This window comes from Achromobacter sp. K91 (assembly GCF_003576205.1).
Lineage (GTDB): Bacteria > Pseudomonadota > Gammaproteobacteria > Burkholderiales > Burkholderiaceae_B > Achromobacter > Achromobacter aegrifaciens.
Genome location: NZ_QWFB01000048.1, coordinates 113,077 through 170,747, shown reverse-complemented (window position 1 = coordinate 170,747; position 57,671 = coordinate 113,077). Strand labels below are relative to the sequence as shown.

Below are 57,671 nucleotides of genomic sequence, written 5' to 3'. Positions count from 1 at the left end.
AACGGCCCGGAGTTTGCCGGCAGGGCCTTGGACGCTTGGGCCTATCAGGTCGGCGTGGAGCTGTCGTTCATCAGACCAGGCAAGCCCGTGGAGAATGCATACGTCGAGAGCTTCAACGGAGAATTCCGCGATGAATGCCTGAATGAGCATTGGTTCATGTCGCTGCGCCAAGCCAAATCCTTGATCGAAGACTGGCGCGTCGAGTACAACACCGAACCCCCGCATAGCGCGCTGGGATACTTAACGCCGGAGCAGTTTGCTCAGGCGCATCGCCAACAACGGCTTTTTACCCTGGACTCTACGTCGGTGCCGTACTAAGTCTGGGGGCAGGTCATAATCTCTTGATAGGCGACGCGATCTCCTTTTCCTAACGGCTATCCCTCATGCTGCGGCGCTCAGTCGCCGCCGTTGGCCGTTGGCTGCACGCCTCCACCAAGACGCTCACGCAGCAGCCTACAGCTTCTGGTGTTGACTACCGTAGCTTTTCGAGATTTCTTCTTGGGCGATTTCCTTTGAAACTTGATTCAACAGAAACTCGACAGGCATAATAGCGATAAAAACGATTACAACTTGCCAAATAGTGAGAATCATCAAAAACGCGAACGATGCACCTCGCACGGCGCCAACATTTTCTGTCAAATATGGCACTTGCTTCAAAATCGGGGCAAGAACACCGACCATAAGCACCATCATCAAAATGAAAGTTGAACTTACCGCGGGGGTAAGTAGAAGGCCCATATTCGCACTCGAACCTTTGCTCTCGGTGGGCTTGCCAAACGAGAGTTTCAATCTCTCCGGATAGATGATTGCAAGCCAAGCGCCCACCACGGCAAAGATGATCGCCGCTGTATTTCTCAATGCTTCATAAAGCGGCCATTGTTGAGCGAAAGGTATCATGCGGCCAAACAGAAAGGCAACGATCACCAATCCTACGGCTATGCAAAACGCCGCGATGACAATGCCGTTGCGCCACAGAATTCGCTGCCTATCATTGGTCATGATCCAGTGCTCTGAAAAGCTCTCGCCTCCGGGCCGCCAGTTCCCTCCCGATTTCCCGCAAATCGTACACCCCCCCCTCTGCATCCGGCAGGTCAAATGTTGGGGAGTCGCTGGCGATGGCTCGCCCCACCCAATGCGTCGTGTTCATATCTCCTGCCATCAGAAATCCTAGGTCGTCCCATGCGGAAACCGCATCTGCCCCCAACTCAGCCTCAATCATCGCTTCGAGTTCGTCGGCAGAAGGAGTGAAGTCCAGCTCTAACTTCACTCGACGATTGTTAACGAGTTGGTGATCGGGTCGAGCCCCCCGAAAAAAAGCGAACAGACCTTGGGCGACTTGGCGATCTTGTGCATTTACTGCCTCCAGATGGCCAGTCCTAATAACACGAGCAATCTGCTCACGATGCCGTCTAATGAAACTTAATGGCCCTTGTTTTACGAAGGGGCTTAGCCTGAACATGGGCTTTGCCTTAATAACATCCCCACGTCCATCCATTGCGCGATATCCGATTACTGTACCTTGATCATCAGATACGACATATGCACTTTCTGTTTCCAAGAAACGTTCTACATATCCCCGCATCGCGTCTTTGCCACTTGCACGTGTCTCAATGCGAATCGTTGCAATAACTTCCAATTCAGGCACCACCCAAAAATAGGTTGCAAACCCAGGAATGGTGTTCTCATCAATATTATTCAAGTGGACCTCGGGCTGATCGCCTACCACCGAGTTCATGCTAATGGAAGGAATCTTTCCTTCCGAATCCGGAACCCTATTCCACGTTGCAAAAAGCCACTCTGCTCCAAGAGGTTCAATTCCGAGCAAATAGACTGGCAACTCTTCTTCGCCTCGTCTATCGACCAATCGTGTTAGGGAGAATCGCTTCCCTCTCCCCCATCGATGTAGTGCCTCAAATGTCCCCTGCAAGTCACCCAGAACTCGGTTACGTCTTCCCCACGGATAAAACCCCGCCTGCTCAACACGATGAAAAACTACTGATACTTTTTTTCTTGCCATGGCGCGCCCACAAGACGGATAGATGTAATGCCATCCTACAATACTTGACCAATTAGCGGACGCTGCGACCAATTATAACTGTATATTTATACAGTGTTTTTAGAAAAATGTAAACATGGCTTTCTTATGATATAGCCGCTGCCAAGCTCTACTCTTTCCAGCATTTGACGTCTCACTAAAAGGCACGCGGCGTCGATCTCCACCACAGAATCGAATTAGATTGACCAGCCATGTTCGCCGTATTCAACGCCCACCAGTGCCGGGACCGCGTACCCAGCAATAGCGTCGTCATTGACGCGGATAAGCTCTCGGGGCTTATTCCCATAAGACTCAATCTGTGGAGCCTCTGGCCACGAACTGCCGCTAGTGATGGACCGTTGGCGACCCTGCGCGAAAAATGGTGTCAGACTACAATTCTCTCGGCAGATTGCAACCAGACACCATTTCTCCAACACGCAAAGGGGACAAACCATGCCCAAATTCGTGACCATCGGATATGGCGATCAAGAGGGCTATGATCGTACGCCCGCGACCATCCGAAACGCAGCGCATGCACACGATGCAAAATTGCAGAAAGACGGCGTATTGATGGGCATTGCAGGCAAGCCAGTACAAGTGCGCAACCCGGAAGCCACTCGGGTCGAAACAACAAACGGCCCATTCATGAAGTCGCCCTTGCCAGTGGCCGGCTTTGCCATCATCGAAGCCGCCGACATGGCCGAAGCTATAGCGATGGTGTCGCAAACACCCTGCGCCGTCGCGCACGGGGTCGTTGAAGTGTGGCCGCTGGAACAGCCGTAGCGACACCTCTCATCTGTACCGCAGGTTCACGTCTCGCAAGAACAAGGGAATAACAGCCCAGCGCCTATCCCCTACCCCACGTTCACAAATGCCGATGGCTGCAAACCATAGCCTGCCCGGTCAGATCCCCGATCAACCTAGCCAGTCCCCGTGCGCTGCCGTCATCCAGCCACTCCGTCCGAACCATCCGAAACCCCATCGCCAAGCTGTACTGCCAATCCAGTTCGAGTATCCGGTAATCGCGCCCATTCTCCGCACAATGCCACTGCGCCGCCGGATCCTCATAAGCCGCCCCAATAAAATCAACATGCGAGTCAAACGGCGGCATGGATTCCAGCAATTCATCTGACCCCGGCAAGCTAGGCTCGGAGAGATTCTCCCCCACCGCCACATGCGGCTCAGGCCCATCATAGGCCAGCAGCATCAACGGAAAATTCTTGGGGTCTGCATCATAGGAAGCCCGCGTATCGTCAGTCAGATAGGCACGAGCCGCCGGCCCCAGGCAATACTGCGGGCTGTTCCAGTCGCTGCTCTCGTTATCGGCATACCGGTCCCCCGGCCTAATGCCGTGCTCCGCCAGCAACGCTATGGCCTCTTCCATCGTGTCGTTATGGCGTATCGGTATCTCCGCCGGCAGATACCCCGCTCCCACGTACAGGGCGATCACGTCTCCCGTGGTGCGCAGGCCTTCCTGATATTGGTACGAACCTTCATTCAGGCTTGCCAGGTCGAAGCTAAGGTTCAACAGCGCGCGATACGGAATGCCATCGCCGCGCGGTTCCATCACATATCCACCTTCCAGCAGTTTGATTTCCAGCGCGCGCCAATCAGGCGGCGGCAAATGCATGTCGCGGGGGCACAGAAACTGGTGGTGTTCGGACATGGGCGGGACTCACTCTGCTGAGGTTGCTGGGGCCGGCGAATTGTAAGCTGGCGCCCCGCGCATTTCCCCAGGCAGAGGAATCACGCAACGCAAACACTTAATCCACTTTCGCCCCCGACCGCTGCACCAGCGGCACCCATTTGGCGATATCCGCCTGGATAAATGCCGCCAAGCCGCTGGGTGGCCCGTCGTGGAAGATCTCATACCCCAAGCCCTGCAACCGCTGGCGCTGTTCGGCGCTGTCCATGACTTTGCGCGCCGCGGCGTTGAGTTTTGCCACGACGTCCGGCGGCGTGCCTGCGGGGGCCATCAGGCCGAGATCGACGGTGATCACGTAGCCCTGCACGCCCTCTTCCATCATGGTCGGCACGTCTGGCAGCAAGGGGGATCGGGCCTCGCCCGTGACCGCCAGGGCGCGCAGCTTGCCTTCCTTGACCAGGCCGGACACGCTGGGCGTGTTGTAGAACGCGAAGGCGACCTCATGCGCCATGACGGCGGCCACGCCTTGCGGGGCGCCACGGTAGGGGATGTGCGCGGCCTGGGTGCCGGTGATCGACAGCAGCAGTTCGGCCGAGAGGTGGTGCGTGGTGCCGTTGCCGCCGGACGAGTACATCAGCTTGCCGGGTTGGGCTTTCAAGGCCGAGACCAGTTCGGGCACGGAGCGGTACGGGCTGTCGGACGGCACGATCAGCACATTGGAGCCGCCGGCCAGATAGGCGACCGGCACGAAGTCCTTGTTCGGATCGTAGGACAGCTTCGAGAACAGTCCCAGGTTGATGGCCCAGGTATTGTTGGAGCCCAGCACCAGCGTGTAACCGTCGGGCGAGGCCTTGGCCACGTAGCTCATGGCGATCTGGCCGCCGCCGCCGGGCTTGTTTTCGACGACGACTGTTTGCCCCAATTGCTGGCTAAGGCCAGGCTGGATCGAGCGCGCCAGGATATCCGCCGTGCTACCCGCCGCCAGCGGCACGACCAGCGTGATGGGACGATCCGGAAACGGCGCCGCCTCGGCTGGCGTCGCGACTAGCGACGCACAGGCCAGTACAGCCCCCAGTAGAACCCCTTGTAGTGTTTTCATGATGCCTCCGCGCTGGCGCGAGCTATGGAAACCATGCGGGCTTGCATGATGCCAAGCAGCGTATCGGAGCAGGCAACCCCAAAAAATAGGCGGGGTGCTATAGCGTCATGCCATCACGGCATGGCCGCGTCGCGGCGCAGGCGTTGGGAGACCGAGCGGACCACGGCGACGAAGGCCTGGGCCGCGGGAGACAAGGGGTAGTTGGCCAGGCGCGCGATGGAGATCGGCCATTCCAGCGCCGGGTTACGCAAGGCAATGCCCTTGATGCCGGCGGGCATCTGCCCGCGCGCGATCTGCGGCAGCATGGCTACGCCCATGCCGGCCTGTATCAGGCCAATGGCCGTGGACAGGAGGACGACGCGCTGTTCGACGCGCGGATAGATGTTCGCGGCGATCAAGCGGCGGCTGATGTTGAGCCAGGCGGGCGCTTCGGGGTTCAGCTGGATGCAGGGCAATTCGGCCAGCACTTTGGCGTCGACCTCGTCCAGCCTGGCCAGGGGGTGATCCATGCGCGCGAAGAGCGCGACGCCGCTGTCCGAAAGCTGTTCCACCATGATGCGGGAGTCGTCGTCCTGCATGACCGCACCCAGGCCGACATCGGCCTCGTGCGAGAGCAGGCGCGTGCGGATCTGCTGCACCATGCAATCGACCACGATCAGATCCAGTTGGGGGTGGCGCTGGCGGAACTCCATCAGGATGTGCGGCAACAAGGTGGCCGCGCTGACGTGGCCCACGGCGACCATGACTTTGCCGCGCTTCAGGTCGGAGTGTTCGCGGCATTCCTGGATGGAACTGTCGATGGCCAGGATGGCGCGCCGCGCCGCGTCGACCATGGCCTGGCCGTCGCGGGTCAAGGAGACCTCGCGGCCGCGCACCACCAGCGGCTGGCCGACTTCGGCCTCCAAGCGGCGGATCAAGTGGCTGACCGAAGGTTGCGACAGGCCCAGGCGTTCGCCGGCGGCCGTGAAGCTCGCCGTTTCACCGATAGCGACCAGCGCGCGCAGTTGGCGCAGGGAGACGGATTCGATCGGCTCGGTCATGTAGCGACGTCATGATGGAATAGTTTGCATACTATAGCTATATGGATGTGCGGTCCCTAAGATGGGATTTCCCTAACCCGCCTGGAACCGCAATGCCCCACTCTTCCTACGCCGCCGACCGCATGGGATCGGCCATCGTCGAACCTACCGGCCGCTTCGAAGCGGGCAGCTTCGCGTCGTTCACGCTGACGTACACCGCGGGCTATTTCGGGATCGACGACACCGGGTCGATCAAGATCGTGCACCGCTTCGCCAGCGACATGGGCAAGCCGCAGTTCGATCAGCCGGACGGCTGGAACTACACCACGGTCGAGGCTTCCAATGGCGCGGTGTTGCAGGTCGAGTACGACGGCAAGCGCAACATCCGGCCCTGGGACAAGACGCTATTCATCCGGGTGGTGCGCGGCTACCTGGAGGAAGGCGATCGCATCGTGGTGCGCTTCGGCGATACGCGGCAGGGCTCGCCCGGCATGCGGGTGCAGACGTTCAGCGAGCCTACGTTCGAATTCAAGGTGCTGGTGGACGCCTTCGCCACCTACAACTACACCGAACTCCAGCACTCGCCCACCATCGCCGTGGTGGCCGGGCCGCCGGTCGCCTACAAGGCCATCCTGCCCAGCCAGGCGGTGGCGGGCGAGCCCTTCAGCCTGGGTTTCAAGGGCGAAGACAAATGGGGCAACCCCAGCGATCAGGTAGCGGGCGAGTTCACTCTGCGCAGCAGCCTGCCGCTGCGCGGGCTGCCCGCCACGTTCACTATGCGCGAGGGCGAGTTTGCGGCGCGGCTTGAGGGATTGGTGGCCGAAGCGTCTGGCGAGCTGCGCATCGAGGTGCTGCGCGACGGCCTGCCCGTGGCGCAAAGCACGCCCTGCCGCATCGTCCCGGCCGGCGGCGGAACGCGCGGGCACTATTGGGCCGACCTGCACGGGCAGTCCGAGGAAACCATAGGCACCAATTCCGCCGAGGACCTGATCCTGTTCGCGCGCGACCGCGCCTTTCTGGACGTCATGAGCCACCAGGGCAATGACTTCCAGATCACCACGCCGTTCTGGGAACAGTTGAATAAGCTGACCGCGCAATACAACCAGGATGGGTCGTTCATCATCTTTCCCGGCTATGAATGGTCGGGCAACACCGGCCTGGGCGGCGACCGCAACGTGCTGTACCTGAAGAAAGGCCGCCCCATCCATCGTTCCTCGCACGCCCTGATCGACGACCTGTCGGACCTGGCGCTGGACGCCAACGATGCCGATGCGCTGTTCGACGCGTTGAAGGACGAGGACGTGGTGGTGTTCGCGCACATAGGCGGACGCTACGCCGACATTACGCGGTCGCATGACGCGCGGCTGGAGCGCTCCATCGAGATCCACTCCGACTGGGGCACCTTCGAATGGCTGCTGGAGGATGCTTTCCGGCTGGGCTACCGCGTGGGCATCCTGGCCAATAGCGACGGACACAAGGGCCGGCATGGCGCCAGCCATCCTGGCGCATCGTTGTTTGGCGCGTATGGCGGCCTGAGCTGTCTGATTGCCGACCAGCTGACCCGCCAGTCGATCGCCGAGTGTCTGCGCCAGCGCCGCCACTACGCCACCACCGGATGCCGCGCCTACCTGGACGTGCAAGCGCATTTCGATAGTCCGGCGCAGCGCTATTCCGATGATCCCAAGTTGGGCGCCCCGGTCACGCGCGAGCCCGTCACGCAGGCCGATATGGGCGCCATCCTGTCGTACGACGGCGACTCGCTGGAGCTGTCCTTCGAGGTCCTGACCCATGGCGCCATCGAGCGCGTGGAAGTCCGCAACCGCATGGACGTGGTGCAGACGCTGTACCCCTACGACGAGGCCGCGCTGGGCAGCCGGATCCGCATCGTCTGGGAAGGGTCCGAGTACCGCGGGCGCGGCCGCCAGACGGTCTGGGACGGTAGCGCGACCCTCGAAGGCAATACCTTCGTCGATCCGCTGCCCATCAATTTCTGGAACCTGGACAAGACCCTGGCGCAACCTCGCCCCGACATGCTGAGCTGGCGCTCGCTGACCACCGGGGGCTATAGCGGCATCGACGTGCGGCTGGGCGATCCGCGCGCCGGCGTGCTGAAAATCGACACGCCGGTCGTGCGTACCGAGATCCCCGTCGACCAGATCGGACTGGAGCCGGTAGTCGTGGAAAACGGCGGCATCCGGCGCCGGCTTCAGGTCTATCGCCTGCCCGACGAGAATCCGGTGCAACGGATGCAGGCCCAGGTGCGCGTGCCGCTGCACACAGACTCCGACAATGCGGTGTACCTGCGCATCACGACCGAGGACGGCTTCTTCATCTACTCCAGCCCGATCTATGTGGAACGGACCGGGTCCGGGCCGAAATAAGGTGGCCGGCCGCTAGGCGCCAGCGGCATCGATCAATTCCGCCGAGGACTCCCCCAAGCACTCGGCGAACAGCTGCGTGGTGGATGTCGTCGTGTCTTCGCGCCAATACAGAATGGCCTCGCCCAAGGGGCCCAGCGGCGGCAGCGGCAGCATCCGCATGGTTCCGCGCTGCACGTAGCGGCGCGCGAGCGACAGCGGCAGGATCGAGACGTATCCGCCGTCGCGCAGCAAGGACAGGTTCAGCGCCAAGGAACTGGACTCGATGGTCGGGCGCAACAGGGTCACGCCATGTTCGGCCAGGATCTCGACCATGGTCGCAAAAGCGGGCGAACCCTGCATCGGCGTAATCCAGCGCACGTCCTGCAGGTCGGCCCAGGCCACGGGAGTGTCGGGGCCGCCCAATGGGTGGCGCGTACCCACCACGAACACGAACGGCTCGTGATGCAAGGACTCGTGGCGCATCACCGGAAGATAGCCGGTCACGCGGTTGCGGCCCAGGGCCAGGTCGAGATTGCCTTCGTCCATCATCTTGAGCAGGCGATCGAGCGTGGCTTCCACGAACGAGAACGAGGCATTCGGCGCGCGCCGCGTGAACAGTTCGACGGCATGCGCGATCAGGGGTTGGGGGATCGTCACCACGGCGCCGAATCTGACGTGGCCCGCCGTGCCGGAGGCCAGCGCCTTGACGTCGCGCCGCGCCAGTTCGATCTGGCGCAGGATCTCGCGCCCGCGTTCGACCAGCACGCGTCCTATGCGCGTCAATTCAATGGCGTTGCCCACGCGGCGCACGACCGGCGTGGCCAGCGCCTCCTCGATCTCCGCAATCTGCTTGGAGATGGCGGGCTGCGTGACGTGGAAGGCCGCGGCCACCCGCGTCACCTGACGCAGCTCGCCCAGCGCCACCAGGATGCGCAGATGCCCAAGCTTCAGGCCGCTGCGGAAGAAGCGTTCTATCGAATTGTCGGACGGCGTGCTGGCGGACATGTCGTGAATGGAAAGACGGGGATATCGATCGCCATCGGGTAATGGCGCAAGCCGCCAATCATAACCAAACGGTAATGCCAAATGCACAAAGTGTGATTTGCCGCCGAATGCGAGCAGCCCGTACCCTTCGAACGGACAGCACTGTAGCGCAGGCCTTTCGTGAAGCATCGACGATCAACTGGGAACAATGATTGATCCCACGCCGATGCCGCATCGCATAACCGAACTCGCAGGCTGCCGAATAACTCGATGTGCCCCATGGCACACACCCACGGAGACAACACCCATGAGCTCGTCCCTTTCCGGCGGCGCGCCGGCCTATGCCGGCGCGCAGGCCGCGCAGAATCCTGCGCAGCTAGACGCGCTGTACCGCAAGCGGGCCTGGCGCATCATGCCGTTCCTGTTCCTGTCGTTCATCGTCGCCTACATCGACCGCGTGAACGTGAGCTTCGCCAAGCTGCAAATGCTGGCCGACCTGTCGATGTCGGAAACGGTCTACGGCTTGGGGGCCGGCATTTTCTTTCTGGGCTACTTCATTTTTGAAGTACCCAGCAATCTGATCCTGCATCGCGTGGGCGCGCGCATCTGGATCGCGCGCATCATGGTCACGTGGTCGATCATTTCCTGTCTGACGATGTACGCGCAGGGACCGCTGTCGTTCTATCTGCTGCGCTTCCTGCTGGGGGTGGCCGAAGCCGGCTTCTTCCCGGGCATCGTGCTGTACCTGTCGACCTGGTTCCCGTCGAGCCGCCGCTCGCAGATCATCGCCCTGTTCATGGTGGCCATCCCTGTGTCGGGCGCCATCGGCGGTCCGCTGTCCGGCTGGATCATGGAGCGGTTCGGCGGCATGCATGGCCTGGCCGGTTGGCAGTGGCTGTTCCTGGTCGAAGGCCTGGGGTCGCTGCTGGTCGGGATTGCCGCCTTCTTCATGCTGCAGGACCGGATCGAGACGGTGAAGTGGCTGAACGCGGACGAGAAGCGCCTGCTGGCGCAGGATCTGGCGGCCGACGACAGCACCCGCGCCCGCCATAGCGTGCGGCAGGTGTTCGGCGACGGTAAAGTGTGGCTGCTCGGCCTGCTCTATTTCTGCATCGCCATGGGCAACTACGGCCTGGTGTTCTGGCTGCCGACGATGATACGGGCCGCGGGCGTGGCCAACCTGGGCAATATCGGGCTGCTCTCGGCGGTGCCGTCGCTGGTCAGCGCGGTGGCGATGATACTCATCGCGCGCCATGCGGACCGCACCAACGAGCGCCGCATCCACGTTGCCGTGTGCTGTGTGCTGGGCGCCGTCGGCATGCTGGTATCGGTGCTGCTTGCCGAACACCTGTGGTGGTCGATGGCCGCCCTCATCGTCGCCGCCATCGGCATCAATTCGATCGCGCCGGTCTTCTGGGGCATCCCCACGGCGATGATGAGCGGCGCGGGCGCCGCAGCGGCCATCGCGCTGATCAATTCGGTCGGCAACCTGGCCGGCTTCGTCAGCCCTTATGTCATCGGCTTTCTCAAGGACACCACCGGGCAGCTGCTGCCCGGCATGATCCTGCTGGCCTGCGCGCTGGTCGGCGGGGCCTTCATCGCCATGTCGCTGCGCACGAAGCGGGGTCAGGCATGAGCGTGCCCGTCTGCCTGGTGACCGGCGCGGCCAGCGGCATCGGGGCCGCCACGGCCCTGCGTTTCGCGCGTGAAGGCTGGGCCGTGGCCATCAATAATTTCGACCACGGCACCCGCGCGGCGGCCGAGGCGGTGGCCGCGCAGTGCGGCGAGGCCGGCGCCCAGACGCTTGTCGTGGATGCCGATGTGGGCGACGACGCTGCCTGCCGCGGCATGGTCGATGCCGTCGCGGCGAAGTGGGGACGGCTGGACGCGGTCGTGAACAGCGCGGGCACGACCCGCGTGATTCCGCATGGCGACCTCGACGCGATCGACGCCAGCGAATTCGAACGCGTCTATCGCGTGAACCTCATCGGCATGTTCCAGATGACGCGCGCCGCGGCTCCCCTGTTGCGCGAGCGTCCGGCGGGCGCGGCGTCGGGCTGCGTGATCAATATTTCTTCGCTGGCCTCCTTGAATGGCACGGGATCGTCCATCGCCTATGCGGCCTCGAAGGGCGCGGTCAATTCGCTGACGCTATCACTTGCGCGCAATCTCGCCCCGCAGGTCCGCGTGAATGCCATCGCCCCGGGCATGGTCGACGACGGCCTGCTGCGGCGCGTGCTGGGCGACGAGGCCTACGCCCGCGTGATCGACGGCATGCGCGAAAACGCGCCGCTCAAGCGGGTGTCGCAGCCGTCGGAGGTCGCGGACCTGGCCTGGTTCATTGCCGCCCGCGCGCCGGCGATGACCGGCCAGGTGCTGGCCCTGGAAAACGGCTTGATGCTCAACACCTGAGCCTCCTCCGATACTGATACTAGGAACTCCATCCATGAAAGATCTGCACAAACACCGCTCCCGCACGGTCACCGAGGGCGTGACGCGCGCCCCGCACCGTGCCTTCCTGCGCGCCACGGGCCTGGACGACGAGGCCATCGACAAGCCGTTCGTCGCCATCGTCGACACCTTCGGCGAGAACACGCCCTGTTCCATGTCGCTGAACCAGATCTCGGACAACGTCCGTCTCGGGATCGCGGCGGGCGGCGGCGTGCCGATACGCGGCTCGGCGATCTCGGTCTCCGACGGAACGTCGATGAATCACTCGGGCATGCGGTTCTCGCTGGTTTCGCGCGAGACCATCGCCGACAGCGTCGAGTTGTTCGTGCGCGCCCACTGCTACGACGCGCTGGTCGGCGTGGCCGGTTGCGACAAGACCCTGCCCGGCATCCTGATGGGCATGGTGCGAGTGAACGTCCCCGGCGTGTTCCTGTTCGGCGGAGCGATGTTGCCGGGCGTAGCCCCGGACGGCTCGCAAGCCACGATCCTGACGGCCATCGAGGCCGTGGGCGCGGCGCAACGCGGCGATATGTCGGCCGAAACGCTGCGCGGCATAGAAAAGCGCTGCACGCCGACCGCCGGTTCCTGCCCGGGGCAATTCACGGCCAACACCATGGCGATGGTCGCTGAGGTGCTGGGGCTGGCCCCGCTGGGCTCGGCGATGGTGCCGGCCGTCTACAGCGAACGCATCGCGATCGCCCGCCGCGCCGGCGAAAACGTCATGCGCGCGCTGCGCAATGGCGGGCCGCTGCCGCGCGACCTGGTGACGCGCAAGAGCCTGGAGAACGCCTGCGCGGCCGTCGCCGCCACCGGCGGGTCGACCAACGCCATGCTGCACATCCCGGCCATCGCCCATGAGGCAGGCATCACCTTCACGCTCGACGACGTCTCGGAAGTGCTGGCGCGCACGCCGCTCATCGGCGACATGCAGCCGGGCGGACGCTATCTGGCCGTGGACCTGCATCATGTCGGCGGCGTGCCGGCGGTGCTCAATGCCCTGCTCGCGGGCGGACATATACACGGCGACACGCTCACGCAAAGCGGCGAAACGCTGGAAACGGCGCTGCGCGCCTTCCCCGGCCCGGACGGCCGCGTGGTCAAGCCGCATGACGAACCGCTCTCGCCCAACGCGGGGCTGGTGGTCCTGCGCGGCAATCTAGCCCCGGACGGCGCCGCGCTGAAGACCGCCGGCCTCAAGCAGCTGGTGTTCTCGGGCACGGCGCGGGTATTCGAGACGGAAGAAGACTGCATGGCCGTGGTTGCCGCCGGTACCTATCGGGAAGGCGACGTCCTCGTCATTCGCAACGAAGGACCCAAGGGCGGCCCAGGCATGCGCGAAATGCTGAGCGTGACCGCCGCGATCTACGGGCAAGGCATGGGAGAAAAGGTCGCGCTGCTGACGGATGGCCGGTTCTCGGGCGCCACGCGCGGCATGTGCATCGGCTATGTCGGCCCCGAAGCGGCGGCGGGCGGCCCGATACGCCTGCTGCGCGACGGCGACCGCATACACATCGATGCAATCAAGGGGAGCCTGGACGTCGAACTCTCCGACGAGGAACTTGCGGGCCGGGCGAAGGCCAGCCAGCCGTTCGCGCGCGGCAGGCTGGGCGGCGTGCTTGAGAAGTATGAAGCGCTGGTGCGTCCGGCCAAGCTGGGCGCCGTGACCCATTCCGGGGCCGTGAACTGGCCTTACGAACCGTCGCTCGGGGAAGCTCCTGCCCAAGGGGGCCAGGAATGACGAAGACGCCGCGCATCGGTTTTTGCGGCATCGGCCGCATGGGTGAACCCATGACCCGGCGGCTGTTGGCCGCTGGTCACGAGGTCGCCGTCTGGAACCGCTCCAGCGCGAAGCTCGACTCGCTTGCCGCTGCCGGGGCCGTGGCAAAGGCAACGCCGCAGGCGCTGGGCGAGAGCGTGGACATCGCCCTGCTTTGCCTGGGCGACGGCAAAGCCGTGGAGGACGTCGTGTTCGGCGAACATGGGCTTGCGCACGCCGCCACCCCGCCCTCTTGTCTCATCGACCATTCCACCTTGTCGCCCGCACTCACTCGCGCCCTGGCTGGGCGCTGGGCGACGGCGACCGGCGGCGTGTGGATCGATGCTCCTGTCTCGGGCGGCACGGAAGGCGCGGCGAACGGCAAGCTGGCCATCATGGCGGGCGGACCGGCCGACACGATCGAAGCCGTGACGCCCGTGATGCGCGCCTACGCCGCGCGCGTCACGCGCATGGGCGAGGTCGGCGCGGGCCAGACCACCAAGCTCGCCAATCAGGCCATCGTCGCGACCACGCTGGCCGGCCTGGCCGAAGCCTTCGTGCTGGCCAAGCGCAGCGGCATCGATACCGCCGCCCTGCCGTCGGCCCTGCAAGGCGGCTGGGCAGATTCCGTGTTGCTGCAAACCTTGTGGCCGCGCATGGTGACCCCGCCCGAGCATGCCACCGGCACGGTGCGTGTGCTGCTCAAGGATCTGGACGCGATCGCCGAACTGGCCGAAGCGAGCGCCACGGTCCAACGCGTGCTGCCGGAAGTGCGGCGCCTGCTGCAGGATGCCGCACAGCGCGGCATGGGAGATTGGGATCTATCTCAAGTCTTCCGGATCGGCGAGGCGGAGAGTCAGGCCGGCGCATAACGGACGGCGCGATGGGGAGCGCCTGGCGCCCCCCCTCCTCCGTCAACCCAACGGCAACGCCAGCACCTGCTTCGTCGTCATGATGTCGCCGAAAGTGTCATCGATGCTCGCCAGCGCGGCGCGATGCAGCATCGCATGCGGCAAGGCCGACTGTTCCCCCGCACCCGTATCCAGGTCGCGCGTGGCGCAGGCATCGGCCGCCACGATCACCTGATAACCCAGCGGCACTGCGTCGCGGGCCGCGCCTGCGACGCAGGCGTGGGTCATCAGACCGGTGATCACCAGCGTGCGCACGCCAGCCGCCTTCAGGCGCTGGTCGATGTCGGTGCTGGGAAACACGCTGACAGTGGACTTGCGTAGCACCGTATGGCCCGGCGCGGGACTCAGGTCGGGGTGGAATTCGATGCCCGTGCTGCCGTCGGCGAAGACCGGGCTGCCGGCGGGCGTGGCGTGCTGGATGTGGAAGACCGGGATGCCATGCTGATCGGCGTGCGCAACGAGCTGCGCGGCGTTGCGCAGGGCCGCCGGGCCTTCAGGAATGGGCAGCCTGCCGCTGAAGTATTCATTCTGGAAGTCGATCACCAGCAAGGCGGTGCTGGCCGGGTCGATGGACTGCGGGGCGGTGGCGCCGGCGATGGCGCGAATGGTCGGGTGGTTCATCGTAGGTCCTTGATCTGTAGGCGTTTAGTGTGCCGTTCACGCACGAGGGCGAACGGCATCAAGGATGCGCCATCGGGCATTAACCCGAAAGTGGCCCGAATACCAATTAGTGATAGGATCGGGCCAAATCCGCATTCCTGCCTCTTGTGCCATGCATACCATCGCCGTCGTCGCCTTCGCGGGCATCAGCTCCTTCCACCTGTCCGTGCCCTGCATGGTGTTCGGCGACGATCTGGCCCGGCTGGGCGTGCCGCGCTATCGCCTGCTGGTTTGCGGCGAAGCGGTCGGACCCGTCGCGACCATGTCGGGTTTCGATATCCATGTGCCGCACGACTATTCGGCCCTGGCCGAGGCCGACACGGTGATCGTGCCCGCCTGGCGCGATCCGGACGAGCGCCCGCCGGAAACCATGCTGCAGGCCCTGCGCGAGGCGCATGCGCGCGGCGCGCGGGTCATCGGCTTATGCCTGGGCGCCTTTGTGCTGGCGGAGGCCGGCCTGCTCGACGGCCGCCCGGCTTCGACGCACTGGGTCTGGAGCGACGACTTCGCCCGCAAGTACCCGCAGATCCGGCTCGACCGCAAGGCCCTGTACGTGGACGACGGCGACATCCTGACATCGGCCGGCACGGCGGCCGCCATCGATTGCTGCCTGCACCTGCTGCGCTGCGACCATGGCGCGGAGCTGGCGAACCGGGTCGCGCGCCGCATGGTGATGGCGCCGCACCGCGATGGCGGGCAGGCGCAGTACATCGAACGGCCGCTGACGCGGGAGGACGGCGGCGACCCGATAAGCGTCGCGATGGAATGGGCCATCGAGCATTTGCAGGAGCCGCTGGGGCTGGACCGCCTGGCCGACCACGCCGGACTGAGCCGCCGCAATTTCACCCGGCGCTTCAAGCTGAAGACAGGCACGACGGTGACGCAATGGGTGCTGAACCACAGGCTGGCTGCGGCGCAGCGCCTGCTGGAGACGGGCGGGCTGTCGGTGGACCGGGTGGCCGAGGCTACGGGGTTCGGGTCGACGGTGTCGCTGCGGCAGCATTTCACGGCGGCGTTTTCGGTGTCGCCTGCCGCTTATCGGAAGCAGTTCCGGCAGCGGTGATGGAGTTTTGTATCGACGAACCAAGGCTCGGATGCTGGCCAGGTTTGATCGATGCGCGCGGCGCAACAAATAATTCAAACAGAGTTCGTCTTTTCAAGCTGGCGCTCGCCAACTAAGCATAGTCAAAAACAAGATTTAGCCTCCCTTCTCCCCACGCTATATTTTTTTCATCAGCCGCGCCTCGCACAGAGCCGGATCGAACCGCCCCTGGCCATCAATCGTCGCGGCGCTTATTAATCATCCAGCGGCATCACACCGGAAAGCGATGAAGAGAAGAATGTCCAATGAGACACAGGGAGTCTTTTTCTTGCTGGCGATGCGTGCGCTGCGCGGCGGCGCACACGCCCTTGCAGGACGCCTCAGCCTGCCGCTCATCATTATCGCGGCTTGGCAATCGGCTTCCGTCACAGGCCTGATTTCGCCCACCCTCTTGCCCTCCCCGCTCCATGTCGCCGAGACAGTGGCGTACCTGATCGACAGCGGAGAACTCTGGCGCCACGTCAGCGCCAGCGGCCTGCGGGTGATACAGGGCTTCGTCGCGGCTGCCGCGCTGGCGCTGACATTGGGAATCTCCATGGGAATCTTCAACCGCCTGGAGCGATTCGTGGATTTCCTGATTCAAATACTCAAGCCGGTTCCCCCTATCGCCTGGATTCCGCTGTCGGTCCTCTGGTTTGGCATTGACGAAGGCGCCAAGATTTTCATCATCGTGCTCGGCAGCTTTTTTCCGATTCTGACGACTACCGTGGACGCCATCCGCCAGACGGACTGGCGCTACGTGGAGCTGGCCCGGACGCTGGAGCTGCCCCGCCATCTGTTCATCCGCAAGATCATGCTTCCGGGCGCGACGCCGCAGATCATGAGCGGTCTGCGCATAGGCCTGGCCATGGCCTGGATGTGCGTTGTAGCCGCCGAGCTGATAGCAGCGCCCAGCGGCGTAGGCTTTCTGATCATGGACGGCCGGGCGATGTCCCAGGCAGATTTGGTGCTGGCAGGCATGCTGACCCTGGGTGTGCTTGGGAAGATCACTGACGACGTTCTACGGGCTGTGGAACAACCGCTGGTCCTATGGCGTCCTCAGTTCAAGGGGATGACACGCACATGAACGTCCTATCGCAAGCGCAGCAACGGGCAGGCAACGGCATGCAAGCCCTGAATGTGAGCAAGCAATACCTGGGTCCCCATGGCCAGCATGTGGCTGCGTTGGTGAACATAGATCTCGTCTTTCCCGAAGGCAGCATTACCTGTGTAGTGGGGACCAGCGGTTGCGGCAAGAGCACCTTGCTCAGGATCCTGGCGGGGCTGGATGGCGATCATGGCGGCAGCGTCACGCTAGGCGCACAGACTTTCTCCGGGCCATCGCTCCAACGCGGCGTGGTGTTCCAGGACCATCGCCTGCTGCCCTGGATGACGATTGCGGAAAATGTGGCACTGGGCCTGCACCGCGAGACCGCCCAGAGACGCCGGGAGATCGTGGACCAGAAGCTGGAGTTGGTTGGGCTATTGGCGTTTCGCGACACCTATCCTGCACAGCTTTCGGGCGGCATGGCCCAACGTGTAGCCATTGCACGTGCGCTGGCGCATGAGCCGCGCGTGCTGCTGCTGGACGAGCCGTTCGGCGCGCTGGACACCATCACCCGGCTGCAGATGCAGGATGAGTTGCTCCGAATCCGCGAGAAGGAACGGGTGACGACCGTGCTGATCACCCATGACATCGAGGAAGCCGTCTATCTGGGCGATCGGATTGCCGTCCTGTCGAGCAGGCCGGGCACGGTACGGGCCGTGGTCGATGTCGAGTTGCCTCACCCGCGCAAGAGGACAAGCGCCAGCTTCGCGGCCTTGCGCCAGTCGCTTTACGAGCAATTTCTACAACATGCCTCCGGAGCGCCGCCAAGCAACGTGCCAGAGCGTGGCGATACGGCTTACACCTCGATAACAGGTGGCACCCATGCGTGATCGATTCCGGAACCTGATGACAGCGCCGGCTTTCGGCGCAGTCTTGCTCTGCTCCATGGCGGCCCACGCCACCGATACGCTGCGCCTGGGCGTCATGCCCTTCGTGCCGTATTCGGCAAGCCTGCTGGCCCGGCAATACGGTTGGGTGGAAGAGGAACTGAAAAAGGCCGGCCACGACGACGTCAAAGTCATCTGGACGCAATTTTCCGGCGGCCCGCCGATCAATGAGGCGTTTGCTTCCGGCGACCTGGACATCGCCGCGCTCGGTGACACTGCCGCATTGATCGGCCGCGCTTCCGGAATCGACCATCGCATTATCGGTCTGTCATACAAGGGAGAGGAAACGCTGGCGCTGATGGTGCGCAAGGATGCGCCATTCCAGAGCGTGGCAGAGCTCAAGGGTAAGAAGGTGGCGACGTTGCGCGGGGGAAACGTGCATGAACTGCTGGCGCTTATCCTTGCCGAATCCGGCCTGAAACTGTCGGACGTGCAGTTTCTCAACCTGTCTCTACAGGACATGAACACGGCGCTGCTCAATAGCGATATTGACGCCGCGCTGGTGTGGGACCCCGTCTTCACTCAGTTGGAGGCCGAAGGCCAGGCACGCACGCTGCGCGATGGCAAGGGCCTCAAGAGCAATCTGATTCCCATCATCGCCTCCGCATCGCTCATCCAGCAGAAGCCCGAGTATGTCCAGGCCTACCTGCGCGGTATCGCCCGCGGCGCCGACGCGCTGAAACGCCGGCCGCAGGAAACGGCCGCCGAGCTGGCTCCTGTTTTCGGATTGAGCCCGGCGCAGACGTTGACCGCATTCAGCCGTTCCACCTGGGTCCCGCGTCTGGACGCGCAAGCGTTGGCCGAACTGAGGCGTTCAGTCGAATTCCTGTTGGGTAATCGAATGATCCGCAAGCCCCTGGATCTGGACAAGTTTGTCGATCCTGCAGACGCCGCAGCCACAGACCTGACGGGATATTTGGGATCCGCCCGTGATCCCTCCAACCCGATCCCGGCGGGAGTGCCCCATGCCTGAATCAAACAAAGGCATAGCGCCCCAAAACACGGATGATCAACCCCGGGCCTTGCCGGCGCGGCTGGTGCTTCGGCCTGCGGCGCGCCCTGATTTCCAAGCCGTTCGCGACATCGTGCTCGAAGCTGAAGCGTTGGGCGCAAGCGCGGCGCTGATCACAGGCGGACGCGGCGCGCTGGAACCTTTGACCGTGGTAGGCGCGCTGGCGCCGCTGACCGCACGCATAGGCCTGCTCGCCGAAGTCGACGCTGCCGAAACCCATCCCTATACCGCTGCCCGCCGACTGGCGGCGCTCGATCACATCAGTGGCGGCAGGATTGGCTGGTCGCTGAGTGGCGCTCGCGAACCTGGCCGCATTCGGGACTACGTCGATGCGGTGCATGCGCTCTGGGATAGTTGGGATGACGATGCCCATCGATTCGACAAGCGCAGCGGCGTCTACATCGATACGGATCGGATCGCGGCAGCGGACCACGCAGGGCCGTTCTATCGCGTGGCAGGCCCGCTCGATATTCCTCGACCGCCGCAGGGCCGCCTGCCCAGGGTGGGCGATGACAGCACTGCGGATGTCTCTTTCAGTGAGTGGATTGACGTCGTGGCAGTTCCGACCGCATGGCGCAAGCTGCGCGCCCGGTTCGAACCGGGCGTCGCGGATACCGCCGGACGGCCGCCTCGGACGCTGCGGCGCGAGTTAGGCCTATCGGACATTCCCCCGCAGTACTCCAACCGTCTTGCCGCCGCCCCAAATCCATGACCGCTCAAGATCGATCGTTGATTCTGCTCGTGAACGCCTTTGTCGCGGGCCACCACGAGGGAGCTTGGCGGCTGCCCCAAGCTCAACCAGAACGCCTGCGTGACATCCGCTATCACCAGGAGATCGCCCGCCTCGCCGAGACTGGGGGCTTTCATGCCATGTTCGTCGCGGATTTCTTCGTGTTCAATCCGGGCGCGCGCCATAGCCCGCGCTGGGAACTGGATCCGCTGACGCTCCTGTCGGGTGTCGCGCAGGCGACCGAACGGCTGGGCTTGATCGCAACAGGATCGGCCACGCTGAGCACGCCGGAAGAAATTGCGCGCACCTTTTCCACGTTGGATCATGTCAGCGCCGGACGCGCCCTCTGGAACATCGTGACCAATGGCGATCCCGCGGCAGCCGCCAATTTTGGACAGGACAAGCCCGTACCGCATCAGCAGCGCTACCAGATCGGCGCGCAGGCTGTTCAAGAAGTGCTGCAGCTTTGGCGCAAAGGACAGGACGTGCCAGCGCCAGTCCAGTCGCATCCGGTTCTGGTGCAGGCCGGGTCTTCATCGGATGGCCGCGACTTCGCCTCGCGCTATGCCGAACTGGTATTCACCGCGCAAAACACCATCGGGGAGGCACATGCGTTTCGTCACGACTTGCTGACACGCGCCGCGGCGCATGGACGCAAGCCTGGTGCTGTGAAGCTCATACCCGGCATCAGCCCCGCCATCGGCAGCACGGTTGAAGAGGCGCGCCGCAAAAAGCGCGACCTTGACGAGTTGATCGTACCGGAAGCTTCGCTGGCGTGGCTGGCTGGCTTTGGAATCGATCTGGGAGCCCACGACCTGGACGGTCCCCTGCCGCCGATATTGGGTGACATCGATAGATTCGAAGGGATAAAAAGCCGCTTTGGGGTGATCGCTTCGGTAATCGAACGCCACCGCCCGACGACCATCCGTGCGTTGCTCCAGTTACTTGCGGGCAGTCGCGGCCATGCCAGCCTGAGCGGCACGCCGAAGAGCATCGCGGACCTGATTGCCGAGTGGTTCCAACAGGGCGCGGCCGATGGCTTCATGCTGATGCCGCATGCTTTCCCGAGCGAGTTCCAGTTGTTCGTGGACGAAGTCGTGCCCTTGCTACGCCGACGCGGCTTGCTGCGGGATGGAGAGCGGCAAGCGGGCTTGCGTGAACGCCTGGGGTTGCCGATGGAAGGGCTGGGCGAGCGAATCTAGGAAATATCTGCGCAATGCCCCCCAGATGAGGGTCTGAAAAGGCATCCGTCTGCCGCAGTAGGCCAAGGGCCTATGAAATGGGACAAAAGCGGCGCTATCGCCCGCAATCGACGAGCATCTGCCCCCCTACTCCAGAGGCACGAAGAAAATCCCGCCATATCAGTACATTTACATCCGCTCCTGCCGTAAATCTAGCTAAGTCTGGTTTATTGAAAACAGGAGTTTGATGTGGCAGAAAAAGGCTTGATCCGTGGACTTGTGATCGGCGTACCCTCATTGGTGGTTTTGGGAGCCGCTTCCCTCTCCATGCTGGGGTACGGTGCAGCCAGTGCCATTGAAAGCCGCTTTGGCGTGCCTACGGAATTGACGTATGACACGCCACTAGATCTTCTGCATCTCTCCAGTCACGCGTTTTCCGGCTGGATAGAAATTGCGGACGAGATACACACCCTCGAAAACTTCAAACTGTTGGCCATCGTCATGGCGGCCATAGGCCTCGCAATCACTTTGGTTTTCATTGGCTCGCACACGCCGAAAGTGCGCGAACCCGTGATAAAGGCCGGAAGCAGCATCGCGCTCATGCTCTCCAAGATTCCTGGCTGGCAGTTCATTCAAAGAGGCCGGAGATGGCTGCGCAAGGAAATAATCAGCTTCATTCCACTAGCCGCACTCAGCATTGCACCTTGGCTATCTATTTTCGCCATGAAGACCGTGCTGATTCTATTTGCCCTCCTTCCCTATTTGGGATACGTGGGGCCAATGAAACAGCTCCAAACCTGGATAGTTTCCGCTGAGCATTGCACCCCAATCGGCAGCAGAAATGAGAGATTGATTCTCTCCGACCTTCCAAAGACATCTGCCCAGCAAGAGAACAAAAGCAAGGCCACTCCATGCCTCGCTCTCTGGAGAAACGGTTCCATGATTGCAGAAGGCCGACATGTCGCGTCAACCGGAAGCACCATCATCCTTTTTGATCCGGTAAGCGGCAATGTGACGATAGAGCCGACCGAGGGAAGCTCCTTGCGTTTACACGGCCTTTCCGCAATGACGCTGAAAGAGTTGATTGAAACTCCCAACACCGACAACTAAGGCGGAAAATGGCTCGATTATTTGATAGAAAACATCTATAGCCTTGAGATAATCATAGCAAAATATATAAAATTACTTGCCTATAGCAAACAATAATATGCCTTAAGCAAGTAATTGGAACTCCCCCATGACAGAGCAATCGCTCTACGACCGCGCCGAAGCGGTCCGGCATTTCAACCGTTTCTACACCCGCCAGATCGGCGTCCTGCATGAGCACCTGCTGGCCAGCGAGTTCTCGCTGACCGAAGTCCGCATTCTTTATGAACTGGCCCACAGGCCGGCGCTCAGCACGTCGGACCTGTGCCGGGAACTGAACCTGGACGCCGGGTATGTCAGCCGCGTGATCTCGGGCTTCGAAAAGAAAGGCTTGATCGCCAAGACGCGCTCGGCCGCGGATGCCCGCGTCGGCCTGCTGGAACTGACAGAGGCCGGCCGGGCGGCGTTTGCTCCGCTCAATGAAGCGTCGCGCAACGAGATCATCGCCATCCTCAAACAGCTTTCGGAGCCGGCGCAAGCGCAGCTGGTCAATGCCATGAACGAAATCCAGAACCTGCTCGGCGACAAAGCCCCCATGCCCTATGTGCTGCGTGATCCGCGCCCGGGCGACATGGGGCTGGTGGTGGCAAACCAGGCCATGGTCTATGCGCAAGAATTCGGCTGGAACTCGGAGTACGAGGCGCTGGTGGCCGAGATCGTGGCGAAGTTCATCCGGGAGTTCGACCGCGAGCGAGAGCGCTGCTGGATCGCGGAGAAGGACGGAAAGATGGTGGGCTCTGTCTTCGTGGTGCGGCAGGACGAAACCACGGCGAAGCTGCGCCTGCTGTATGTGGACGGCTCCGCGCGCGGGCTGGGCATAGGCCATCGGCTGGTCGACGAGTGCCTGCGTTTTGCGCGGCAGGCGAGCTACAAGCGCATGGTGTTGTGGACCAATAGCGTGCTGACGGACGCGCGCCGGATCTATGAAAAGGCCGGCTTCGAACTGGTCGAGGAAGAACAGCACCACAGCTTCGGCAAGGATCTGGTGGGACAGTATTGGGCGCGGGATCTGTAGGCCACGCGATGCATCCCTGCGGCCAGATCAAATCCGTTTCCACGGACAGGCTCGACTCCGATGAGTGAACGCGCCCAGGCCATATGCGCCGCCGCCGTCACAGGCGCGCTTGTGGGGGCCGCGATGGTGTCCACCCGCGCGGTGTCGAGCGACGTGTCGCCCGAGACGCTGGCTTTCCTGCGTTATGCCATCGGGGCGCTCGTGCTTGCCGCGCCCATGCTGCGGCGATGGTCTGTACGGTTCACGGCCAAGGATTTCTGCGCGGTGGCGGGCCTGGGCATACTGCAATTCGCGCTGCTGATATTGCTGTTGAACTACGCGCTGGCCCGGCTGCCGGCCGCCACTTGCGCGCTGGTGTTTTCCACGCTGCCGCTGGTAACGCTGTGCCTGGCGATTGCCACGGGACGCGAGCAGTTCAGCTGGCCACGGCTGATCGGCGCGGTCGTGGCGGTCTCGGGGATTGCGCTATTGCTGCAACCCTCTGCCGCCGCGGTGGGCAGCGCCGCAGATGGCTGGGCATGGGCCGCCTTGTTGGGCGCGACCTTCATCGGCGCGGCTTGCAGTCTTTTATATCGTCCGTACCTGCGTCGCTATCCATCCATGTATGTCAGCGTGGTGGCGATGCTGGTGTCGGTCTTGTTCCTGGCGGGCGTCTGCCTGGCGCGAAGCGCGCCATTGCTGCCCAGCCTGTCCGGCTTTCAATGGGCGAACGTGGTGTTCATCGGGCTTTCCAGCGCAGTGGGCTATTTTTGCCTGCTGTGGGCGCTGAGCCGCCTGGAGGCAAGCCGGGTAATGTCGTTTCAGGCGCTGGCGCCGATCACGGCAGTATTGATCGAGCTGCTGAGCGGCTCGTATCCGCTGACCTGGCGCCTGATGGGGGCTTTTGTTCTGGTGTTATCGGGCGTCTGGTTCGGCACGCATGAACGGCGCGCGAGCGCCGCTTGACTCTGCCTCTGGAGCATCAAACCGTTCAGATTTCTGGATTGATCCGGGCGCGCGTCTTCTCGTCCAGGATGCTGCGCACCAGCGCAAACAAAGGATCCGCGTCGGTGTGCTTCTGGCCGTAGGTCAGATTGAACCCATAGTCGAAATCCGGCGGATTCAAACCCTGCGTGTGCTGCAGGATGGTTTCCAGCTTGTCCAGGGCCTTGACGGCTTTGGCTTCCGGCGTGGCGGCATCCTCATATTCCTGCCAAAGCGCCAGGATTCCTGCGCGCTGTTGCTCATCCAGGGAGCGGGTCAGGTGCAGCAGGTCGGCTTTCTCCTGTTTGGCCTTGTCCGGATGATGGTGTTTCTCGATCGCGGGTACGTCTCCATGGATGGCCTCGCCCAGATCGTGCAGCACGCACAGCTTCAGAACCTTAAGCATGTCCAGGCCGGCCAACTCGTCTTCGAAGGCCATGGCCATCAGGCACAGGCGCCAGCTGTGTTCAGCCGTGCTTTCGGGGCGGCCGGTGGACGTGAATCCGCTACGCAGCACGCTCTTGAGTTTTTCGGCTTCCTGCAGAAAAGCCAGCCGGCCTTTGATGTTCTCGATATTCATTTCAATTCCAACCCAATGCGGCGCGGCCATGGGCCGCGCCGGCCATCACAAGGTCGGCTGCGGAATGGGGATATCCTTCGATATCAGGTCGCCGTCTTGAATCCTTGTGTCGCACCCGGAGCTAAGGCCCCACTTGGTGACCGTGCCGTCATCAATCCTGAACTTCTCCGTGCATCGGTAGATGGTGTTGTTGATGATGCCACGGACGTATTCGTACGAAATGATCTTGCCGCCGTTGGACAAGGTATAGCTGTTGGTGGGCGGCCCCCATTTGGAAACCAGCTTTTCTTCGCTTTCGCCAACCCACGATTGCATCATGTCAGCCCTGGTTTCCTGGCGTTCATTGTTGATCATATTGCCTAGCGGGGAACCCGCGCACCCGGCAAGCAGTTGAGCCACAAGAACCGTCAAGATTAGCTTCTTCATTTATTTTTTCCCCTGGGATCGGCCTGACATGGCCGTGGATTGCAAAGACAGCAGTTCGCAGTGCGGCCTAGCGGCAAGATTCCTTCGGCAGATTGAACCCGACCTTGACGCTGGTCGCGATCACGTTCTTGAAAGCTGCATCGGCGACGCTGTTGTAGCGGGCGTCGCAATTGAATTTGTTATTGAGCAGGTAATCCTTGCCTTCCGCCTTTTCCATCTGCGTGGCCCATTTCTCGGCTGCATCCAGCGCTTGGTCTCCGGCCTGTACAAAGCCCAGCATGATTTCCATGCCACCGGCTGCGCGAGGCGCGGTCCAGCTTGCGTACACCCAGGGATCGGCGGCGTTGCCGCAGTCGGTCAGGCAATCTGCCGTATACGTCAGGTCAGCGCCAAAGGCGGCGGGGGTGAGTTTCTGCCCCTGCTTGGGCGCATATTCGCCTATGAAGCTGGCAAGGTCGGGCTTGCAGGTTTCAGAGGGTTCCATGCTCAATGCCGATACCTTGCCCGACTGGATCGTCGCGGTGATCAGGCAGCCCTGCACGTCGAACACGCGATCGTCGCCATAGGATTCCTGCGGCGCGCCGGCTATCGTTTCGAAATGCGCCTGGCTCTTGCCCAGCATTTTTCCATTGAAGACTTCCTGCACGGTGGCGGCCTGCGCAATATTGCCGCCGGCCATCAGCAGCCCCATGGCCAAAACTCTGAAATACATACTGGATCAGGCTCCGTCGAATATGGGTTTTGCCGCGGGCCAAACCTCGCGCGCAAACGGAGCGTATTCAAACATAGATGGCACTGCACGGATGGGCAAAAAATCGGTAATTCACCGGCATACGCCTGCGGATACTTCGCATTCACTGGAAGCCGCGGATTCAAGCAGTAACAACTGTGCCAGCGGGGCAACAAATTATCACGTTTACGATACGGCCCTGGCAGATCGCGGTATGACCGGCCTCCGATTAGCGCTTAGGCGCGAATATCACCTTGACCGGCGCCCCCTGCTTGACCGTGCTGGCCCAGGGGCCATTCTTCGGCTCGAACGCGGGATGCCAGGCCCTGAGTTCCGTATCGGAAATCCATTCAAGCTGCAGTTGCTCGTCAGGCGTATACGACCGGAACTGCGTCAACGCCACGATGAACGCATTGCACTTTTCCGACACGCCGGTCTCGACCACGGATACCTGGGTCTGCTCGTCCCAGGTCAGCGACCCGCGCTGCGGGCATTTGCGGACCTCGACGTGATACTTTCCGCCAGGCGAAGGGAGATCGGCGATGATTTTGTCGGGACCGCAAGCCGTCAGCAGCATGGACGACAGCAATACCAGCGGAATGCTTTTTTTCATTGAAAAGCCCTTCTGACCGTGAAGGAGGTCGATCCGTGAAAACCTGCGCATGATACCTTGCGACCTTGCGCACCGTTGAAGCCTGAAGCGTTCACACATGGACGATCGATGAACACACCTACGCAATACTGCAGCCAGAAGTTTGCCCTCAAGCCCTGGGGGCTCGCATGCCGATAGCCCTGGCCGATCTGGAGCAAGGCGTCATGGAACTGTTGCGCGCACAGCCCGCGTTCGCTGGCTGGAAGAAAAAGGGCAAGCGTTGCCTGTGGCGAGCCTGCGGCGAATTGCAGCAAGGCGTGGAACTGATCCGCTACAAGGGCTCGTTCGACGACGCGCAGCACGTGTCCTTGGGCGTTTACGTATCCTTTCCGTATGAAAAGGAATGGCCGGTTTACGTGCCGGCAGAAGTCTGGAACAAGGGGCGCATGTACCGCCGCGCCTATTTGAAGCCAGTTGCCGGGCTAATCCTGGAACCTACGTTGGGCAGCGGCGCGGTGCTCAAGATCAGCGATGCCCGGGGCATGGAGGAATGGCTGACGACCTTGGCGACGGATATTGAAAACCATCTTGCGCCCTGGTTTCAGCGATATGCGACGTTGGAGGAAGCATGGTACGAGTATCGGATTCCATCCTGGCGTCTGATTGCGGCAGGCCTGAATCCGAATGAAGGCAACGCCCGCAAGATTTCGCGGCAAGAAAACGGCTGATAAAGACGTAATGGGCCAATAGCGATCATCATTGTTACTTTTTGATTTATTTTTTCATAAAAAGCCGCTTTCAATCACCACCTGTGCCGTGGATCAGGCATCATCGCCCCCTTCGGCGGGCCAGTCCCGCACATGTCTTCAGGTGCCCTCTTGCAATCCCTCTTCTCGATCCGCCGCGACGTCCGCGCCCTGGTTCAGTCTCGCGCCTACGCGCAGCTCGACGCCTATTACGCCGACCTGGAACAGCAAGACTGGGCCGATACTGAAAACCCCGGCGCGCCCTATTTCGAGGCGGCCAATTCCGGCACCCTGTTCGACTACTCGACGGTGTCGTACCAGGACGCCTCGGACTTTCTGCAAGCCTGGATCGCCGCCCGCCCGGACTCGTATCACGCGCAGCTGGTGATGGGTAATTTCTGCTACGGCCGCGCGGCAGACATACGCGGCTATGGCTGGGCGGACAGCGTCACGCAGGACCGCTGGCTGGGCGCGGCGCTGGCTTGCGAACGTTCTGCCGCCGCCTTGCTGCAGGCGATGGCGCTTTCCGCGCGTCCGATTGCGGCCTGCGTGACGATGATGCAGCTAGCCGCCCATTTCAAGGAGCCGTACTGGCTGCGCGCGCTATTCACGGGCAATCCGCCCGAGACCTTGGCACATGACGACATCGAGGAAGAAGGCTTGATGGATGCGGCGCTGGCGCATTTGGCCTCCGTGGGCGTACCGCGCCTGCAAGAGGCGCCGCAAACCCTGCCCGCGTGGTTGGCACCGCGCGCCGAGCATGAAATTGAGCAAGCAAAGGACTATTGGCTGCTGCGGGCTCTGGACCTGCGGCCCGGGCATCTGGGCGCGCTGACGGCCTATGCGCAGTACCTGCAACCGCGTTGGGGCGGCAGCTACGAGGACATCGACGGCATGGCCAGCGGCCCGCTGTGCGCGGCGCTGACGGAGCCGCAACGCAATGCGATCCGCTGGATCGGGATTTATGACTCGCTGGACAGCTATCCGGAGCCGGACGACACGCAGGCCGTGGAAGAGTACCGCCGCGTGTTCGATTCGTTCCTGCAACGCGAGCTGCGGCCGACGGAGCGCGGCATGGCCTTGGGCTACTACGCGCAGTTCGCCAGCTATTCGCTGCAGGACCAGGCCCGCGCCCGCGCACTGCATGGCCAAAGCGTAGCGGCGTTCGGGCCGAACGAGTATTTCGCGCAGGTGGACGGGCCGTTCCGCAGCTTCGCCCACGTGAGCATCATCCATCACCAGCCCGACGACGATGGCGCATTCAAGCGCGTACTGGAACGCATGTGCGGTTGGGACCAGGTGGCCACGGCGCATGCGCTGGCGGCGGTGGCGCATCAGTTCGGCCGTTGGGGTTTTGCGCAGAATCCCGCGCGTGCGCAGCAGCTGCTGGACCGTGCGGCGGTGCTGGCTGCTGACCAGATGGACGACGATTTCAACGTGCTGGCGGCTGCCGCGATGCTATGGGATGGCGGCGACCATGAGCAGGGCTATTTCCTGTCGCAGCAGCTGGCGGATCGGCGTGTGCCGGACGCCGCCTGCAGCATGTACGACATTCACCGGGGCTTCCGCGACAACACGCCCGACAGTTACCTCGACAACGAAGTGCGCGACCAATGGCTGGCGCGCGCGGTCGAGGACGGTTCGCCGCTGGCCAAGTACAACATGGCCCATCGCAATATCTTCGACGGCGAGATGGACTTCTCGCGCCGCGAGAACCTGGACCGGGTGCTGTGGCTGCTGCAAGGCGCGCGCGAGGAACCGCGCGCGGAGGCGCTGGCTCGCCTGCGCATCGGCGTGCTGTTGCGCGACCATGGCACCGAGCAGGAGCAGCAGGAAGGCGTGCGCGCCTATCTGCGCCCGCTGGTCGAGGAAGACGACGACTGGCGCGCCGGGCGCGCCAGCGCGGAGATCGCCCTGGCCTACACGCACGGCCGCGGCGCCAAGAAGAACCGCTTTGCCGCGATCGAATGGGCGCAGCATGCCTGCCGCCTGCAGCCGGACGACGAGGACATCGAAGACATCCAGGCCCAGGTGATGAACTCGCATAGCCTGGTCAAGACCATAGGCACGGTGTTTGGCGCCTATCTGGGCCGCGGCGGCGTATCGGCCGAAGACCTGCCGCCCAAGCCGGCCGCGCAGTAAGCATGGCGCGCGGCAGCCTGTCGGGACTGAAGCTGTCTGCCCGGCTGTGGCTGGGCGATGCCGCCTTGGCAGGAGCGGGCGTGGCGCTATGCACGGCGCCCGCGTGGCTGTATGCAGCCTTGCCGGGCGTGTTGGGCGTGGCCGCCGCCGCGCTGGCCCTGCCCCTGCCATTCGCGGGCTGGGCGATGCTGCGCCTGCCTTTCGCCGCGCGCCCGCCGGGCGCTGAAGACGGCATCCGCCTGCAAGCCGAAGACGCGCCGGCGCTGTTCCGCGAGATCAAGCAAGTGCGCGCCCGCCTGGGTGCGCCGACGCTGGACGCCGTCTACGTGAACGGAGAGTTCAACGCCAGCATCCGGCAGCACCGGCGCCTGCTGGGCCGCACACGCAACGTCCTATGGCTGGGGCAGCCGCTGCTGGAGATGCTCTCGGCCGAGTCCTGCCGCGCCATTCTGGCGCATGAATGCGCGCATATCGCGGGCAGCCACGGGCGCTATGCCAGCCGGGTGTATTTCGCACGCCTGCAGTGGCAGGAAGCCGCAAGGCAGCTGGAACGGCGCAAGGGGCTGTCGACGGGGCCGCTGCGCCTTTTCATGAATTGGCACGTGCCGCGCTTTCTGGCGGCGAGCCTGGATTTTGCGCGGGAGTGCGAGTACGAAGCCGATGCGCAATCGGCGCAGGCCTGCGGCGCGGATGCGGCCGTGAACGCGCTGCTGGCCGTGTCCTTGCAAGGCCGGGCCTTGCGCGAGTATTGGCCGGACGTGTACGCACAAGCTTCGGACGCACAGCCGCCCTGTCCACATGCGCGGCTGGCCGGCGAGGCTCAGTTGGCCTATCCCCGCGACGAAGCCGAAGCGCAGGCCTGGCTACATCAGGCGCTGTGTCTTCCGACCGCCGATGACGACACGCATCCTTCCCTGTCGGACCGTCTGGCCGCGCTGCATGCAGCCACAGCCAGCCCCCTGCCCTGGCGCCGCGCCTCGCCGAACGCCGCTGAAGCATGGCTGGCCGACCAGCGCCTGCCGCTGGCCCGTGCGCTGGACGAATCGCAGCGCGACGCCATCGAACAGGGCGCCCGCGAGGCGCAGAACGAACGCGACGAAGCCATTGCCGGCCATCATGAGCTGCTGCGCAAGCAACGCCTGCGCGCGCTGTCGGCCGACGAACGGGCGCGCATGGCCTGGTACGCCGACACGCTGACGGATGACGCGGACGGCGCCGCCGCCATGCTCGAACAGAATCTGCAGGATCATCCCGGCCACCTGCCCACGCTGTGCCAACTGGCCGCGCTACAGCTACGCCGGGCTGCCCATAAGGCCGGCGACGAGACTACGCGCCTGGAGGCAAGCGCCGAGGCGCTATGGCGGCAAGCCATCGACCAACCCGGCCCCCATCGCCTGCCCTGCCTGCGCCTGCTGACGGCGGCGGCGCTACGGCGGGGTAATGCCGGCCAAGCGCAAGCCTGGCGGGTAGAGGCGGACAAGCTGGAGCGGCAGCTCCAGACCGAAGACGTCCACGCGCGCTACCAACCGCATGGCCTCGGTGAATCCGAACTGCGCAAACTCGCCGACACGCTGGATCCGCTGCTACGCGTCGCCACCGGCGTCTGGCTGCTGCGCGAAGCCGGCAACGGCCATCTCGCGCTACTGGTGTTGGCGCAGGACTCGGCGTGGGCGCGCGCCATCGGCAAGCTGACGGGCGAACAAAGCTATTTGCGGCGCGATTGCGAGATGCTGCTGGCGCGGCTGCTGCCGCGCCTGCGACAGCCTGTCGAACCGGTGCTGATGGAAGCCGGCGATCCATTGCTAAGCCAGTGCACGCAAGCCTGCCTTCTGCACCAAGCCAGCGCCTGAGCGGTTCAAACACCGAACGCCGCGCCATGCCCCAGCGCTGCAATCCGCAACAGTATTGCTATCGGTTGTGGGAACCCGACAATGCTCTGCGCATGAACAGCTGATTAAGCGCACATCGCGCAAGGCCATTGATCTGCATCAATCGCACCCGGATTTTCCAGCACTAATCTGAACCTGACCTCCTTTGCAAAACCCTCGTTCGTGCATTTCCAGACCATGTGCTGAATCCGGAGGTCCAAGCTGCTCTGCCATGGAACAGAACTACTGAGGCTAGGCATTCTTTTTTGTCGGTTCGATCTGCCATGCGCGTTGCCTGTACGTCCCCCCTCCCCCTCGGTCTCGCCTGCCGCCGCGCCGCCTCGCGCGCGCGCCCGGACGCCGTCCATTTCCGGCCTCTGATCGGAATCGCTTCGGTTCCCTGATCGCCCGGCACTTTCATCGCATGCCCATGGCTCCCGTTTGAATGAACGGGACGCCACAGATTCCTGCGCGCCAGAATATGTCCCTGTTTGTTGTTGTAAAGACAACGATAAACGGGCTTATTCTTATTGCCTGCCCTTGCCGATGGTTTCACGCACCGGCAAATTCAATTGGCAGGCATTACGCGCAGACGATCACTTCACTGAATTTCTTTTGAATAAGTGAGTAGAGAAGATGCAGCCCTTGTCACCAATTGACGTCCGCTTGTCATTCAAGCTTTCCAGCGCATTCCTGGTCGCGCTGGGCGCGTTCCCAGCCTATTCCCAGACCATCGATGGCGGATCGATAGTCACCGTTCCCGGGTCGCAGAGTTCGCCCTGGAACCTGGGAGCCAGTTCCCTCACGGTAGGCAACACCAGCACCGGCACATTGCAGATCGGCGCGACCGGCGTGGTGTCCAACGGATCCGGCTTCATCGGCCGGCAGGTTGGCAGCACCGGCCACGTGACGGTGAGCGGCGCCGGGGCGCAATGGACGAACAGCGCCGGCCTGTCCGTAGGATTCTCAGGCACGGGCACGCTGGGTGTTTCGAACGGCGGTGTCGTCAGAAGCACGACCAACACCTATGTGGGCGTGGCGGCGGGCGGCACCGGCACCGTCACCGTAAACGGCCTGGGATCGCAGCTGAACAGCACCGGTTTCATGCGCGTGGGCCAGACTGGCAACGGCACGCTGCATATCAGCGACAGCGCGGTCGTGAGCAATGCGGCCGCCATTGTCGGTTACGACCCGGGCAGCGTGGGCGTGGTGACGGTCAGTGGCGCTGCCACACAGTGGAACAGCAGCGCTCAACTCAGCGTGGGCGCTTCGGGCAATGGCGCCGTGACCATTTCGAACGATGCCGTGGTCAGTGCGACCAGCGCCGTGGTTGGCGGAGCGGCCAGTTCGCAAGGCGTCATCAATATCGGCGCTGCCGCGCTGGCCGCTGCGGCGGCCCCTGGCACGCTGACGTTGACGGGCCCCAGTCCCAGCCTGACGCTGGGCGCCACGGGCGGATTGGTGTTCAACCACACCAACACCGTGGGCTATGTGTTTACCCCCGGCATCACCGGCGCGGGCAAGCTCAGCACCTACAACGGCACCACGATACTGACCGCCAACAACAATTACACGGGCGGCACCACGATAGCCGGCGGCACGTTGCAATTGGGCAATGGCGGCACCAGCGGCGCCATCGTGGGCAACGTCGCAAACAACGGCACCCTGAACTTCAACCGTACCGACAGCGTGACCTTCGCAGGCCTGATCTCGGGCAGTGGCGTGGTCAACCAGAATGGCACGGGCGCCACGATACTGACGGCCAACAACACCTATACCGGCGGCACCGCCATCACGGCTGGCACCTTGCAACTGGGCAATGGCGGCACCACCGGCGCCATCGTCGGCAATGTGGCGAACGATGGAGCGCTGGTGTTCAATCGTTCCAACACCCTGGCCCTCGCCGGCCAGATTTCCGGCAGCGGCTCGGTCAGCCAGATCGGCACCGGCACCACCGTGCTGACGGGCGACAATACCTACACCGGCGGCACCACAATTTCTGCTGGCACGCTGCAACTGGGCAACGGCGGCGGCTCCGGCGCCATCCTGGGCAACGTGACCAACAATGGGGCGCTGGCCTTCAATCGCTCCGATACCGTGGCATTTCCTGGCCTGATCTCCGGTAGCGGCGCGGTCAACCAGATCGGCGCCGGCACCACCATCCTGACGGCGGACAACACCTACACAGGCGGCACCACGATCTCGGCCGGCACGCTGCAACTGGGCAATGGCGGCACTTCCGGAGCGATCCTCGGCAATGTGGTCGACAACGGCGCGTTGGCCTTCAACCGCTCTGACGTCCAGACTTTCGCCGGCCAGATATCCGGCAGCGGCGTGGTCAACCAGATCGGTACTGGTACCACGATCCTGACGGCAAACAACACCTACACCGGCGGCACCGCGATCTCGGCAGGCACGCTGCAACTGGGCAATGGCGGCACCACGGGCGCCATCCTGGGCGACGTGGCGAACAATGGCGCGCTGACCTTCAACCGTTCCGACGTCCAGACCTTCGTCGGCCAGATTTCCGGCGGCGGCGTGGTCAACCAGATCGGCACAGGCACCACCATCCTGACGGCAGCCAACACCTACACCGGCGGCACCACGATTTCGGCAGGCGCCCTGCAGCTGGGCAATGGCGGCACTACTGGGTCCATCCTGGGCAATGTGGTCGACAACGGCGTACTGGCCTTCAATCGCTCCGATACCATGACGCTGGCGGGCCAGATATCGGGCAGCGGCGTGGTCAACCAGATCGGTACTGGCACCACCGTGCTGACGGGAAACAACAGCTATACGGGCGGCACCACGATTGCCGCAGGCACCCTGCAATTGGGTAGCGGCGGCGCCTCGGGCGCCATCGTAGGGAACGTGGCGAACAATGGCGTCCTGGCTTTCAACCGCTCCGATACCTTCGCACTCCCTGGTCAGATCTCTGGTAGCGGCGCAGTCAATCAGATGGGCGCTGGCGTCACCATCTTGACCGCAGACAATACCTACACGGGTGGTACCACGGTCTCGGCCGGCACGCTGCAGCTGGGCAATGGCGGCACGTCGGGCGCCATCCTGGGCGATGTCGCGAACAACGGCACACTGACGTTCAACCGCTCCGACTTCCAGACCTTCCCCGGCCAGATTTCCGGCAGCGGCATGGTCAACCAGATCGGCGCGGGCACCACGATTCTGACCGCCGACAATACCTACACCGGCGGCACCACGATCTCGGCGGGCACGTTGCAACTGGGCAATGGCGGCGTCACAGGCGCCATCCTGGGCGACGTCGAGAACAACGGGGCGTTGACCTTCAACCGCTCCGACGTCCAGACCTTCGCTGGCCAGATAACCGGCAGCGGCGCGGTCAACCAGATCGGCGCCGGCACCACCATTCTGACCGCCAACAATACCTACACCGGCGGCACCACGATTTCGGCGGGCACACTGCAACTGGGCGACGGCGGCGCCACGGGCGGTATCGTGGGCAACGTGGCCAACAACGGTGCGCTGAGCTTCAATCGCTCTGACGCGGTCACGTTCGCCGGTTTGATCTCCGGCAGCGGCACGGTCAATCAGAACGGTTCCGGCGCCACTATCCTGACTGCGCAGAACACCTATGGCGGCCCCACCAACGTCAATAACGGCGTGCTGCGCGCGGGCGCGGCCTCCACGCTCAGCCCGAACTCGGCCGTGAACGTGGCAGCAGCGGGCACGCTTGACCTGAACGGCTACAGCCAGACGGTGGCCGGCGTGACCAATGCCGGCCTCATCAACATGGGCACCGCCACCACGCCAGGCACCACGCTCACGACGCCGAACTATGTCGGCCAGGGCGGCAGGATCGCGATGAACACCTTGCTCGGCGGAGACGGCTCGCCGTCGGACCGGCTGGTAATCAATGGCGGCACGGCCTCCGGCTCGTCTTCACTGATCGTCACCAACGCCGGCGGCGCGGGCGCCGTGACCACCGGCAACGGCATTCTGCTGGTCGATGCCGTCAATGGCGGCACTACGGCCGCTAGCGCGTTCACGCTCGGCAACGCCGGGGGCTACGTCGCCGCGGGTCCTTACGCTTATACGCTGCAACGCTCCAGCGTGGACGGCAGCGGGCTGCAGAACTGGTACCTGCGTTCGACGGTAGATTGCGCCGCCGCGCCCAGCAATCCCGCCTGCAAGGACCCGGAGCCCCCGGTTCCGCCGAATCCGCCGGTTCCTCCGGTGCCGCCCAACCCGCCCACGCCCGTGCCTCCCGCGCCGCCCAACTACCGGCCCGAAGTCTCTACGGCCGTAGCGACGCCGGAGTTGGCCTTGCGCTACGGCTCGACCTTCCTGGACTCACTGCATGAGCGCATCGGCGAGGCGCGCTATGCCCTGCCCTCCACCCCCGCCGGCAGCAATTCCCTGGTGTGGGGTCGCGTCATCGGCGTAACGGGCGAGCGCAACGGCAGCAACTCGGGCATCCTGGGATCCCGAGGCCCGGACTACGACTACAAAATCTATGGCCTGCAATCCGGCGTGGACCTCTACCGCCGCGCCAACGCCAACGGCAGCATGGACCATGCCGGCGCCTACGTGGCCTTCGGTCGCGCGACGGCCGACGTCGACCATCTGGACGGCCGCTCGGCCGGCCAGGCGGCCATGAACGGCGTGACGCTGGGCGGCTACTGGACGCATATCGGCAAGGAAGGCTGGTATGTCGACGCCGTGATCCAGGGCACGCGCTACGACGTGGACAATGGCCGCTCGCCGGCGGGCTACAACCTGGACACACGCGGCTTCGGCTTCGCGACCTCGCTGGAAGGCGGCTATCCGTTCCGCTTGAACGACGAATGGGTCATCGAACCGCAGGCCCAACTGGTGTTCCAGAACGTCAATCTTAACGATGCCAACGACGGCGCGGCCAAGATCCGCTTCAAGGACGTGGACAGCCTGAGGGGCCGCCTGGGGGTGCGCCTGGCGCGCACGGTGGAACTGGATCCCGGACCGGACGGCAAGCGGGTCGCGACGACCTGGGTGCGCGCCAGCCTCGTCAACGAGTTCCTGACCAACCCGACCACGGAGTTCTCGTCGCAGAACGGCTATGTGCCTTTCCAGGCCGACATGAAGGGCGCGTCGGTGCAGCTGAACCTGGGCGCGGACGTGGGCGTCAAGCGCAATGTCTCCGTGTACGGCAGCGTGGGATCGGAGATCAGCCTGAGGGGCGACGGCCAGAACTTCAACGGCAAGCTGGGCGTGAAGATCGCGTTCTGAAGCGCAAGCCCGCGGATCGGACGTATCCCGCCCGATCAGCGGACCGCCTTACTCGATCAGCGGAACCGCAGGTGCCGCCGCTGCAATTCAGCAACGGTCCTGCACCCCATCAGCTTCATCGCCCGCTCGATCTCGACCCGCATCAGTTCCAGCGCCCGCTCCACGCCCGGCCGGCCGGCGGCCGCCAGCGGAAACAGGTAGTAGCGGCCCAGCCCCACGGCCTTGGCGCCTAGCGCCAGCGCCTTGAGCACATGAGTGCCACGCTGCACGCCGCCGTCCATCATCACGTCGATGCGGTCGCCAACCGCGTCGACGATTTCCGCGAGCTGGTCGAAAGCGCTGCGCGAGCCGTCCAATTGGCGGCCGCCGTGGTTGGACAGCACGATGCCGGTGCAGCCGATGTCGGCCGCGCGCCTGGCGTCTTCCACCGACATCACGCCCTTCAGGCAGAACTGCCCGCCCCATTCCTGCACCATGGCGGCGACGTCGTCCCAGGTCATGGCCGGGTCCAGCATGTCGGTGAAGTAGCGGCTGATGGACATGGCGCCGCCGCCCATGTCGACGTGGGTGTCCAGCTGCGGCAGCCGGAAGCGTTCGTGGGTTAGGTAATTGAGCGCCCAGGCTGGCTTGATGGCGAACTGCGCGATGCCGGCAAGATTGAGCCTGAACGGAATGGCGAAGCCGGTGCGCTTGTCGCGTTCGCGGTTGCCGCCGGTGATGCTGTCCACGGTCAGCATCATGACCTGCACGCCGGCTTCCTTGGCGCGGGCCATCATTTCGCGGTTCAGCCCGCGGTCCTTGTGGAAGTAGAACTGGTAGACCTGGGGGCCGCCGCTGATCTTGCGGGCTTCTTCCAGGCTGACGGTGCCCAGCGAGGAGACGCCGAACATGGTGCCGAACTTGCCCGCGGCGGCGGCCACGGCGCGTTCGCCGTCATGATGGAACAGCCGCTGCAAGGCGGTGGGCGAGCAATAGACCGGCAGCGCCAGCTTCTGGCCCATGACGGTCACCGACATGTCCACTTCCGCCACGCCGCGCAGCACATCAGGCAGCAGGTCGCAGGACTCAAAGGCCGCGGTGTTGCGCCGATAGGTGGTTTCATCGTCGGCCGCGCCGTCGATGTAATTGAAGATGGGGCCCGGCAGCCGCTGGCGGGCCATGCGGCGAAAGTCGTGGAAGTTCTGGCACTGATGCAGACGCATGGGTGGACCTTTATCGACACTACACGTACAGACAGCCTGAGCCCCCGGATGGAGCGGGAGGAATTGTAGACCGATAGCCACATTTCCAAGGACATCAAAATGGACCCCAGCGCAGATCGTGTTAAATGCGGGCTTTCGCCCTACGAACGGAAGTACTCCGCAATGCCTCACCTCCTGCTCAAACCGGCCACGCTGATCGCGGCCGCCGTCCTGTCGCTGCCCGCCGCAACCGTCTCGGCGCAACAGAACCTGGAGCGCGCCACCTCCTTGGCCCAGATCCACGCCATCATGGAGTATTGCGAGGTGCTGACCCCCGAACTGCTGGAGGTCCTGAAGAAGCGGCAGCAGTCCGCCACGCGCGAGTCCGGCGTGTCGTCGCTGGTGTTCGATGCGGAGTATCTGCGCGCCTACGCCAAGGCGCGCAAGGACATGGCGGATTTCGGGGAGGAAGAAAAGGAGCTGACCTGCCAGCCCATGCGGGCCATGGCAGGCAAGGACTGAGCCCTCATTGCCACGCACCCGAAGTGGCTGCGCGGCGCCTTGAAACATGGCGCCGGCAAGCGTAGTCTGACACCGCTGATTCTTCCCCCCACTGCCATAGCCGGGAGCGATTCATGGCGCAGAAAGAACGACATAAGGGCCGCTTGATAGATCACATCGGGCTGGTGGTGCGCGACCTGCCCGCCAGCAAGGCGTTCTACACGGCGGTCTTCAATGCGTTGAAGATTCCCATCGGCGGTTCCGACGGCCCGGACTTCTGGACGGACGAGCTGTTCATTTCCTCGCGCGGCAGCGCCGAGGTGCAGGGCGAACTGACCGGCCGCATCCATCTGGCGTTCCAGGCGGAAGACCGGACCATGGTGGATGCCTTCTACCAGGCGGCGTTGGCGCATGGCGGCCGGGATAACGGTCCGCCGGGCGAGCGCGCAAACTACCATGCCGGCTACTACGCTGCGTTCGTGCTGGACCCGGACGGCAACAATATCGAAGCCGTCACCCGCGCGGGCGCCCAACGCAGCGCGGCGTCGGTGCGGATCACCTACTGAACGCGCCGCCGGCGCCCGGGGCTGGACGTCATGCCGCGCCCCGCGGCGCCTGGATCATCTTCCAGCCATTGCCCGCCGGATCGCGAAAACCCGCGTCCACGCTGCCGTAGCGTTCGATGGGTTCCTGCGTGAACTCGACGCCCAACGCCTGCAGCCGGGCATGGTCTGCGCGGCAGTCGGCCACATGCAGGACCAGAGGCGGCATCGCGCCTTTGGCGACCATGGCACGCAGCGTCTGCGCCGTGGCCTCGTCGTGGATGGGCGGGCCGGGCGCAAACAGGCCGAGCTGAAACGAGGGCTGATCCGGATGCTGGACCGTCAGCCACCGGTACGGCCCGTTGCGCACGTCCGTATGGACGCGGAATCCGAGCTTGTCCACGTAAAACGCCAGCGCCGCGTCCTGATCATCCACGTATATACCCGCCACGTTGATGCCTGAGTTCATGAGACCTCCTTGGTTGATGGCGGAAATTTACCGTCGGTCTCGCGGCGGCGCTTCTCCAAAACAGCGATGTTGAGGTCGGGGCGCTGCGCGGCCTTCGCTACGCAGCCGGGCATGCTGTCCAGTGGCGGCGTCCCCGCCCGCGCCTGCACCCGCATGGCGCTGGGGCTGAGCCCGGTGACGTCGCGGAAAATGCGGCTATAGGTGCCGAGGCTTTCCCACCCGGTCGCATAGGCGATTTCCGTGACGCTCTGCTCCGTGTCCCGCAGCATGGCCACGCTTTGTTCGATACGCCGCGTCAACAGGTAGCGGTGCGGAGGCAGGCCGAAGGCGCGCTTGAAGGAGTGCGCGAAATGGGCCTTGGAGATGCCGCTGACCTCGGCCAGGCGCTCCACCGGCCAGGCTTCGTGCGAGGCCGCGTCCATGCGGTCCTTGACGCGCAGCAGGCGGCGCAGCAAGCCCGGATCCTGCTGCGCGCCCGCGCCTGGCGCGGCTTGCGCCAGCAGCGTTCCCAGCTTCAGCAAGGCGTCTTCCTGCACCGTGCTATAGCCCACCACCACACCCGACGCCAGCTTCACCTTGCGGCAGAAGTCCGCCACCGGCTGCATGCCCACGCCCGCGGCCCGCGCCGCCGCCACGGCCTGCCCCACATCCCAGCCCGAGGGCAGCCACCACAGCAGATGAAAGCCGGCGTGTTCGCCACCGACGCGCAATGCATCGCTGCCGACGGCCTGGCGCAAGGCGCGCAGCAGGGCGTCGCGCCGGCGCGCGTACACGCCGCGCGCCTTGCGCACGTGGCGCGCGAAACTGCCGTCCTGCAGGAACGCGGCCAGCGTCATTTGCTCGATGATGCTGGGCGAGCGCCCCGCGCGGCGACGCGCCTGCACGAAAGCGGGCGCCAATTCCTTGGGCACCACCGCATAGCCGATGCGCAGCGCGTTGAACAAGGTCTTGTTGAAGCTGCCGCAATGGATGACGCGATCGGCCGTATCCAGGCTTTTCAGGGCGGCCAGCGGCGCGCCGTCGTAGCTGAATTCGCTGTCGTAGTCGTCCTCGACGATCCAGCAGCCGGCCTGCGCGGCCCAGTCCAGCAGCTCCAGGCGGCGGGACACGGGCATGGTGGCGCCGGTAGGCGCCTGGTGGGCGGGCGTGACGTGCACGAGCTTTACGCCGCGCTGGCGCCGGGCCTGCGCAACCGGAAAGCCCCCGGCATCGATGGCCAAGGGAACGATGTGCCGCGTGTACTGGCCGAAGATCGGTTCGGCATTCAGGTAGCCCGGATCCTCGATCAGCACCTTGTCCTGCGGCTGCAGCAGGAGATGGCCGCAGAGGTCCAGGCCGTCGCGGATGCCGCCCAGGACGATGACCTGCTCCGGATCGCAGCTGATGCCGCGCGCCGCGCCCAGATAGCGGGCGATCTGCTCGCGCAAGGGGCGCCAGCCTTGCGGTTCATCGTTGGCAAGCTGGGCCGGCGTGACGCGCCGCGCGCTCGCCATCAGCCCCTTGCGCCAGCGTTCCATGGGGAAGAGCGCGGCGTCGGCGCTGCGGGAGTAGAACTGGGAGTTGGGCTGCAACGGCGCGTAGATCGCGGCCATATGCGGCGCGGCCCCAGGCGGGCTGACAGCGGGCGCGGGCTGCGGCTCGCCTGCTTGCGTTGCCGGCCGCGGCTCCGGGGCCTGGGACGTTGCGGCGCTCTCGCCCGGCAACCCCGCCCGGAAAAAGTTGTCCGGAATCACCGCCGCCACGTATGTGCCCGAACCCACCGTGCCCGCGGTATAGCCTTCGCTGCGCAATTGATCGTAGGCAGCCTCGACCGTGGAGCGCGCAATGTGCCAGCGCGCGGCCAGGCTGCGCGTGGACGGCAGGCGCGCGCCGGACGGCAGCGCGCCCTTCAATATGCGTTCGCGGATCTCGCGGTAGACCCAGGCCTGCTTGGACTCCCCTGGCCGCGCGGCGTCCATCGGCAGGTCCAGGCTGGCTTCCTGGCGTTTCGCTCCTGGCTGCCCCGCGGAAAGTGGCTTGTTCATATTGAGAGAAATGGCTCTATTTCATGTAGCCATTCTATCGGTAGATTGGCTGCCTGAGCCCCATGCGGGGCAAATTTCCTGGAACCCGCCATGACCGCCACTGCGCCCTGCCACACCATCACCCTGGAGACCGGCCCCTTCTTCACGGACGGCACGACCTCGATCCTGGAGGCGGCACTGGCCCAGGGCATACCCGTACCCTTCTCCTGTCAGCGCGGGGCCTGCGGCTCATGCCGCGCCGTGGTCATGGATGGCAGCTATGAACGCATAGCGCCGCCCGCGGACGGCGGCTACCAGACGGCCAGCGACGAACTGCTGATGTGCCAGTGCCGCGCCGCCAGCGACCTGACGCTGCGCTTCCCGCATTGGCGCGCCCCCGAAGAACCCAGTCCGCCGCGCCGCGCCCGCGTCGCGGCGCGCCTGCCGCTGGCCCCGGACGTCACCCAGCTCATCGTCGAAATGCAGGGCGAGGACGACTACGGCTACCTGCCCGGCCAACATGCCCGACTGATCCTGGACGGCGGCGCCCGCCGCAACTTCTCGATTGCGAATGCGCCCGGCGTGGCGGGGCCTGCCCGGCTGGAGTTCCACATCCGCCGCATGCCCGGCGGCGCCTTCACCGATGGCATCCTGCCCGGCCTCCAGCCCGGCGACATGCTGACCCTGGACGGCGCGCAAGGCAGTTGCACCTGGCCTGCGGAGATGCCTGCCGGCATCGACCACCTGGTGCTGCTGGCCACCGGCACGGGCTATGCGGGCGTGGCTCCCATCCTTATGGCAGCGCTGCAAAGCCGCGCGCTGAAGACGGTGACCTTGTACTGGGGCGGACGCACGCCGGACGATTGCTACGCCGGGCAGATGCTGGATGCCTTGCAGGGCAAGGGCGACGGGTTCCAGTGGCGTGCGGTGCTGTCCCAGGCCGATCGCGCAGATGGCCAGCCCCGCCACGTGCAGGACGCAGCCATCTCCGCGGACCACGACTGGTCACGCAGCCTGGTCTACGCCTGCGGCAATCCGGCAATGGTGCAGGCGGCCCGCGACCGGCTGCTGGCGGCCGGCCTGCCCGCCGACCGCTACCGGTCCGAGGCCTTCCACCCCGCGGCGGGAGGCACGGCCGGCGCCGCGCCGCGGCGCGAGGCGCATCCCTGGGAGCGCCTCAGTCCGCGCTACACGCTCGCAGGCATCCTCGACGCGCGCCAGCGCTCCATGCAGGCGGTGGCGGAAATCGCCGCGCTGATGCGCCCCGGCATGACCACGCGCGAGGCCATCGCAGTGGCGGACGAGCACTTGCGCCGGATGGGCGCGTCCAACAACTGGCACCCGACCTATGTGCGCTTCGGCCCGGATACGCAGTCCCCGCCCGTCCAGCGCACCGACTATGACCGCAAGCTGCAGGAACATGACATCTTCGTGCTGGACATCGGCCCGGTGTGGGACGGCCACGAGGGCGACTATGGCGACACCTTCGTGCTGGGCGCCGATGCAGACCGCCTGCGCTGCGCCGAAGCCGCGCGCGAGGTCTTCCGGCGCGCCCGCCTGGCGTGGCTGGAAGGCCTGACGGGCGCCGCCCTGTACGACCGCGCCTCGGAATATGCGCGCGAGCTAGGCTGCGAACTGGTGCGCGAGATTCCCGGGCACCGGGTATCGGATTTTCCGCATGCGCTGTACGGCAAACATCTGCTGGCGCAGGCGGACTTCGTACCCGCCGACGGCATCTGGGTACTGGAGATCCAGGTGCGGGATGCAGAGCGGCCGATGGGCGCGTTCTACGAGGACGTGTTGCTGCGCTAGCGCGGCGGGCGCGAAGCCCGCGCCTTACCCCCGCTGGCTCAATGCCCGGCTGATCCGGTGCTTCGACACGGTGGTCTTCGGCACATGGAACGGGAACCAGCTGCGCACGTCCTCGTCCAGCCCGATGCCGTGCATGTAGTTGTAGATGGCCTTCTTCAGCGCACGGCCGAGCGCATCGTGATCCACGCCGGTAGGGTCATGGAAGCCGATGTCGTTCTTGGCGAAGGTGATCGGCGGCAGGGGCTTGAGGGTAACGCCGTATTCCTCGGGGTTCTGTCCCACCGGTGAATGCACCGTACAGGCGAACCGGTGGAAAAAGCCGCTCTGGATGCAGCCGTTGTCGAACAGTTGCCGCACGTACTCCAGCGCGTCCACGGTGTCCTGCACGGTCTGCGTGGGAAAGCCGTACATCAGGTAGGCATGCACCAGGATGCCGGCGTCCGTGAAGGCGCGCGTGACCCGTGCCACCTGGTCGACCGAGACGCCCTTCTTCATCAGGTTCAGCAGGCGGTCCGAGGCGACCTCAAGGCCGCCCGACACCGCAATGCAGCCGCTGTCGGCCAGCAGTTCGCAAAGCTCGGGGCTGAAGGTCTTTTCGAAACGGATGTTGCCCCACCACGAAATACCGGTATCGCGCGCGATCAGTTCGGTCGCAAGCGCCTTGAGCGACTTGGGCGGCGCGGCCTCGTCGACAAAGTGGAAACCGGTCTGCCCGGTTTCGCGCACGATGGCCTCGATGCGGTCGGCCAGCACCGCGGCGGATGCGCCTTCGTAGCGGCCGATGTAGTCCAGGCTGACGTCGCAGAAGCTGCATTTCTTCCAATAACAGCCATGCGCCACGGTCAGCTTGTTCCAGCGCCCGTCGCTCCACAGCCGGTTCATAGGATTCAGCATGTCCAGCAGCGACAGGTAGCGGTCCAGCGGCAGCCCATCCCAGGTGGGCGTGCCCACCTCGGCGAAAGCGATGTCGGGTTCGACCATGTTGACGTAGCGCACCGCGCCCGTGTCCGCGTCGCGCAGGAAGGTGCGCACCAGGCGCTGGCGCGAGCGCTTGCCCTGCAGGTGCTCCAGGAGCGACAGCAAGGGACGCTCGCCCGCGTCCAGGGTCACGTAGTCGAAATAATCGAAGACCCGCGGGTCTTTCAGTTCGCGCAGTTCGGTATTGACGAAGCCGCCGCCCAGCACGGTGACGATGCCGGGATCGTGCGCCTTGATGGTCTGGGCGATGCGGAATGCGGCATAGACCGCGCCGGGGAACGGCACGGACAGGAGCACCACGGTGGGCGTGTGGCGGGCCAGCGCTTCCGAAGTCAGGCTGCGCAGCATGTCGTCCACCAGCGTGGGCGGCGCCGCCAGCGCCTGGGCCAGCGGATCGAAGGTGGGCTGGCTGCCCGCCAGCGATTCCGCGTAGCGCACGAACTCGAAACGCGGATCCACCGCGTCCCGCAGCACATCGGCCAGGTCGTTCAGATACAGCGTCGCCAGGTGCTTGGCGCGGTCATGCAGGCCCAGGGCGCCGAAGGCCCAGCCCAGCGGATCGCCGCCGTCTTCGTCCAGGTACACGTCCAGCGAACTGAAGCGCGGCCCCTCGGGCAGGAAATGGCGGCCGACGATGCGGTGCGCCAACGTCGAATCGCGGCCCTGCAGGAAGGCGATCACAGGCCCGATGGTCGCCAGATAGCGCGCCTGCTGCGCCACGAAGGACTGGACCGCGGGACTGTGCTTGTTCGCCGGCAAGGCAGCAACGCGTTCCGCCACGGCGCGCAGGCCGTCGGCCGACAGCAGGCGCAGCACCAGGGCCAACGCCAGATCTTCCTGGAACGAGGTCACCTCGCGCGACCGCAGAAAGCCGGTCAGGTAGGCGGTGGACGGATACGGAGTATTGAGCTGGGTCATCGGCGGGATGACCGACAGCACGCGTAAAGGCAGAGAGGACATGAAGCACGGCAAGATTGCCGTCAAAGCGGGGATCGGGGCCATTATAGGCAGCGTGGCAGAACCAGACCCGCCGCCCGGCAACAACCGGCGGGTTGGGCCGGACGCAGGCGTCAAAGATCGCCGAGCACGCGGGGGTCGAATCGCCAGCGGTGGTTGCCATTCACGCAGCACACCGCCATTGTCTTCTTATCTCGCTTCGGACCGATTTCCCTGAGCTTCAATTCGCCATCGCATACCGGGCACTGGCCGCCAATCTCCGTATAGAAAACCTCGCCGGCGCGATTGGCCTCCAGGTTGCACATCATGAAAAACCGCGAATAACGCTTGCGTTTCAGGTCTTTGCCGGTATCCAGGCTGATGAAACTCAGGAATATCAGGATGAACCACCACGCCGACATCCCCCAGGCGTAGACGCCCAGGGCGGTGATCGCCAAGCCCGCCGCGCCGGCAGCCAACAGCCAGACCGTCTTGACGGGCTTGCCGCGCAGTCGCAGGGGGACAATGTGGTAGCGCTGGAATGCTTCAGCCCAGCTGCCGCGAGAGGCCGCGTCGGCTGGCGGACTGGCGGCGGGCTGCGGATTCGTCACCGCCGGCGGTGTCTCGTTCGCCGCAAAACTGCCGGTGTCCGATGCGAAGATGTTCTTGCTGGGCATGTTGCCCAGCACTCTCGCGCATTCGTCGCATACGCTGTTCTTGCCCTTGTGGGCGGCTCCGCATCTAGAGCAATGCACGCTATCCCCTCGCAGTCGAAACTTTAATCCGGCACCATTATTACCATTATTCTTGGGTTCCCGCCGCAACCCGTCCCGCCAGAAGTCACCCCATGCGCAACCGATCAGACCCATTCGCCCCGCCCCCCAAGCAACGGAACGTCCGCCTCAATTCGCTGCTCTGGATCCTGGAACCGCTGGAGCGCGATGCCGGCTACCTGCGCCGCAAGATGTTCGGCTGCGATGCCGCCTACCTGGACGGCCTGCTGTACCTGGTCGCCGCCGATCGCGAGGATCCCTGGAGCGGCCTGCTCGTCTGCACCTCGCAGGAGCGCCACGAGGCGCTGTTGGCGGAGTTCCCCGCCCTGCGCCCCCACCCCGTGCTGGGGAAATGGCTGTACCTGCCCCAGACCGACGAGGACTTCGAGACAATCGCGGCGCGGTTGGCGCAGCTTGCGCTGGCGCGTGATTCGCGGATGGGGGTGGCGCCCAGGCCGCGGTCGCGACGCCGGACCTGATCCGGGCCAGTTGCGGTCAGCAGTTCACCGCGCTTGCGGCGGCACCCGCCAGCTCCACCCGGTTCCCGCCCAGCGCCTTGGCCTGATACAGCGCCCGGTCGGCCGCGGCCAGCGCGTCGGCCAAGGGTGGAACCTTGTCCTCGAATTGCGCCAACCCGACGCTGACCGTGGCCGGTATGCCCAGACTGTCGTCCCGGCCGGACACCGTTACGGAAAAGCGTTGCGCCACGGCCGCGCCCAGCACCGTTGCGCGGCGCGCGTCGGGACCGGCCAAAAGGGCGGCGAACTCTTCGCCACCGATGCGCGCAAGCAACACGTCGTCGCCCAACACGCAACGCGCGCTGTCGGCGAAAAATTTCAACACCTGATCGCCCGTCTGATGGCCGTACCTGTCGTTGATGGCCTTGAACTGGTCCAGATCGAAGGCCAGCACCGCAACCGGCCCGCGCCCTGCTCCACCCTCGATGATGCGTGCGCCCTGCTCGAAGAACCAGCGGCGGTTGCCCAGGCGGGTCAGATAGTCCGTCTGCGACTCTCGCAACAGCTGCCCGTGGGTCTCTTCGCGGATCAGCTTGAGCAGCGTCATCGGCAGCACGATGGAATACAGCACGCCTTCGTACATGGTAAGGGTGCTGGCGGTCAGGTGTATGGCCGGCCCGTGCTCCGCCACCCACCAGGGCAGGATGAAGGCGCGCGCGGCGTAGACCAGTGCGTGGAGGGTTACCGCCGCCGTTGCAATGCGCAGCGGCGTCAACGACCTGAGCGACTGGCACCGCAGCAGTTCCCAAGCGGTCACGCCGCTGACCAACGCGATCGGGAATGCGCTGATGTACTTCCAGACGAGATCCTCCCACTGTGCGCCGGCCGCCAGCCAGATCAGCGCCATGACGACCAGCAAGCCGATGGAAGCGCCCCGATGGCGCCTGCCGCTCAACGAGGCCGCGCCGTTCATGATGAGGAGATAGCCGCTGAGGACGATGAGATTGGCGACGGCCGAGCCCAACGGGCTGGGAAGCCTCGCGCGAAACAGCGCGACAGTGCAGCCCACGGCCAGCGTGGCGAAGCCCGCCGCCAGGATGCGCAATGATCCGCTGCGGCTGGGGTGGGTCCGATGCTCCCAGAACGTCAGGCCTGCACTGGCTAGCAGCGTTCCGATGATGATGAAGTAAAGGGTGAGGAGATCGACGTACATCTTCAACGCGTGGATATCGCGCCGCAGCAATCGCCGCAGCCAGCAAGGATTCTACGTGGGAAATGCGTCATGGAAACATAGCGTAACCCCTGTCACAACTTGGTTGCGCTTCATGCAACACCGGACCGCGCAGCCGTCTCTTTAAACGAAAGAATCCCGTGCAAGTGGCAAATTTGCCACTCATCTACAATTCGTGGCGGTGCCGATTGCCAACTGCAATCGGGCAGTAGCTCACAGGTAGTAATGACGCGCGCGAAGACACCCGCTTCCAAGAAGAGAAGTCCCCCAAGCAGATCCAAGGCCCGGGCCGGTTCCCGATCCAGCGGCCGCTTCCCCCGATTCCTGAAGGCCCTGCTGTTCTCGTCGCTGGCGAGTTTCGGCGCGGCGACCTATATGCTGAATCCGCAGTGGCGGATCCCGGCGCCGGTGCAGGAAGTCATCACGCGCCTGGGATGGCCGCAGCAGCGCCAGACCGCGGCGCCCGCGGCGGTGCCGACCGCAGCGCGGACAGGGGCGCCTGTTCAAACAATGTTTGCCGAATGCCGACAGTTCTTTCCGCATTCGCGCCCGCCGGAAGTCCCGGGCGGCCAGAAGCTGCGGGAGGTGTGCTTCTCGGCCTTCGCCATCCTGCACGACGGGCAGACCAAGACGCCGGTGTTCGTGGCGGAACGCCTGAATCGCCAGATGCTGACCCAGGCCCAGGGACAGCGTCGCACCGACAAGTTCTACGCCGAAGCGCGGCTGCCGCGCGCCGAACGGGCCGAGCTGGACGACTACCGCGGCTCCGGTTATTCGCGCGGCCACATGGCGCCGGCGGGCGACATGTCCACGCCCGAAGCCATGGCGCAGAGCTTCTCGCTGGCCAACATGGTGCCGCAGGATCAGATTCACAACGGCGGCGCCTGGAGCAGCATCGAGCAGGACACGCGCAAGTACGTGATGCGCGCCGCCGGAGACGTCTACGTCTTCACCGGTCCCGTCTATGCCGACAAGCCCAAGACCATAGGCGCAGGCGTGGCCGTGCCCACGTACATCTACAAGGTCGTGTATGACGCGACCACCGGGCGCTCGTGGGTGCATTGGCAGGCCAACGCCGCCAGCACCAAGGCCGGGCCGCCGATCAGTTACGAGGAATTCGTCAAGCGCACGGGCATCCGGGTGCTGCCGGCAGGCAGCTGATGCGCGAACTGACGGGCCCGCTCATAGTTTGGACTCGTAGAACTCGAATTCGATGCGGTCCGCGCTCAGATAGCCGCAAAGATTGGCCGGAAAGCGGGCTCGGCTGCACGCGGTGTAGGCGTTTCCGTACAGCACCGCGGTCTGCAGGAAATTGCGGCTGAGCGCCGTGCTGTCGGAGTGGATGGAGCGCGTGAGTTCGGCTTGCAGCTGCTCGCTCGCCGCGCGCATCGGCCGCAGGATTTCTGATTCGAACTTGCGGGCTACGTTTGCTTCGGCTTCGCTCGCCGGCACGCTGGAATGCTGGGGATCATAAGCGTCCAGCAGCTCGTTCGGAGCGCGGCGCGCGCAATAGAACGCCTGATAGTACGAGCCCGTCGCAGGCCGTTTGAGGCGAGCTTGGGCCAGGTAGACCAAGGAAGGCACGGGGGAACTCCAGGAGATCAAGGTGCTGGTCGTGCCCGGCTTCACCGTGCTCACGTACGCGGGCAGGCAGGCGCCCAGTGGCTCACGCCTGGACCGCAGATCCGCCAGCCTTGCGGCGGCGTAGCGGTCTCCATAGCGCAGCACGTCCTCGTAATTGCCACTGAGATGGCTGCCTATGATTACCCCTTGCACCACCCAGACGCAGTAGCCCTCGACGGTCAGCCCGTCCTGGCAATACGTCGCCAGCGCGCGCTTCATGCTGGGTCCCATCGCCTGGAACCCCAAGTCCAGGGCAGCCGAATATGCCTTGAACAAGGCTTCGCTTCTCCCGTCACCCAAGCCCAGCGGGGCGCCGAGGGTCGAAGAGGCCAGCACGGCCGCCGCCACCGAAGCAAACAATGCCATATCACTTCTCCAGTTGGGTGGCCGACAGCCGGCTGCGGTCGCGCGCGCTCAGCACCGTATCGGGATAGCGGTACGCCCAACGTCCGTCCTTGCATTGATAGACCCGCCCGCCATAGACGACGGTCGAACCTTCGCTGTAGTAGTTCAGATGCGCGGCATCCGAGGGGCGGGTGAAGTACTCGCAGGCCTGGCCGGCGTAATCGAGCCCAGGATCCTTGGCGGCGGTTTTGGATGAAGGGGATGGATCCGGCGCGCCGGCGGGGGCATTGCGCGGCTTGTCGCGGCTGGCGGCGTTTTTGCCCCAGGGGTTCAGGGCGGGATCGGTGCTATAGCGCTCCTTGATCCGGTCGCGGTTGCGCAGGTAGTCGGCTTCCTGCTGTTTCGCCCGGGCCCTGGCCGCCGCGTTCTGCGCATCTTCATATTGCTGCCGCAGCCGGTCCTGCGTCTCCTGGTTCAGCAGCGCATCATCCTGCTGGCTGGAGTCTCGCAGGTAATCGCTCAGGGCGCGTTGCGCCGCATCGATTGCGGCGTCGGCATTGCCGCGCGAGGAAGTCGAGGAACGCGACTTCCCGGTGGCCTCAATGGCCTGCCCCGGTCCCGCGAACGCCGCGTGGCCGATGCCGGCCGACACGATGGCCGCCATAAGGCGGACCGCAAGCGTGGCCATAGGAAAGCTCCCCGAGGATGATCGCGCAAACGCCGCCGCCTCCAGGGACTGGCCGTGCAGATGGCCGGCCCGCGTGCGGTGTATCCATGATAGATCGCGCCATTGCCGCGGGAATCAGCCAAAAGGAGGAATCCTCCCCTACCCCCGCCGCGCCGCCTCAATGGCCGCGATATCGATCTTGCCCATCGTCATCATCGCGTCGAACGCGCGCTTGGCTGTGGCGGGATCGGGGTCCGAGATCGCTTCGATCAGCACGCGCGGCGTGATCTGCCATGACAGGCCCCACTTGTCCCGGCACCAGCCGCATTCGCTGGCCTGGCCGCCGTTGCCGATGATGGCGTCCCAGAGGCGGTCGGTCTCGGCCTGGTCTTCGGTCGAAATCTGGAAGGAAAAGGCCTCGCTGTGCTTGAAGGCCGGGCCGCCGTTCAGGCCCACGCAGGGTATGCCCGCGACCGTGAACTCGACGGTCAGCACATCGCCCTGCTTGCCCGAAGGATAGTCCCCCGGCGCGCGCAGAATCTTTCGCACAGCGCTGTCCGGAAAAGTCCGGGCGTAGAACTGCGCGGCTTCCAGGGCATCCTGGTCGTACCAGAGGCAGACGGTATTTTTGCTGGTCATATTCATACTCCTGCCGATAGCCTTGCAAGCACGACGGCGAGCGAGACTTCGGCGCATGTGGCGAGAGGCCTGGATCGGCCTCTCGCATCCCGCCTTACGGCGTCACGATGTTGAACCAGAACGGGAAGTCATCCAGCGCCCCAAACACTTCGGCCAGCTTGGCCTGATCGCCGCTGACCTTGACGTCGCCCTTGGCCATGGCGTCCTTCAGCGTGGTCTGCTTCAGCATGATGTTGTTGAGCGTCTCGCGGCTAAGCGACACGCTGGCGCTGGGATCCTTGGCCGCCTTGCCTTCGGAATGGTTCAGCACGCTGTTGGCCATTTCCAGCATGTACTTCTGCTTCGTGTCGGTGAAATCCACGTTCAGCACGACGTGCTTGCCCTCGGTCTTCTCGCGGTTCAGCCGCACCGCGAAGTAGTCGAACAGCATGTCCAGCGTCATGGCGCGCACGGTGTCCGGGCTGGCGGTGTCCGGCACCGGCAGCTTCTGCACGCCTTCACGCAGTTCCTTCGCGCCGGTCAGGTAGAAGTTGCGCCACGGGCCGCTTTCGGCCTGGTAGCCCAACTGTTCCAGCGCATCGGCCTGCAGGTTGCGCGCCTCCTGGTTCTTCGGATCGGCGAACACCGCGTAGTTGACCACCTCGGCCACCCAGCGATAGTCGCCCTTGGCATAGTATTCGCGCGCCTTTTTCACCACGGCGTCCACGCCGCCCATCATGTCGACGTAGCGCTTGGCGCCCTCTTCGATGGGCAGGGTGTGCAAGGTGGCGGGGTTGCCGTTGAACCAGCCCAGGTAGAGCACGTAGGTCGCGCGCACGTTGTGGTTGACGGAGCCGTAATAGCCGCGGTTGGAGAACTTGCTGGCAATGGACTTGGGCAGCTTGACCTGTTCGGCGATCTCTTCCTTGTTGTAGCCCATGTTGGCCAGGCGCAAGGTCTCGTCGTTGATGTAGCGGTACATGTCGCGCTGCAGGCTCAGCTGTTCGCGCACGTCCTTGTTGTTCCAGACCGGCCAGTGGTGCATGGCGTACATCACTTCGACATCGTCGCCCCACAGGTTCAGGGCCTCGTTCAGGTACTTCGACCAGGCCAGCGGATCGCGGATCTTGGCGCCGCGCAAGGAATAGGTGTTGTGCAGCGTGTGGGTGGAGTCCTCGGCCGTGTTGAGCGCCTTCTTTTCCCTGATGTAGTACAGCATCTCGGCAGGCGCTTCGCTGCCGGGCGCGTACAGGAATTCATAGGTCAGGCCGTCGATGGTGCGCTTTTCGCCGGTCTTCTCGATGATGTCGGTGGGCGGAATCAGCGTGACCGTGCCCGCCGAGGTCGTCGTGCCCAGGCCCGCGCCCACCTGGCCCGTCGCGCTGGGCGGCAGCAGGTTGCCGTACATATAGCTGGCGCGGCGGCTCATGGCCGTGCCGGCCATCACGTTTTCGGCCACGGCGTGTTCCAGGAATCCCAGCGGGGCATAGATCTTGACCTTGCCCGCCTTCAGGTCGGCCTCGTCGACCACGCCGCGCACGCCGCCGTAGTGGTCCACGTGGCTATGGGTGTAGATGACGGCCACGACAGGCTTCTTGGGACGGTGCTGATAGTAGAGGTCCAGCGCGGCCTTGGCCGTTTCGGTGGAGATCAGCGGATCCATGATCGTCAGGCCTTCCTTGCCTTCGACGATGGTCATGTTCGACAGGTCCTGATTGCGGACCTGGTAGATCCCGTCCATCACCTGGAACAGGCCCGAAATATTGATCAGTTGCGCCTGGCGCCACAGACTGGGATTGACGGTGTCGGGCGCATCCGAGCCTTCCTTGATGAAGCCGTACTTGTCCGAATCCCAGACCAGGTTGCCCTCGGCGCCCTTGATCATGCCGGCGGGCAGCGGTGCGATGAAGCCTTTATGGGCCAATTCGAAGGCGGTCTTGTCCGAGAACGGCAATTCCTTCAGAAGGGCCGCGTTGGCCTCCTTGGTGGAGGCCTCGGCGGGCTTGGGTCCATTAGCCGCCCATGCCGGCGCTGCAAGCGCGAACGCCAGGGCCGTCAATGCGGCTGGCGCCGAGCAACGACAGCGCCTGGACGGCAGGCGTTGCTGTGCATGGAAATCGGTCGCGCGGCGAAGCAGCTTCATGATCACTTTCTCCAGACGGGTAGAGGACAAACCGCCCTGAATATGGCGGTCCGGCAAGCAACTGAGTCAGGCGAATGCAGAGGACAAGATCAAACTTGCAGGGGACGAAGCGTGAGGCCGACGCGCCGGAGGAGAAAAGAATCAGCCCGGATGAGCGATCGCATGCGACGCGGGGTGTTGGCTGTATCGAACAAAGCCTACACATTTTTCCTTCTAAATCAATCGTGGATTGCAATTAATCACGTTTCGCATTGCGAACGGCGGCGCCTCCATTTATCTTTGTCAGACTGAACGCGGTCGATACCCACCCCAGGCATGGCATATTGCATGGAGCTTCGATGAGCCCCCGGTCTAGCCACGCAGGCATGCGCAAGCGCAAAATCGGCCTGCTTGCGGTACTGGTCGCCCTGGCCGTGCTAAGCGTTGCCGTCGGCTTTTCCAACGCCATGTACTCGAGCTACCAGGTACAGAAGGCGCAGATCATCAAGAACGCGCTGGCCGCCAACCACGCGCGCGCGGAAAAACTGGCCGAGGTCATCGACGTCTATGTCGCCGCGTTGCACCGCCAGGCCCGGAGCGCCGCCGACCGGCTTCCGGGCTCCCTGGGCAAGCCCCAAGCGCTGCAGGATGAGTTGCAGCGCCTGGCCGGCCAGATCGATTCGCTGCACGCGGTCATGCTGGCCGACGCCGAGGGCCGTATCGTCGCCCGTTCCCCCATGGGGCAGCTCGCGGATGCCAAGGTCCTGCGTCTTGCCGACCTGGGCATAAGCGCCCAGGGCCCAGAGTCCTGGGTGACGACAATACCCGGGGCGCAAGCCGCGGTGCTTACCGTGGCCGAACCCGTGGAAGACGCGGCCGGCGCGCCCCTGGCCTACCTGGCCATCGCCATCACGCTGGACGCCGGCAGCGGCATGGACCGCATCATCGGCGACCGCGACGAAATCGCCGGCATGTCGGTGTTCCTGGTCGGCAGCAACGGCGACGTGCTGTACCGCAGGCATGCCCCTGCCGGGACGTTCGATCTGGCCAGCCTGGAGCCTGCACGGCACGGCGGCGGCGCCCTTTATCCGAAGGCGGACGGCGGCGCCGTATTGATCGGCTACGCGCCTTTGGCCAAGGGCAATTGGGCCGTGGTGGCTCAGCGTTCGCTGGATCAGGTGCTGTCGCCGCTGCGCGAATTGCTCGGGGATGCCCTGCGCTCGGCCATCCCGGCCATCGTGCTCACGCTGTTGCTGGTATGCGGCCTGGCCTATGCCATCGCCTCGCCGCTGTCGCGTCTGACGCGCGCCATGAGCGCGGGCAAATCGCCTGGCGTGGACCTCGGGCGGCTCAACGCATGGTATGCCGAGGCCGACACCTTGCGCGACGCGGTGGAGCTGACGCTAAACCAGCATCAGGACGAGGTGGGTCGCCTGAATACCCAGGCGCTGACGGATCCCATGACCGGACTATTGAACCGCCGCGCCATGACCGACGTGCTGGACGCCTACGCGGCCGATGGCGCATCCGTGGCCGTCATCGCCATGGATCTGGACCACTTCAAGCGCATCAATGACAGCTTCGGCCACATGACGGGCGACAAAGTGCTGATCGCACTGGCCGAGGTAATCCGCGCCGGCCTGCGCGACCAGGATCGCGCCTTCAGGGTGGGCGGAGAAGAGTTCATCGCCCTGTTGCCTACCGGCTCGGCCGAAAAGGCGTGCGAGATCGCCGAGCGCCTGCGCACCGCCGTAGCCCGACGCCTTATGCCGGACAGCGTGGGCCGTGTAACCGTGTCGATCGGCGTCGCGCTCTGGCCGCAGGACGGGGAATCCGCCGCCGACGTCATACGGCGGGCGGACGAAGCGCTCTACGAATCCAAGCAGCTAGGCCGCAACCGCGTGACGCTATGGCGCGACCGCGCCGCCACCGAACAGTCCCCTCCGAACAAGCGCAATTGAACACACGGTGACCAAATGAACTATTCCCTCTTGCTGGCGGGTTTGGCTGTCCTGTTCTTCGCGCTGCTGCTGCTTGCCATGAGAATCGGAAGACGGCTCGGACATGGCGCGGACGACAAAAGCGGCGCGGGGACCGCCGCCATCGAGGCATCCGTGTTCGCGCTGCTGGGCCTGTTGGTGGCCTTCACGTTTTCGGGCGCGGCCCAGCGCATGGCCGAGCGCCGCGACCTGCTGGTCCAGGAGGTCAATGCCATCGGGACGGCGTGGCTGCGCATCGACATGCTCGATGCCGCCGACCAGCCCAAGCTGCGCGAGCAGTTCCGCCGCTATGTCGACAGCCGTATCGAGTATTACAGCCACGTCGCCGCGCTGGATCAACGCGAAGCGATTGCGGCCCGCGTGGGGGCCCTGCAGAAAGAAATCTGGACCACCTCCATGAGCGCGGCGCGCCATGCCGTGCCGCCCTTTGCCGCGTCGTATGTGGGCGCAGTCAACGACATGTTCGACGTGTCCACCGCGCAGACCGTGGCGCAGAAGGTTCACCCGCCCGTTGCGACCTATGCCTTTCTGGTCTTTCTGGCCCTGGTCTGCGCCTGCCTCATCGGATCGAAACTGGCCTTGTCCCAACGCGACAGCCTGCTGCATCAACTGGTCTATGCCGTGGTCATGACCGCTGCGATATACATCATCGTGGACTTCGAGTTTCCACGCATAGGCACGATTCGGATCGACCAGAGCGATGCGCTGCTGGCCGCCCAGCGGCAGGCCATGGTTGACCCGCCTGCCGCGGCCAAGTAGATTCGCTGACGCCGCAAGGCCGGCTGCTGTTGGACACGCATTCATTCCGGAGATGACATGCCCCCGCCCGTGATGATGGTGATACGGCGTTCAGGCTGGTTGCTCGCGCTGCTTGGCAGCGCAAGCTTTGCTCCTGCCATGGCCCAGGGCCTGCGGCTAAGCCAGGACGACCTGCAAAAGCGCGCCAACGGGGTGCTCGCGATCATGTCGTTCTCCATCGTGCCCGACATCACGACCAGTTCCCTGAACATAGGCGGAGGCAGCGGATCGGTCTCGGGGTCCAGCGAATTCGCCATGACGCAGCTGGGCGGCGGCGACACCATCTCCAAATCGGTCCCCATCTACCTGGAAGGCGTGCTGGCCGCCAGCCGCTACGATCCGACCTTCGTCGCCACGCAGGGCGCCGAATCCCGCAGCATCCCCACCAAGTGGAACAGCTTTTCGGCCACCGGCGGCATAGGCTGGGACTTCAAGCTGACCGACGAACTGAAGCTGCGGCCCATCTTCAATTTTGCGCTGGGCAACGTCACCAGCGACCTGCGCGCCGCCAGCTGGTATGTGGGCCGCCAGACCGGCAAGGACATCAGCTTCCTGGACAAGGGTTCGCTCAACGCCTATGGCCTGGGCGGCTCGCTGATGCTGGACTATGAGCATTACCGCCCCGGTTACGAGGTCGACGTGGAGCTGCGCTATTCCGACATGCGCCTGCAGAGCTTCAACAGTTCTGCCGCCGTCGAGGGCCACGCCACGGCGCAATCGGCCAATCTGTGGGCGCGCTACCGTGCGCCGACGGGATTCGTCATGCTGCAACGGCCGCTGCGCTACGTGCTGGAGCTGACGCACTCTGAGTTCCTGGGCGACCAGCGCGGCATCCTGGGCTTCGACCGGCTGACCTCCGTGGGCGCCGGCCTGGAGCTGGATTCCAGCGCCTATGACGTGATCATCACCCGCACCCGGCTGGTGGGCCGCTATGTGTTCGGCACCAATGTGTCGGGCTTCTCCGTCGGGCTGGCAGTGAGCTTCTGAACCGGCCGCCGGCGGAATTGCGCCGGATTTGTTACTCCCCCCTCTCCGCCCGGCGATGCCAGACTGTTTCCAGGCCGCCGAGCAGCCAGTCTGCGCGCAGACCCTTGCGCCAGGGCCTCGGCCCGCGATAAGGAGGTAGGAAATCATGACTGCATCAAGCAATGGCGCGCCCATGCGCACGCCCCCGGTCGTCTCGCCCCAGGACTGGGAAACCGCCCGCCAGCAACTGCTGGTCAAGGAAAAAGCCCACACCCGCGCCCGCGATGCGCTGGCCGCCGAACGCCGGCGCATGCCCTGGACGCCAGTGACCAAGGCCTATGCGTTCGAAGGCCCGTCGGGCATGCTCGCCCTGCCCGACCTGTTCGACGGCCGCCGCCAACTGATCGTCTACCGCGCCTTCTTCGAGCCGGGCGTGTATGGCTGGCCGGAGCACGCCTGCCGCGGCTGCTCCATGGTGGCCGACCAGGTCGCGCATCTGGCGCATCTGAACGCCCGCGACACCACGCTGGTCTTCCTGTCCCGGGCGCCGCAGGCGGACATTGCGCGGCTGAAAGCGCAGATGGATTGGAAGATGCCCTGGTACACGCTGACCGATGGCTTCGATACCGACTTCGGCGTGGACGAGTGGCATGGCACCAATGTGTTCTACCGCGACGGAGACCGCATCTTCCGCACCTATTTCCTCAACAACCGCGGCGACGAGCAGATGGGCGGCACCTGGAACTACCTGGACATCACGCCGCTGGGCCGCCAGGAAGTCTGGGAGGATTCTCCCGAAGGCTATCCGCAGACCCCGACCTACAAGTGGTGGAACTGGCACGACAGCTATGTGCCGGACGCGCCGCCGGACAGAAAATGGGTCGAGATTTCCGATGCGGGCGAGGCCGCATTCCGGGCGCAGAGCGCAGCCACCAAACGGTGAGCGGGCGGGCGGCTGGCCGGGCGCGGCCGCTTGCCGTATTCATTGGTAATTAAAATAACCAATAGATACACAAGCTCAAACAACAGCAATTATCGGGGTCCGATGACCGTGCTAATTTATGCGCCCGCCGACCTTCGGCCCGGGCGCATCCCCAGCGTCCCCGTCAGGCGGCTGTTGCCGGGCCGCTGCGCCCTCCTACCCCTATTTGACGAGAACCCATGCACAAGAACCTCGAGAGCGACACGATCATCGCCCAGGGAAAAAAGCGGATGTCCGGCCTGCTGCTGGCGGCGGGCCTGGCGCTTGCGGCAACCGCGCCGGCCATGGCCGTACC

Annotated in this window: 51 protein-coding genes (2 of these 51 only partly in view); 30 read left to right on the top strand and 21 right to left on the bottom strand. The window is 64.3% G+C overall.

Features of this window, described 5'->3' with window-relative positions:
- Positions 1-318 carry part of the coding region annotated (locus DXK93_RS23780) for an integrase core domain-containing protein (RefSeq protein WP_147400269.1) on the top strand (this coding region is incomplete at its 5' end). The annotated region extends 205 nt beyond the left edge of the window, so 318 of the 523 annotated nt are shown.
- Between the two features lie 135 nt (positions 319-453).
- Here the strand turns inward: DXK93_RS23780 and DXK93_RS23775 are convergent.
- Together DXK93_RS23775 and DXK93_RS31880 are read right to left on the bottom strand one after the other, a co-directional pair.
- A complete protein-coding gene (locus tag DXK93_RS23775; RefSeq protein ID WP_119451317.1) occupies positions 454-999 on the bottom strand; it encodes a hypothetical protein in 546 nt (181 codons plus the stop codon).
- The gene (locus tag DXK93_RS31880) at positions 989-1,699 is read right to left on the bottom strand and encodes a hypothetical protein (RefSeq protein WP_147400268.1); all 711 of its coding nucleotides are present in this window, start codon (positions 1,697-1,699) and stop codon (positions 989-991) included. The genes DXK93_RS23775 and DXK93_RS31880 overlap by 11 nt, the downstream gene beginning before the upstream one ends.
- 789 nt (positions 1,700-2,488) lie before the next feature.
- Here DXK93_RS31880 and DXK93_RS23765 point away from each other — a divergent pair.
- The gene (locus DXK93_RS23765) at positions 2,489-2,818 is read left to right on the top strand and encodes a YciI family protein (RefSeq protein WP_119451315.1); all 330 of its coding nucleotides are present in this window, start codon (positions 2,489-2,491) and stop codon (positions 2,816-2,818) included.
- Positions 2,819-2,900: 82 nt separating this feature from the next.
- Here DXK93_RS23765 and DXK93_RS23760 read toward each other — a convergent pair whose 3' ends face one another.
- From DXK93_RS23760 to DXK93_RS23750, 3 genes are all read right to left on the bottom strand, one after another.
- Positions 2,901-3,701, bottom strand: a complete 801-nt coding sequence (locus DXK93_RS23760; protein WP_119451314.1) for a hypothetical protein — start codon at positions 3,699-3,701, stop codon at positions 2,901-2,903.
- A gap of 97 nt (positions 3,702-3,798) precedes the next feature.
- Positions 3,799-4,779: a tripartite tricarboxylate transporter substrate binding protein gene (locus DXK93_RS23755; protein WP_119451313.1), complete on the bottom strand. Its 981-nt coding sequence runs from the start codon at positions 4,777-4,779 to the stop codon at positions 3,799-3,801.
- Between the two features lie 113 nt (positions 4,780-4,892).
- Positions 4,893-5,819, bottom strand: coding sequence for a LysR family transcriptional regulator (locus DXK93_RS23750; protein WP_119451312.1), 927 nt, complete (start codon positions 5,817-5,819; stop codon positions 4,893-4,895).
- A 92-nt stretch (positions 5,820-5,911) separates the two neighbouring features.
- On the opposite strand from DXK93_RS23750, the gene DXK93_RS23745 reads away from it, so the two are divergent.
- Entirely contained in the window at positions 5,912-8,179 is a 2,268-nt protein-coding gene (locus tag DXK93_RS23745) for a DUF3604 domain-containing protein (protein WP_119451311.1), read from the top strand.
- Positions 8,180-8,191: 12 nt separating this feature from the next.
- On the opposite strand, the gene DXK93_RS23740 is transcribed toward DXK93_RS23745, so the two are convergent.
- Entirely contained in the window at positions 8,192-9,163 is a 972-nt protein-coding gene (locus DXK93_RS23740) for a LysR family transcriptional regulator (RefSeq protein ID WP_119451310.1), read from the bottom strand.
- Between the two features lie 286 nt (positions 9,164-9,449).
- Here DXK93_RS23740 and DXK93_RS23735 point away from each other — a divergent pair, with 286 nt between their 5' ends.
- Genes DXK93_RS23735 through DXK93_RS23720 form a run of 4 tightly spaced genes read left to right on the top strand, consistent with a single transcriptional unit; the run spans position 9,450 to position 14,221 of the window.
- Entirely contained in the window at positions 9,450-10,778 is a 1,329-nt protein-coding gene (locus DXK93_RS23735) for an MFS transporter (protein WP_119451309.1), read from the top strand.
- Positions 10,775-11,554, top strand: a complete 780-nt coding sequence (locus DXK93_RS23730; RefSeq protein WP_119451308.1) for an SDR family NAD(P)-dependent oxidoreductase — start codon at positions 10,775-10,777, stop codon at positions 11,552-11,554. The genes DXK93_RS23735 and DXK93_RS23730 overlap by 4 nt, the downstream gene beginning before the upstream one ends.
- Positions 11,555-11,588: 34 nt before the next feature.
- A complete protein-coding gene (gene ilvD, locus DXK93_RS23725; RefSeq protein WP_119451307.1) occupies positions 11,589-13,331 on the top strand; it encodes a dihydroxy-acid dehydratase in 1,743 nt (580 codons plus the stop codon).
- The gene (locus tag DXK93_RS23720; protein ID WP_119451306.1) at positions 13,328-14,221 is read left to right on the top strand and encodes an NAD(P)-dependent oxidoreductase; all 894 of its coding nucleotides are present in this window, start codon (positions 13,328-13,330) and stop codon (positions 14,219-14,221) included. Before ilvD ends, DXK93_RS23720 begins: the two co-directional genes overlap by 4 nt.
- A 42-nt stretch (positions 14,222-14,263) precedes the next feature.
- Here the strand turns inward: DXK93_RS23720 and DXK93_RS23715 are convergent, their stop codons facing one another.
- Entirely contained in the window at positions 14,264-14,881 is a 618-nt protein-coding gene (locus DXK93_RS23715) for a cysteine hydrolase family protein (protein WP_119451305.1), read from the bottom strand.
- 151 nt (positions 14,882-15,032) lie between these two features.
- Here DXK93_RS23715 and DXK93_RS23710 point away from each other — a divergent pair, with 151 nt between their 5' ends.
- From DXK93_RS23710 to DXK93_RS23670, 9 genes are all read left to right on the top strand, one after another.
- Positions 15,033-15,983 (top strand): GlxA family transcriptional regulator, encoded by a 951-nt coding sequence (locus DXK93_RS23710; protein ID WP_054456291.1) that lies wholly within the window; start codon positions 15,033-15,035, stop codon positions 15,981-15,983.
- Between the two features lie 277 nt (positions 15,984-16,260).
- Entirely contained in the window at positions 16,261-17,088 is an 828-nt protein-coding gene (locus DXK93_RS23705) for an ABC transporter permease (RefSeq protein WP_233564599.1), read from the top strand.
- The gene (locus DXK93_RS23700) at positions 17,085-17,939 is read left to right on the top strand and encodes an ABC transporter ATP-binding protein (protein ID WP_233564598.1); all 855 of its coding nucleotides are present in this window, start codon (positions 17,085-17,087) and stop codon (positions 17,937-17,939) included. The genes DXK93_RS23705 and DXK93_RS23700 overlap by 4 nt, the downstream gene beginning before the upstream one ends.
- Positions 17,932-18,969: an aliphatic sulfonate ABC transporter substrate-binding protein gene (locus DXK93_RS23695; protein ID WP_119451302.1), complete on the top strand. Its 1,038-nt coding sequence runs from the start codon at positions 17,932-17,934 to the stop codon at positions 18,967-18,969. Before DXK93_RS23700 ends, DXK93_RS23695 begins: the two co-directional genes overlap by 8 nt.
- A complete protein-coding gene (locus tag DXK93_RS23690) occupies positions 18,962-19,720 on the top strand; it encodes an LLM class flavin-dependent oxidoreductase (protein ID WP_119451301.1) in 759 nt (252 codons plus the stop codon). The genes DXK93_RS23695 and DXK93_RS23690 overlap by 8 nt, the downstream gene beginning before the upstream one ends.
- Positions 19,717-20,940 (top strand): LLM class flavin-dependent oxidoreductase, encoded by a 1,224-nt coding sequence (locus tag DXK93_RS23685; RefSeq protein WP_119451300.1) that lies wholly within the window; start codon positions 19,717-19,719, stop codon positions 20,938-20,940. Before DXK93_RS23690 ends, DXK93_RS23685 begins: the two co-directional genes overlap by 4 nt.
- Before the next feature lie 228 nt (positions 20,941-21,168).
- Positions 21,169-22,029, top strand: coding sequence for a hypothetical protein (locus DXK93_RS23680; protein ID WP_119451299.1), 861 nt, complete (start codon positions 21,169-21,171; stop codon positions 22,027-22,029).
- Positions 22,030-22,156: 127 nt separating this feature from the next.
- The gene (locus DXK93_RS23675; RefSeq protein ID WP_119451298.1) at positions 22,157-23,080 is read left to right on the top strand and encodes a bifunctional helix-turn-helix transcriptional regulator/GNAT family N-acetyltransferase; all 924 of its coding nucleotides are present in this window, start codon (positions 22,157-22,159) and stop codon (positions 23,078-23,080) included.
- Between the two features lie 60 nt (positions 23,081-23,140).
- Positions 23,141-24,025, top strand: coding sequence for a DMT family transporter (locus DXK93_RS23670; RefSeq protein ID WP_119451297.1), 885 nt, complete (start codon positions 23,141-23,143; stop codon positions 24,023-24,025).
- A 25-nt stretch (positions 24,026-24,050) separates the two neighbouring features.
- On the opposite strand, the gene DXK93_RS23665 is transcribed toward DXK93_RS23670, so the two are convergent.
- From DXK93_RS23665 to DXK93_RS23650, 4 genes are all read right to left on the bottom strand, one after another.
- On the bottom strand, positions 24,051-24,623 hold the full coding sequence (locus DXK93_RS23665; protein ID WP_119451296.1) for an HD family hydrolase: 573 nt from the start codon (positions 24,621-24,623) through the stop codon (positions 24,051-24,053).
- 45 nt (positions 24,624-24,668) lie between these two features.
- Positions 24,669-25,049 carry a hypothetical protein gene (locus tag DXK93_RS23660; RefSeq protein ID WP_119451295.1) on the bottom strand — a complete coding sequence of 127 codons (381 nt, stop codon included), beginning with the start codon at positions 25,047-25,049 and terminating at the stop codon, positions 24,669-24,671.
- 67 nt (positions 25,050-25,116) lie between these two features.
- Entirely contained in the window at positions 25,117-25,761 is a 645-nt protein-coding gene (locus tag DXK93_RS23655) for a hypothetical protein (RefSeq protein WP_119451294.1), read from the bottom strand.
- A gap of 247 nt (positions 25,762-26,008) precedes the next feature.
- Entirely contained in the window at positions 26,009-26,392 is a 384-nt protein-coding gene (locus tag DXK93_RS23650; protein ID WP_054456281.1) for a hypothetical protein, read from the bottom strand.
- A gap of 203 nt (positions 26,393-26,595) precedes the next feature.
- Between DXK93_RS23650 and DXK93_RS23645 the strand changes: the two genes are divergently transcribed.
- The 4 genes from DXK93_RS23645 (at position 26,596) to DXK93_RS23630 (ending at position 36,371) form a co-directional block, all read left to right on the top strand.
- Positions 26,596-27,099, top strand: coding sequence for a hypothetical protein (locus DXK93_RS23645; RefSeq protein ID WP_233564597.1), 504 nt, complete (start codon positions 26,596-26,598; stop codon positions 27,097-27,099).
- Between the two features lie 150 nt (positions 27,100-27,249).
- On the top strand, positions 27,250-29,259 hold the full coding sequence (locus DXK93_RS23640; protein WP_119451292.1) for a DUF4034 domain-containing protein: 2,010 nt from the start codon (positions 27,250-27,252) through the stop codon (positions 29,257-29,259).
- Between the two features lie 2 nt (positions 29,260-29,261).
- Positions 29,262-31,109, top strand: a complete 1,848-nt coding sequence (locus DXK93_RS23635; RefSeq protein ID WP_119451291.1) for a M48 family metallopeptidase — start codon at positions 29,262-29,264, stop codon at positions 31,107-31,109.
- A gap of 684 nt (positions 31,110-31,793) precedes the next feature.
- Complete coding sequence (locus DXK93_RS23630) at positions 31,794-36,371, top strand: autotransporter-associated beta strand repeat-containing protein (RefSeq protein ID WP_158598571.1); 4,578 nt, start codon at positions 31,794-31,796, stop codon at positions 36,369-36,371.
- Positions 36,372-36,427: 56 nt separating this feature from the next.
- Here DXK93_RS23630 and DXK93_RS23625 read toward each other — a convergent pair whose 3' ends face one another.
- On the bottom strand, positions 36,428-37,573 hold the full coding sequence (locus DXK93_RS23625) for an alpha-hydroxy acid oxidase (protein ID WP_054456279.1): 1,146 nt from the start codon (positions 37,571-37,573) through the stop codon (positions 36,428-36,430).
- A gap of 162 nt (positions 37,574-37,735) precedes the next feature.
- On the opposite strand from DXK93_RS23625, the gene DXK93_RS23620 reads away from it, so the two are divergent.
- Positions 37,736-38,074: a hypothetical protein gene (locus DXK93_RS23620; RefSeq protein WP_119451289.1), complete on the top strand. Its 339-nt coding sequence runs from the start codon at positions 37,736-37,738 to the stop codon at positions 38,072-38,074.
- A gap of 113 nt (positions 38,075-38,187) precedes the next feature.
- Positions 38,188-38,619 carry a VOC family protein gene (locus DXK93_RS23615; protein WP_119451288.1) on the top strand — a complete coding sequence of 144 codons (432 nt, stop codon included), beginning with the start codon at positions 38,188-38,190 and terminating at the stop codon, positions 38,617-38,619.
- Positions 38,620-38,647: 28 nt separating this feature from the next.
- Here the strand turns inward: DXK93_RS23615 and DXK93_RS23610 are convergent, their stop codons facing one another.
- Both DXK93_RS23610 and DXK93_RS32540 read right to left on the bottom strand, forming a co-directional pair.
- The gene (locus tag DXK93_RS23610) at positions 38,648-39,064 is read right to left on the bottom strand and encodes a VOC family protein (RefSeq protein ID WP_119451287.1); all 417 of its coding nucleotides are present in this window, start codon (positions 39,062-39,064) and stop codon (positions 38,648-38,650) included.
- Positions 39,061-41,088 carry an aminotransferase class I/II-fold pyridoxal phosphate-dependent enzyme gene (locus DXK93_RS32540; RefSeq protein WP_119451286.1) on the bottom strand — a complete coding sequence of 676 codons (2,028 nt, stop codon included), beginning with the start codon at positions 41,086-41,088 and terminating at the stop codon, positions 39,061-39,063. Before DXK93_RS32540 ends, DXK93_RS23610 begins: the two co-directional genes overlap by 4 nt.
- 90 nt (positions 41,089-41,178) lie before the next feature.
- Here DXK93_RS32540 and DXK93_RS23600 point away from each other — a divergent pair, with 90 nt between their 5' ends.
- Positions 41,179-42,879 carry an NAD(P)H dependent flavin oxidoreductase family protein gene (locus DXK93_RS23600; RefSeq protein ID WP_119451285.1) on the top strand — a complete coding sequence of 567 codons (1,701 nt, stop codon included), beginning with the start codon at positions 41,179-41,181 and terminating at the stop codon, positions 42,877-42,879.
- Between the two features lie 24 nt (positions 42,880-42,903).
- Here DXK93_RS23600 and DXK93_RS23595 read toward each other — a convergent pair whose 3' ends face one another.
- Positions 42,904-44,817 (bottom strand): radical SAM protein, encoded by a 1,914-nt coding sequence (locus DXK93_RS23595; RefSeq protein WP_199728326.1) that lies wholly within the window; start codon positions 44,815-44,817, stop codon positions 42,904-42,906.
- 110 nt (positions 44,818-44,927) lie between these two features.
- The gene (locus tag DXK93_RS23590; protein WP_147400267.1) at positions 44,928-45,470 is read right to left on the bottom strand and encodes a hypothetical protein; all 543 of its coding nucleotides are present in this window, start codon (positions 45,468-45,470) and stop codon (positions 44,928-44,930) included.
- 170 nt (positions 45,471-45,640) lie between these two features.
- Between DXK93_RS23590 and DXK93_RS23585 the strand changes: the two genes are divergently transcribed.
- Positions 45,641-46,045, top strand: coding sequence for a hypothetical protein (locus tag DXK93_RS23585; protein ID WP_119451283.1), 405 nt, complete (start codon positions 45,641-45,643; stop codon positions 46,043-46,045).
- Positions 46,046-46,061: 16 nt separating this feature from the next.
- On the opposite strand, the gene DXK93_RS23580 is transcribed toward DXK93_RS23585, so the two are convergent.
- Entirely contained in the window at positions 46,062-47,237 is a 1,176-nt protein-coding gene (locus tag DXK93_RS23580; RefSeq protein WP_054456489.1) for a diguanylate cyclase, read from the bottom strand.
- 243 nt (positions 47,238-47,480) lie between these two features.
- On the opposite strand from DXK93_RS23580, the gene DXK93_RS23575 reads away from it, so the two are divergent.
- The gene (locus DXK93_RS23575; protein ID WP_082401132.1) at positions 47,481-48,416 is read left to right on the top strand and encodes a DNA/RNA non-specific endonuclease; all 936 of its coding nucleotides are present in this window, start codon (positions 47,481-47,483) and stop codon (positions 48,414-48,416) included.
- Positions 48,417-48,437: 21 nt separating this feature from the next.
- Here the strand turns inward: DXK93_RS23575 and DXK93_RS23570 are convergent, their stop codons facing one another.
- The 4 genes from DXK93_RS23570 to DXK93_RS23555 all read right to left on the bottom strand — a co-directional run bounded on the left by DXK93_RS23570 (position 48,438) and on the right by DXK93_RS23555 (position 52,651).
- Positions 48,438-49,244 (bottom strand): hypothetical protein, encoded by an 807-nt coding sequence (locus DXK93_RS23570; RefSeq protein WP_119451282.1) that lies wholly within the window; start codon positions 49,242-49,244, stop codon positions 48,438-48,440.
- 1 nt (position 49,245) lies between these two features.
- Positions 49,246-49,887 (bottom strand): hypothetical protein, encoded by a 642-nt coding sequence (locus tag DXK93_RS23565; RefSeq protein ID WP_147400266.1) that lies wholly within the window; start codon positions 49,885-49,887, stop codon positions 49,246-49,248.
- A gap of 162 nt (positions 49,888-50,049) precedes the next feature.
- Positions 50,050-50,529, bottom strand: a complete 480-nt coding sequence (locus DXK93_RS23560) for a VOC family protein (RefSeq protein ID WP_054456268.1) — start codon at positions 50,527-50,529, stop codon at positions 50,050-50,052.
- A gap of 94 nt (positions 50,530-50,623) precedes the next feature.
- Complete coding sequence (locus DXK93_RS23555) at positions 50,624-52,651, bottom strand: alkyl/aryl-sulfatase (protein ID WP_233564596.1); 2,028 nt, start codon at positions 52,649-52,651, stop codon at positions 50,624-50,626.
- A gap of 365 nt (positions 52,652-53,016) precedes the next feature.
- On the opposite strand from DXK93_RS23555, the gene DXK93_RS23550 reads away from it, so the two are divergent.
- From DXK93_RS23550 to DXK93_RS23530, 5 genes are all read left to right on the top strand, one after another.
- A complete protein-coding gene (locus DXK93_RS23550; protein ID WP_119451280.1) occupies positions 53,017-54,591 on the top strand; it encodes a diguanylate cyclase in 1,575 nt (524 codons plus the stop codon).
- A 15-nt stretch (positions 54,592-54,606) separates the two neighbouring features.
- Positions 54,607-55,389 (top strand): hypothetical protein, encoded by a 783-nt coding sequence (locus DXK93_RS23545; RefSeq protein ID WP_054456266.1) that lies wholly within the window; start codon positions 54,607-54,609, stop codon positions 55,387-55,389.
- Between the two features lie 57 nt (positions 55,390-55,446).
- Complete coding sequence (locus DXK93_RS23540; protein WP_175181374.1) at positions 55,447-56,415, top strand: hypothetical protein; 969 nt, start codon at positions 55,447-55,449, stop codon at positions 56,413-56,415.
- Between the two features lie 172 nt (positions 56,416-56,587).
- Positions 56,588-57,337, top strand: a complete 750-nt coding sequence (locus DXK93_RS23535) for a DUF899 domain-containing protein (RefSeq protein ID WP_199728328.1) — start codon at positions 56,588-56,590, stop codon at positions 57,335-57,337.
- A gap of 218 nt (positions 57,338-57,555) precedes the next feature.
- Positions 57,556-57,671, top strand: partial view of a hypothetical protein gene (locus tag DXK93_RS23530; RefSeq protein WP_119451278.1) — the start only. Its footprint extends 436 nt past the window's final position; only the first 116 of its 552 coding nucleotides appear in the window; the start codon lies at positions 57,556-57,558; the stop codon falls past the right edge of the window.

Coding starts and splice junctions, on each gene's coding strand:
- DXK93_RS23775 (WP_119451317.1), bottom strand. CDS start 999: ATGACCAATGATAGGCAGCGAATTCTGTGGCGCAACGGCATTGTCATC.
- DXK93_RS23765 (WP_119451315.1), top strand. CDS start 2,489: ATGCCCAAATTCGTGACCATCGGATATGGCGATCAAGAGGGCTATGAT.
- DXK93_RS23760 (WP_119451314.1), bottom strand. CDS start 3,701: ATGTCCGAACACCACCAGTTTCTGTGCCCCCGCGACATGCATTTGCCG.
- DXK93_RS23755 (WP_119451313.1), bottom strand. CDS start 4,779: ATGAAAACACTACAAGGGGTTCTACTGGGGGCTGTACTGGCCTGTGCG.
- DXK93_RS23750 (WP_119451312.1), bottom strand. CDS start 5,819: ATGACCGAGCCGATCGAATCCGTCTCCCTGCGCCAACTGCGCGCGCTG.
- DXK93_RS23745 (WP_119451311.1), top strand. CDS start 5,912: ATGCCCCACTCTTCCTACGCCGCCGACCGCATGGGATCGGCCATCGTC.
- DXK93_RS23740 (WP_119451310.1), bottom strand. CDS start 9,163: ATGTCCGCCAGCACGCCGTCCGACAATTCGATAGAACGCTTCTTCCGC.
- DXK93_RS23735 (WP_119451309.1), top strand. CDS start 9,450: ATGAGCTCGTCCCTTTCCGGCGGCGCGCCGGCCTATGCCGGCGCGCAG.
- DXK93_RS23730 (WP_119451308.1), top strand. CDS start 10,775: ATGAGCGTGCCCGTCTGCCTGGTGACCGGCGCGGCCAGCGGCATCGGG.
- ilvD (WP_119451307.1), top strand. CDS start 11,589: ATGAAAGATCTGCACAAACACCGCTCCCGCACGGTCACCGAGGGCGTG.
- DXK93_RS23720 (WP_119451306.1), top strand. CDS start 13,328: ATGACGAAGACGCCGCGCATCGGTTTTTGCGGCATCGGCCGCATGGGT.
- DXK93_RS23715 (WP_119451305.1), bottom strand. CDS start 14,881: ATGAACCACCCGACCATTCGCGCCATCGCCGGCGCCACCGCCCCGCAG.
- DXK93_RS23710 (WP_054456291.1), top strand. CDS start 15,033: ATGCATACCATCGCCGTCGTCGCCTTCGCGGGCATCAGCTCCTTCCAC.
- DXK93_RS23705 (WP_233564599.1), top strand. CDS start 16,261: ATGTCCAATGAGACACAGGGAGTCTTTTTCTTGCTGGCGATGCGTGCG.
- DXK93_RS23700 (WP_233564598.1), top strand. CDS start 17,085: ATGAACGTCCTATCGCAAGCGCAGCAACGGGCAGGCAACGGCATGCAA.
- DXK93_RS23695 (WP_119451302.1), top strand. CDS start 17,932: ATGCGTGATCGATTCCGGAACCTGATGACAGCGCCGGCTTTCGGCGCA.
- DXK93_RS23690 (WP_119451301.1), top strand. CDS start 18,962: ATGCCTGAATCAAACAAAGGCATAGCGCCCCAAAACACGGATGATCAA.
- DXK93_RS23685 (WP_119451300.1), top strand. CDS start 19,717: ATGACCGCTCAAGATCGATCGTTGATTCTGCTCGTGAACGCCTTTGTC.
- DXK93_RS23675 (WP_119451298.1), top strand. CDS start 22,157: ATGACAGAGCAATCGCTCTACGACCGCGCCGAAGCGGTCCGGCATTTC.
- DXK93_RS23670 (WP_119451297.1), top strand. CDS start 23,141: ATGAGTGAACGCGCCCAGGCCATATGCGCCGCCGCCGTCACAGGCGCG.
- DXK93_RS23665 (WP_119451296.1), bottom strand. CDS start 24,623: ATGAATATCGAGAACATCAAAGGCCGGCTGGCTTTTCTGCAGGAAGCC.
- DXK93_RS23660 (WP_119451295.1), bottom strand. CDS start 25,049: ATGAAGAAGCTAATCTTGACGGTTCTTGTGGCTCAACTGCTTGCCGGG.
- DXK93_RS23655 (WP_119451294.1), bottom strand. CDS start 25,761: ATGTATTTCAGAGTTTTGGCCATGGGGCTGCTGATGGCCGGCGGCAAT.
- DXK93_RS23650 (WP_054456281.1), bottom strand. CDS start 26,392: ATGAAAAAAAGCATTCCGCTGGTATTGCTGTCGTCCATGCTGCTGACG.
- DXK93_RS23645 (WP_233564597.1), top strand. CDS start 26,596: ATGGAACTGTTGCGCGCACAGCCCGCGTTCGCTGGCTGGAAGAAAAAG.
- DXK93_RS23635 (WP_119451291.1), top strand. CDS start 29,262: ATGGCGCGCGGCAGCCTGTCGGGACTGAAGCTGTCTGCCCGGCTGTGG.
- DXK93_RS23625 (WP_054456279.1), bottom strand. CDS start 37,573: ATGCGTCTGCATCAGTGCCAGAACTTCCACGACTTTCGCCGCATGGCC.
- DXK93_RS23620 (WP_119451289.1), top strand. CDS start 37,736: ATGCCTCACCTCCTGCTCAAACCGGCCACGCTGATCGCGGCCGCCGTC.
- DXK93_RS23615 (WP_119451288.1), top strand. CDS start 38,188: ATGGCGCAGAAAGAACGACATAAGGGCCGCTTGATAGATCACATCGGG.
- DXK93_RS23610 (WP_119451287.1), bottom strand. CDS start 39,064: ATGAACTCAGGCATCAACGTGGCGGGTATATACGTGGATGATCAGGAC.
- DXK93_RS32540 (WP_119451286.1), bottom strand. CDS start 41,088: ATGAACAAGCCACTTTCCGCGGGGCAGCCAGGAGCGAAACGCCAGGAA.
- DXK93_RS23600 (WP_119451285.1), top strand. CDS start 41,179: ATGACCGCCACTGCGCCCTGCCACACCATCACCCTGGAGACCGGCCCC.
- DXK93_RS23595 (WP_199728326.1), bottom strand. CDS start 44,817: ATGTCCTCTCTGCCTTTACGCGTGCTGTCGGTCATCCCGCCGATGACC.
- DXK93_RS23590 (WP_147400267.1), bottom strand. CDS start 45,470: ATGCCCAGCAAGAACATCTTCGCATCGGACACCGGCAGTTTTGCGGCG.
- DXK93_RS23585 (WP_119451283.1), top strand. CDS start 45,641: ATGCGCAACCGATCAGACCCATTCGCCCCGCCCCCCAAGCAACGGAAC.
- DXK93_RS23580 (WP_054456489.1), bottom strand. CDS start 47,237: ATGTACGTCGATCTCCTCACCCTTTACTTCATCATCATCGGAACGCTG.
- DXK93_RS23575 (WP_082401132.1), top strand. CDS start 47,481: ATGACGCGCGCGAAGACACCCGCTTCCAAGAAGAGAAGTCCCCCAAGC.
- DXK93_RS23570 (WP_119451282.1), bottom strand. CDS start 49,244: ATGGCATTGTTTGCTTCGGTGGCGGCGGCCGTGCTGGCCTCTTCGACC.
- DXK93_RS23565 (WP_147400266.1), bottom strand. CDS start 49,887: ATGGCGGCCATCGTGTCGGCCGGCATCGGCCACGCGGCGTTCGCGGGA.
- DXK93_RS23560 (WP_054456268.1), bottom strand. CDS start 50,529: ATGACCAGCAAAAATACCGTCTGCCTCTGGTACGACCAGGATGCCCTG.
- DXK93_RS23555 (WP_233564596.1), bottom strand. CDS start 52,651: ATGAAGCTGCTTCGCCGCGCGACCGATTTCCATGCACAGCAACGCCTG.
- DXK93_RS23550 (WP_119451280.1), top strand. CDS start 53,017: ATGCGCAAGCGCAAAATCGGCCTGCTTGCGGTACTGGTCGCCCTGGCC.
- DXK93_RS23545 (WP_054456266.1), top strand. CDS start 54,607: ATGAACTATTCCCTCTTGCTGGCGGGTTTGGCTGTCCTGTTCTTCGCG.
- DXK93_RS23540 (WP_175181374.1), top strand. CDS start 55,447: ATGCCCCCGCCCGTGATGATGGTGATACGGCGTTCAGGCTGGTTGCTC.
- DXK93_RS23535 (WP_199728328.1), top strand. CDS start 56,588: ATGCGCACGCCCCCGGTCGTCTCGCCCCAGGACTGGGAAACCGCCCGC.